At 65.3% G+C, this 57,671-nt stretch carries 45 protein-coding genes and 4 tRNA genes (2 of these 49 running past the window's edge); 26 read left to right on the forward strand and 23 right to left on the reverse strand.

The annotated features are described in order from the left end of the window. The 3 genes in view from C4E04_RS07710 to C4E04_RS07720 are tightly spaced (at most 12 nt apart) and all read left to right on the forward strand, a layout consistent with a single transcriptional unit that may run on beyond the window. Nucleotides 1-224 carry the end of an ABC transporter ATP-binding protein gene (locus C4E04_RS07710; protein WP_109596411.1) on the forward strand. Its footprint begins 574 nt before the window's first position, so 224 of the gene's 798 nt are visible here — the last part of the coding sequence; its start codon lies beyond the left edge, outside the window; it ends in the stop codon at nucleotides 222-224. An 8-nt stretch (nucleotides 225-232) separates the two neighbouring features. Then, nucleotides 233-1,561, forward strand: a complete 1,329-nt coding sequence (locus tag C4E04_RS07715) for an MlaD family protein (protein ID WP_109596413.1) — start codon at nucleotides 233-235, stop codon at nucleotides 1,559-1,561. Nucleotides 1,562-1,573: 12 nt separating this feature from the next. After that, nucleotides 1,574-2,239, forward strand: coding sequence for an ABC-type transport auxiliary lipoprotein family protein (locus C4E04_RS07720; protein WP_109596415.1), 666 nt, complete (start codon nucleotides 1,574-1,576; stop codon nucleotides 2,237-2,239). Nucleotides 2,240-2,275: 36 nt separating this feature from the next. Here C4E04_RS07720 and C4E04_RS07725 read toward each other — a convergent pair whose 3' ends face one another. The 3 genes from C4E04_RS07725 to C4E04_RS07735 form a co-directional block, all read right to left on the reverse strand. Further along, the gene (locus C4E04_RS07725; RefSeq protein WP_109596417.1) at nucleotides 2,276-2,605 is read right to left on the reverse strand and encodes a DUF1330 domain-containing protein; all 330 of its coding nucleotides are present in this window, start codon (nucleotides 2,603-2,605) and stop codon (nucleotides 2,276-2,278) included. A gap of 67 nt (nucleotides 2,606-2,672) precedes the next feature. Next, nucleotides 2,673-3,056, reverse strand: coding sequence for a nuclear transport factor 2 family protein (locus C4E04_RS07730; protein WP_109596419.1), 384 nt, complete (start codon nucleotides 3,054-3,056; stop codon nucleotides 2,673-2,675). 169 nt (nucleotides 3,057-3,225) lie between these two features. Beyond that, nucleotides 3,226-7,977, reverse strand: a complete 4,752-nt coding sequence (locus tag C4E04_RS07735; RefSeq protein WP_109596422.1) for a hypothetical protein — start codon at nucleotides 7,975-7,977, stop codon at nucleotides 3,226-3,228. Nucleotides 7,978-8,293: 316 nt separating this feature from the next. On the opposite strand from C4E04_RS07735, the gene C4E04_RS07740 reads away from it, so the two are divergent. Then, nucleotides 8,294-8,614, forward strand: a complete 321-nt coding sequence (locus C4E04_RS07740) for a 2Fe-2S iron-sulfur cluster-binding protein (RefSeq protein WP_109596424.1) — start codon at nucleotides 8,294-8,296, stop codon at nucleotides 8,612-8,614. 120 nt (nucleotides 8,615-8,734) lie between these two features. Continuing rightward, nucleotides 8,735-9,160 (forward strand): universal stress protein, encoded by a 426-nt coding sequence (locus C4E04_RS07745; RefSeq protein ID WP_109596426.1) that lies wholly within the window; start codon nucleotides 8,735-8,737, stop codon nucleotides 9,158-9,160. A gap of 192 nt (nucleotides 9,161-9,352) precedes the next feature. Here C4E04_RS07745 and C4E04_RS07750 read toward each other — a convergent pair whose 3' ends face one another. The 4 genes from C4E04_RS07750 to C4E04_RS07765 all read right to left on the reverse strand — a co-directional run bounded on the left by C4E04_RS07750 (nucleotide 9,353) and on the right by C4E04_RS07765 (nucleotide 14,695). Next, nucleotides 9,353-9,922 (reverse strand): hypothetical protein, encoded by a 570-nt coding sequence (locus C4E04_RS07750; RefSeq protein WP_109596428.1) that lies wholly within the window; start codon nucleotides 9,920-9,922, stop codon nucleotides 9,353-9,355. A 37-nt stretch (nucleotides 9,923-9,959) separates the two neighbouring features. After that, nucleotides 9,960-11,138, reverse strand: a complete 1,179-nt coding sequence (locus tag C4E04_RS07755; RefSeq protein ID WP_109596430.1) for a VWA domain-containing protein — start codon at nucleotides 11,136-11,138, stop codon at nucleotides 9,960-9,962. 59 nt (nucleotides 11,139-11,197) lie between these two features. Beyond that, a complete protein-coding gene (locus tag C4E04_RS07760; RefSeq protein ID WP_109596432.1) occupies nucleotides 11,198-13,054 on the reverse strand; it encodes a cation:proton antiporter in 1,857 nt (618 codons plus the stop codon). Nucleotides 13,055-13,405: 351 nt separating this feature from the next. Then, the gene (locus C4E04_RS07765) at nucleotides 13,406-14,695 is read right to left on the reverse strand and encodes a cystathionine gamma-synthase family protein (protein WP_109596434.1); all 1,290 of its coding nucleotides are present in this window, start codon (nucleotides 14,693-14,695) and stop codon (nucleotides 13,406-13,408) included. 125 nt (nucleotides 14,696-14,820) lie between these two features. Here C4E04_RS07765 and C4E04_RS07770 point away from each other — a divergent pair, with 125 nt between their 5' ends. From C4E04_RS07770 to C4E04_RS07785, 4 genes are all read left to right on the forward strand, one after another. Then, a complete protein-coding gene (locus C4E04_RS07770; protein WP_109596436.1) occupies nucleotides 14,821-15,669 on the forward strand; it encodes a MoxR family ATPase in 849 nt (282 codons plus the stop codon). 6 nt (nucleotides 15,670-15,675) lie between these two features. Then, nucleotides 15,676-16,200, forward strand: coding sequence for a histidine phosphatase family protein (locus C4E04_RS07775; RefSeq protein WP_109596438.1), 525 nt, complete (start codon nucleotides 15,676-15,678; stop codon nucleotides 16,198-16,200). Between the two features lie 144 nt (nucleotides 16,201-16,344). Then, complete coding sequence (locus tag C4E04_RS07780) at nucleotides 16,345-17,385, forward strand: hypothetical protein (protein WP_109596440.1); 1,041 nt, start codon at nucleotides 16,345-16,347, stop codon at nucleotides 17,383-17,385. Between the two features lie 136 nt (nucleotides 17,386-17,521). After that, nucleotides 17,522-19,960 (forward strand): hypothetical protein, encoded by a 2,439-nt coding sequence (locus C4E04_RS07785; protein WP_162559315.1) that lies wholly within the window; start codon nucleotides 17,522-17,524, stop codon nucleotides 19,958-19,960. Nucleotides 19,961-20,307: 347 nt separating this feature from the next. Here C4E04_RS07785 and C4E04_RS07790 read toward each other — a convergent pair whose 3' ends face one another. The 4 genes from C4E04_RS07790 to C4E04_RS07805 form a co-directional block, all read right to left on the reverse strand. Further along, nucleotides 20,308-21,057: an SDR family oxidoreductase gene (locus tag C4E04_RS07790; RefSeq protein ID WP_109596444.1), complete on the reverse strand. Its 750-nt coding sequence runs from the start codon at nucleotides 21,055-21,057 to the stop codon at nucleotides 20,308-20,310. 89 nt (nucleotides 21,058-21,146) lie between these two features. Beyond that, entirely contained in the window at nucleotides 21,147-22,619 is a 1,473-nt protein-coding gene (locus tag C4E04_RS07795) for an aldehyde dehydrogenase family protein (protein ID WP_371682041.1), read from the reverse strand. A gap of 14 nt (nucleotides 22,620-22,633) precedes the next feature. Continuing rightward, nucleotides 22,634-24,247, reverse strand: a complete 1,614-nt coding sequence (locus tag C4E04_RS07800) for an ABC transporter ATP-binding protein (protein WP_109596446.1) — start codon at nucleotides 24,245-24,247, stop codon at nucleotides 22,634-22,636. 81 nt (nucleotides 24,248-24,328) lie between these two features. Beyond that, complete coding sequence (locus C4E04_RS07805; protein ID WP_162559316.1) at nucleotides 24,329-26,371, reverse strand: sensor histidine kinase; 2,043 nt, start codon at nucleotides 26,369-26,371, stop codon at nucleotides 24,329-24,331. Between the two features lie 116 nt (nucleotides 26,372-26,487). Here C4E04_RS07805 and C4E04_RS07810 point away from each other — a divergent pair, with 116 nt between their 5' ends. Further along, on the forward strand, nucleotides 26,488-28,299 hold the full coding sequence (locus tag C4E04_RS07810) for an ABC-F family ATP-binding cassette domain-containing protein (RefSeq protein ID WP_109596450.1): 1,812 nt from the start codon (nucleotides 26,488-26,490) through the stop codon (nucleotides 28,297-28,299). 67 nt (nucleotides 28,300-28,366) lie between these two features. Here C4E04_RS07810 and C4E04_RS21720 read toward each other — a convergent pair whose 3' ends face one another. The 3 genes from C4E04_RS21720 to C4E04_RS07830 form a co-directional block, all read right to left on the reverse strand. Next, complete coding sequence (locus C4E04_RS21720; RefSeq protein WP_371682042.1) at nucleotides 28,367-29,710, reverse strand: CBS domain-containing protein; 1,344 nt, start codon at nucleotides 29,708-29,710, stop codon at nucleotides 28,367-28,369. Nucleotides 29,711-29,853: 143 nt separating this feature from the next. Then, on the reverse strand, nucleotides 29,854-30,690 hold the full coding sequence (locus C4E04_RS07825) for a hypothetical protein (RefSeq protein ID WP_245416305.1): 837 nt from the start codon (nucleotides 30,688-30,690) through the stop codon (nucleotides 29,854-29,856). 62 nt (nucleotides 30,691-30,752) lie between these two features. Beyond that, entirely contained in the window at nucleotides 30,753-33,206 is a 2,454-nt protein-coding gene (locus tag C4E04_RS07830; protein WP_109600923.1) for a YfhO family protein, read from the reverse strand. 305 nt (nucleotides 33,207-33,511) lie between these two features. Here C4E04_RS07830 and C4E04_RS07835 point away from each other — a divergent pair, with 305 nt between their 5' ends. Then, on the forward strand, nucleotides 33,512-34,075 hold the full coding sequence (locus C4E04_RS07835; RefSeq protein ID WP_109596454.1) for a nitroreductase: 564 nt from the start codon (nucleotides 33,512-33,514) through the stop codon (nucleotides 34,073-34,075). Nucleotides 34,076-34,084: 9 nt separating this feature from the next. Beyond that, a complete protein-coding gene (locus C4E04_RS07840; RefSeq protein ID WP_109596456.1) occupies nucleotides 34,085-34,690 on the forward strand; it encodes a flavin reductase family protein in 606 nt (201 codons plus the stop codon). A gap of 4 nt (nucleotides 34,691-34,694) precedes the next feature. On the opposite strand, the gene C4E04_RS07845 is transcribed toward C4E04_RS07840, so the two are convergent. The 3 genes from C4E04_RS07845 to C4E04_RS07855 are packed head-to-tail and all read right to left on the reverse strand — an operon-like array spanning nucleotide 34,695 to nucleotide 36,888. Next, nucleotides 34,695-35,567, reverse strand: coding sequence for a CoA ester lyase (locus C4E04_RS07845; protein ID WP_109596458.1), 873 nt, complete (start codon nucleotides 35,565-35,567; stop codon nucleotides 34,695-34,697). 5 nt (nucleotides 35,568-35,572) lie between these two features. Further along, a complete protein-coding gene (locus C4E04_RS07850) occupies nucleotides 35,573-36,067 on the reverse strand; it encodes a MaoC family dehydratase (RefSeq protein ID WP_109596460.1) in 495 nt (164 codons plus the stop codon). A gap of 47 nt (nucleotides 36,068-36,114) precedes the next feature. Next, complete coding sequence (locus C4E04_RS07855; protein WP_109600925.1) at nucleotides 36,115-36,888, reverse strand: NAD kinase; 774 nt, start codon at nucleotides 36,886-36,888, stop codon at nucleotides 36,115-36,117. 48 nt (nucleotides 36,889-36,936) lie between these two features. Between C4E04_RS07855 and cutA the strand changes: the two genes are divergently transcribed. Next, complete coding sequence (gene cutA, locus C4E04_RS07860) at nucleotides 36,937-37,266, forward strand: divalent-cation tolerance protein CutA (protein WP_109596462.1); 330 nt, start codon at nucleotides 36,937-36,939, stop codon at nucleotides 37,264-37,266. Between the two features lie 9 nt (nucleotides 37,267-37,275). Here cutA and C4E04_RS07865 read toward each other — a convergent pair whose 3' ends face one another. Both C4E04_RS07865 and C4E04_RS07870 read right to left on the reverse strand, forming a co-directional pair. Next, nucleotides 37,276-38,253, reverse strand: a complete 978-nt coding sequence (locus C4E04_RS07865) for an MBL fold metallo-hydrolase (RefSeq protein ID WP_109596464.1) — start codon at nucleotides 38,251-38,253, stop codon at nucleotides 37,276-37,278. Nucleotides 38,254-38,342: 89 nt separating this feature from the next. Then, nucleotides 38,343-39,161, reverse strand: coding sequence for an RNA methyltransferase (locus tag C4E04_RS07870; RefSeq protein WP_109596467.1), 819 nt, complete (start codon nucleotides 39,159-39,161; stop codon nucleotides 38,343-38,345). A 128-nt stretch (nucleotides 39,162-39,289) separates the two neighbouring features. On the opposite strand from C4E04_RS07870, the gene C4E04_RS20845 reads away from it, so the two are divergent. Further along, nucleotides 39,290-39,451, forward strand: coding sequence for a hypothetical protein (locus tag C4E04_RS20845; RefSeq protein WP_162559317.1), 162 nt, complete (start codon nucleotides 39,290-39,292; stop codon nucleotides 39,449-39,451). A 1,181-nt stretch (nucleotides 39,452-40,632) separates the two neighbouring features. Here C4E04_RS20845 and C4E04_RS07880 read toward each other — a convergent pair. The 3 genes from C4E04_RS07880 to C4E04_RS07895 all read right to left on the reverse strand — a co-directional run bounded on the left by C4E04_RS07880 (nucleotide 40,633) and on the right by C4E04_RS07895 (nucleotide 44,012). Next, a tRNA-Thr gene (locus tag C4E04_RS07880) sits at nucleotides 40,633-40,708 on the reverse strand. A 598-nt stretch (nucleotides 40,709-41,306) separates the two neighbouring features. Further along, nucleotides 41,307-42,986: an MFS transporter gene (locus C4E04_RS07890; RefSeq protein WP_210204609.1), complete on the reverse strand. Its 1,680-nt coding sequence runs from the start codon at nucleotides 42,984-42,986 to the stop codon at nucleotides 41,307-41,309. 201 nt (nucleotides 42,987-43,187) lie between these two features. Then, entirely contained in the window at nucleotides 43,188-44,012 is an 825-nt protein-coding gene (locus C4E04_RS07895; protein ID WP_109596474.1) for an RNA methyltransferase, read from the reverse strand. A gap of 186 nt (nucleotides 44,013-44,198) precedes the next feature. Between C4E04_RS07895 and C4E04_RS07900 the strand changes: the two genes are divergently transcribed. From C4E04_RS07900 to rplA, 8 genes are all read left to right on the forward strand, one after another. Beyond that, nucleotides 44,199-44,283, forward strand: a tRNA-Tyr gene (locus C4E04_RS07900). Nucleotides 44,284-44,301: 18 nt separating this feature from the next. Further along, nucleotides 44,302-44,375: transfer RNA gene (locus C4E04_RS07905), tRNA-Gly, on the forward strand. Nucleotides 44,376-44,789: 414 nt separating this feature from the next. After that, entirely contained in the window at nucleotides 44,790-45,980 is a 1,191-nt protein-coding gene (gene tuf, locus C4E04_RS07910; RefSeq protein WP_109596476.1) for an elongation factor Tu, read from the forward strand. A 45-nt stretch (nucleotides 45,981-46,025) separates the two neighbouring features. Beyond that, nucleotides 46,026-46,102: transfer RNA gene (locus tag C4E04_RS07915), tRNA-Trp, on the forward strand. 162 nt (nucleotides 46,103-46,264) lie between these two features. Beyond that, complete coding sequence (secE, locus tag C4E04_RS07920; RefSeq protein WP_109600928.1) at nucleotides 46,265-46,465, forward strand: preprotein translocase subunit SecE; 201 nt, start codon at nucleotides 46,265-46,267, stop codon at nucleotides 46,463-46,465. A gap of 12 nt (nucleotides 46,466-46,477) precedes the next feature. Continuing rightward, nucleotides 46,478-47,011, forward strand: a complete 534-nt coding sequence (gene nusG, locus C4E04_RS07925) for a transcription termination/antitermination protein NusG (RefSeq protein ID WP_109596479.1) — start codon at nucleotides 46,478-46,480, stop codon at nucleotides 47,009-47,011. 166 nt (nucleotides 47,012-47,177) lie between these two features. Next, a complete protein-coding gene (rplK, locus tag C4E04_RS07930; protein ID WP_109596481.1) occupies nucleotides 47,178-47,606 on the forward strand; it encodes a 50S ribosomal protein L11 in 429 nt (142 codons plus the stop codon). A 10-nt stretch (nucleotides 47,607-47,616) separates the two neighbouring features. After that, the gene (gene rplA, locus C4E04_RS07935) at nucleotides 47,617-48,318 is read left to right on the forward strand and encodes a 50S ribosomal protein L1 (protein WP_109596482.1); all 702 of its coding nucleotides are present in this window, start codon (nucleotides 47,617-47,619) and stop codon (nucleotides 48,316-48,318) included. 62 nt (nucleotides 48,319-48,380) lie between these two features. Here the strand turns inward: rplA and C4E04_RS07940 are convergent, their stop codons facing one another. Next, nucleotides 48,381-48,725, reverse strand: coding sequence for a hypothetical protein (locus C4E04_RS07940; RefSeq protein ID WP_109596484.1), 345 nt, complete (start codon nucleotides 48,723-48,725; stop codon nucleotides 48,381-48,383). A gap of 802 nt (nucleotides 48,726-49,527) precedes the next feature. Between C4E04_RS07940 and rplJ the strand changes: the two genes are divergently transcribed. From rplJ to rpoC, 4 genes are all read left to right on the forward strand, one after another. Next, nucleotides 49,528-50,046: a 50S ribosomal protein L10 gene (rplJ, locus tag C4E04_RS07945; protein WP_109596486.1), complete on the forward strand. Its 519-nt coding sequence runs from the start codon at nucleotides 49,528-49,530 to the stop codon at nucleotides 50,044-50,046. Between the two features lie 53 nt (nucleotides 50,047-50,099). Further along, nucleotides 50,100-50,480 (forward strand): 50S ribosomal protein L7/L12, encoded by a 381-nt coding sequence (rplL, locus tag C4E04_RS07950; protein WP_109596488.1) that lies wholly within the window; start codon nucleotides 50,100-50,102, stop codon nucleotides 50,478-50,480. Between the two features lie 249 nt (nucleotides 50,481-50,729). Further along, nucleotides 50,730-54,860, forward strand: coding sequence for a DNA-directed RNA polymerase subunit beta (gene rpoB, locus C4E04_RS07955; RefSeq protein WP_109596490.1), 4,131 nt, complete (start codon nucleotides 50,730-50,732; stop codon nucleotides 54,858-54,860). 119 nt (nucleotides 54,861-54,979) lie between these two features. Continuing rightward, on the forward strand, nucleotides 54,980-57,671 hold the 5' portion of the coding sequence (gene rpoC / locus C4E04_RS07960) for a DNA-directed RNA polymerase subunit beta' (RefSeq protein WP_109596492.1). 1,484 nt of this gene lie beyond the right edge of the window; the window shows 2,692 of its 4,176 coding nt (coding positions 1-2,692); the start codon lies at nucleotides 54,980-54,982; the stop codon falls past the right edge of the window.

Raw genomic sequence — 57,671 nt, forward strand, 5'->3', positions numbered from 1 at the left:
ACGAGCTAATTGCTACGCTACAACGCACTTTAGGGCTCACGGTATTCATGGTAACCCATGATCTCGACAGCCTTCACACGGTCTGCGACCGAATCGCGGCCCTTGGGGAAGGCAAGATCCTGGCGGAAGGGCCCATCGAGACGATGCTCGCATCGGATCATCCTTGGCTCCGCGCCTATTTTCACGGGAAACGGGCACGCGCCGTCATGGCTGGCGACGCTTAAGGTTTGTAATGGAAACGCGCGCGAATTACGCATTGATCGGGCTGTTCACGCTGGCGGTGATCGCGGCGGGGTTCGGGTTCGTCTACTGGTTTTCCGGCGGCGACCGCGGCCAGACGCGCCAGGCCATCCGCATCGTGTTCTCAGGGTCTGTGTCCGGCCTTTCGAAAGGCTCCACCGTGTCCTTCAACGGCCTGAGGGTCGGCGAGGTGACGGATATCAGCCTCCTGCCCGAGGATCCGCGCCGGGTGGTGGCCATCGTCCAGGTGGACAACAGCACCCCGATCCGCACCGATACCCGGGCCCGCCTGGAATACCAGGGCCTGACCGGGGTCGCGACCATTGCGCTCTCGGGAGGCGAGCCCAATTCGCCCCAGCTTGTCGCCGGCCCTGGCCAGCCCCTGCCGACGATCTTCGCCGACCGTTCCGACTTCCAGGACCTCATCGAGACGGCGCGCAACATCGCCCGGCGTGCCGACGACGTGCTGGAGCGCGTAGGGCGCGTGATTTCCGACAATGAGGGGTCCATCAACCGGACCGTCCAGAACGTGGAGCGGTTCTCCCAAGCCCTCGGCGAGAATGCCGAGGGCATCGACCGCTTCCTGGCCCAGGTCGGGCAGGCGGCCGAGAAGGTCGGGCCGCTCGCCGAGAAGCTCGAGACCCTCGCGACCAACCTCGACGAGGTGGTCAAGGCCGTCGACCGTCAGCGCGTCGCAAAGATCGTCGAGAATGTGGATACCTTCACGCAGGGCCTGGCCGACAGCCGGAAGGACATCAACGACGCCCTGCGCGACGCCGCGAGCCTCGTGGCCCGGCTCAACGACGCTGCGCCCAAGCTCGATACGGCCCTCGACGACATCACCAAGCTGACCAAGGCCGTCGATCCTTCCAAGGTCGGGCGGACGGTGGACAATGTGGACGTGTTCACCCAGATGCTGAGCCGCCGCAGCCCGGACGTGGACAAGGCGATCCAGGAGGCGCGCTCCATCACCGAGAAGCTCAACAAGTCCGCCGATAAGATCGACGCGGTGCTGGCCGGGGCTGAGAAGTTCCTGGGCTCCGCCTCGGGCCAGGAAGGCAAGAGCGCCTTCGAGACCATCAAGGAGGCGGCGAATTCGGTCCGCGAGCTGGCGGATAACCTCAACGAGCGCACCACCGGCGTGCTCACGGGGCTCGGCCGGTTCACGGATTCGGGCCTGCGGGAGTACGAGGCTCTGGCCGTGGAAGGCCGCAAGACCCTCAACGACATCAGCCGGGCCGTGCGCAGCATCGAGCGTAATCCACAGCAGTTTATTTTCGGTGGCCGTCCAAACCTGCCTGAATACAATGGCCGCCGCTAAGCTCTGATCCGCATGTACAGGTCCTCCGTGTTCTCCCCCTCAGCCGACCGGGTTCGGTCTTTCCTGCGCCTCACGCCGGTGGCGGTTCTGGCGATGCTGGCCGGTGCCTGCTCGTCGGGACCGACCCCCACGACCTACGACCTCTCGGCTCCGACCTCCCGGATCCGGGGCGCCGCGGGCGTGCAGGTGCTGGTCAACGAGCCTGCCGCCCTTCAGTCCCTCTCGACCCAGCAGATCATCGTGAAGGATGCCTCGGGGGCGATCACGTTCCTCGGAGGAGGGCAGTGGGCCGACAATCTCCCGCGTCTCATCCAGACGCGGCTGATCAACACCTTCGAGAACGCCTCCCAGCTGCGCGGCGTCTCCCGCCCGAGCAGCGGCGCCGTCGCGGACGTGCAGCTCATCTCCGAGCTGCGGCGCTTCGAGGTCTCGACCCCGGACAACATGGCCGTGGTGGAGATCGCCGTGAAAATCGTGAACGACGCGAACGGTCGGATCGTCAGCGGCCGGATCTTCCGGGGCCAGGTCCCGGTGGCGGCCGTGGATGCCGCCAATGCGGCGCGATCCCTCGACGAGGCCCTGTCCGTCGTAATGCTCGACATCGTCCGCTGGGTCAGCGGCAGCCGGCTCCCCCGGCGCGAGGAACCCGACCAGGCCGGCGGCTCGCCGCCGGCGTAAGGTCTCCGGCGGCGAGCGCCGACCTTTGTCCATGCTTTACCCCTCGTCTTCCAGCACATCCGTCGCTCGGTGGTGTTCGGGCACGCCTTCGCAGAAGAATACGACCGAATCCGAATGGTCCGTCCGCAGGCGCAGGATCGCCTGATACGCCGGGGATGCGTACCAGGCGCGCACTTGCTCCAGATCCGGAAACTGGATGACCACGAGATGTCCTTCCCAGGTTCCTTCGACGGTCTCCGGCAGGCCGCCATGGATGAGGAAGCGGCCGCCGAAGGGCGCCAGGGTCGCGTCGATGCGTTCGAGATACTCCACGATGGCGGGACCCATTGTGACGTTGCGGAGATGACCGACCGCGTAGGCAGACATGGCGAGAATCCTTGTGACATAAGGGGAGAAGGGCCGCCTCACGCGGCGACCCTTGAGCCGGGAGGAACTAGGCGACCGCTTCTGCGGGAGCCTGGGCCGGGACCTGATCGAGGAAGCCCGCCACGGTCTTCAGGCGTCCGCCTTGAAGGGTGGCGAAATCCGTTCCCTTGACGATCCCGTCCGCGCCTTCTGGCCCGAGCTCCCACGAAAAGCGGATGCAGTCGCCATAGCCGTCGGGTGTTCCCGTGAGGGCGAAGCGGAAGGTGGGGAAGCGCTCGTGTACGGCGGCGATCAGCGTGTCGATCTGGTCGAGGCCCTCGCCCTGCATCAAGGGATCCCGATAGGTGCCGTCCTCGGTCCATATCTGCGACAGGAGACGGCGGCGCATGTCCGGGTCGGTCTCGTTCCAGGCGGCGATGTAGCGGTCGGCGATGGCGGTGGCGTCGGTCATGAGAGGTCTCCTGTTTGGGCCCGGCCGATCGGTCGGGGCAGGGGAACCATGCGGGAGTGGGGCCACCGGGTCGATTACGTCACAGGTCATGAAAGCGCGGATGGCCGCTCAAACGAAAAACGCGGCCCTGAGGCCGCGTTTTCCTTGAAGTGCCGTGAGAACCTAAGGCTCAGCCGAACCGGCCGCTGGCATGGGCCAGCATCGTGTAGACCTTGCCGGTCTCCGAGGTCAGGTAGGTCTTGGTCAGCATCGAGTCCCGGTCGTCTCGGGAGACTTCTGCGAGCAGGCGCTCGAACTCTTCCACGTAGCGGTCGACCGTCTGCTTGAATTCCGCGTCTCGCTGGTACTTGCGGCGGATCTCGTCGAAGGTCTGCTGACCCTGGATCGTGTAGAGCCTGCGGGTGAACACGTTGTGCTCGCCGCGCCGGTAGCGGTCCCACAATTCCACGGCCGCCTCGTGATCGATCATCCGGGCGATATCGACCGAGATCGAATCGAGGGATTCGAGGCTGTTCAGCCGCGAGCGGTCGGGGCGGGCGGTGCGGCTCGGCTCCGTCGCCTCGTCCCGCGAGGCGCGGTTGAGGAGATCCGAGAGCCATCCGCCGCGGCCGGCCTCACGGGCCGCCTCTTCGCGCCGGGGCGCTGCAGGCCGCTCGGCGGTCGGCGAAGCCTGCGGGGCCGCCGGAACCTGCGACACGACCGGAGCCGGGCGGACAGGCGCTGACGGGGCAGGAGCGGCCGGCGCCGGAGCCTGCACGGCCTCGGGCTGGCGGGCCACGACGGGCGCCGGAGCCTGGACTGGGGCAGCGGCAGGGACAGGGACAGGGGCAGGGGCAGGACGCTGCTCGACCGCGGCCGCCATGGCGGCGACCGAGGCCTCGTTGACCCGGCGGGCCTGGGCGGCCGGGACCGCGTCGACCACACGGCTCGAACGGGAGACCAGGGCTGAGAGCTCGTTCAGGGCCTTGATCTGGTCGGCCACGACTCGGCGCATATTGGCCGTGGTCTCCTGGGTCTCCTGCGGCAGCTCGACGACGCCGCGGCGCAGTTCTGCCCGGGTGGCTTCGAGTTCGCGCTGGATCTGGGCCGTCATGCCGCGCAATTCGCCCATGGTCTCGCGGAAGCGGGCCGTGGACGTGTTGAGGGCTTCGGCCATCTCGGTGGAGGCCTGCTCGTAGGCGGCCCGGAGAGCGGCGGCCGTGCGCTCGCCTTCCGCGCCCGTGGAGGTGCGGATGCGCTCGAACTGCTCGCCGATGACCTGGGTCGTGCTCTGGGCCGTATCGGCCAGGATCGTGCCGACCTGGCGGGCCTTGGCCTCGGCGTTCTGGAGGGAACCCTCCACCAGGGACGAGAAGGAGCGGGTGACGGACTCAAGCTCTTCCGAGCGGGTGTTGATGCGCGACAGCAGGTCGTTAAGAGCCTCCTCGCGGCCCGCGAGGGCGGAGTTGACCCGCGCTTCCGCCCGCTCGAGCGAAGCGGCCGCCTCGTTGAGGGTCTGGATCTGCTCGCGGACGCCGTCCGTGAGCGCGCGGCCGCGCTGATCGAGCGTTTCGGCTAGGTCAGTCGCCTGCTGGATCGCGCCGGACGAGACGGAGCGCAGGGCTTCCACCTGATCGGCGACCTGGTCGGAGGCGCGACCGGTCTGGGTGGCGATCTCGGACAGGAGGCTTTCGATCTGCTGGACGCGGCCCGCGAGACCGTCCTCGATGGCGCCGAGATTGCCGCTGGCGCTCGCAGCCACCTGCTGGAGCAGGCGGTTGGCGTCGTTCAGGCGGCCGAGGACCTCCGAGAGGTCGCCGCGCAGGCGCTCGTTGGTCTCCACCAGGGTCGCGACGCTGCTCTGCGTGCGTTCGTCGATGGCGGCGCGCAGGGCCTCCGAAGACTGCACGTAGGAGGCGGTCAGCTCCATGGAGCGCTCCTGGAGGGAGGCGAGCATGGCGCTGCTGCGATCCTGCAGGCTGCCGATGACCGTGTTGCTGCGCTCTTCCAGGTCGCGCAGGGCGGTCCGGCTGATGGTCTCGATCTCGCTGCCGATGGCACTGCCGCGCTGGCTCAGGCTCTCCACCAGAGTCGTGCCCTGCTTGTCGAAGATCTCGCGGATCTCGCCGATGCGGTTGCCGAGCGAGCCGAGCACGGCCTCGCCCCGGTTCTCGATCGCTTCCGCGACGCCGGACAGGCGGTTGACGACGCGCTCCTCGAAGGCGGCGACGCGCTGGTCGAGGGTTCCGGCAATCTCCTCGGCGCGGGTGCCGAGGGTCTCGTTGAGCTGCGCCGCATGGGCGCCCAGGGTCTCGCCGATCTGGTCGGCCTTGCTGGAGAGCGTTTCGGCGACGGCGCCGCTGCGGGCGGCAATCGCCTGGCCGATCTCGTCCATGCGGGCCTGGAGGGCGTTCGCCACGTCGCGGCCACCTTCGGCCATGACGCGCGCCATCTCGCCGGTGCGCACCACGAGCGCCTCGTTGAGCGCGGAGGCGCGGGCGCCGAGGGTCTGGTCGACGCGCTCGACGATGGTGTCGAAGCTGGCGGTGATCTCCGACGCGCGGCGGGTGGCGTGCTCTTCGAGAGCCGTGAGCTGGGTCTCGATGCCGCCCGTGGCCTCGCGGGCCCGCTCGGTGAAGGATTCGGCAAGGGCGCGGCCCTGCACGGTGATGAGGCGGTCCATCTCCTCGAAGCGGCCGCTGATCGTCTCCGTCAGGCTGCCCACGTCGCGCGAGATGCGCTCGGCCACGTCGCCGCCGCGGTTCATGACGTCCTCGAAGGCCGTCAGGCGGGAGCCGAGGGTCTCCTCCATCTCGCGGCTGCGGGTTTCGACGGTCTGCGTCAGGCTCTCGGCGGTGCGGTTCAGGGCCTCGTTCACACGGGCGCCCTGGGACGCGATGGCCAGGACGATGTCCTTGCCGGTGCCGGCGAGACGGGTCTGTGCCTCGTCCGCATGGCGGCCGAGCGTCTCGGAGAATTCCTGGCCGCGGGTTTCGAACTCGGTCCGGAACGCGTCCATCCGGGTATCCATGAGAGCGCCGATGCGCTCCCCGGTCGCCGTGAGATTGGCCTCCAGGGTCTCGCCCTGGACCGTGACCGTTTCGCTGACTCGCTGGCTGGCGGTCTCGAGGCGGGACGCCAGGTCCTCGACCCGGGTGCCGATGGCCTCGTCGGCGAGGCGCACGGCGCCTTCAAGCTGCTCGCGGACTTCGGTGCCGCGCAGGGAGATTTCCCGGGTGACGTCGCCCGCCGTCGTGGCCAGGCGCTCGCGGAACTCGTTCCCGCGGACCACGATCTCGTCCACGACCTCGGTGCCCGTGGAGGCGAGCTGCTCGCGCAGGGTGCGGCCCCGGGCGGCCATGTCCTCCAGGAAGGCCGAGGCGGTGCCGGCGAACTCGGTGCGCAGCGTCTCGCCTTTGCCGGTCAGCTCCTCGACGATGGAGGTGCCGGTCTCGGCCAGCTGCTCGCGGACCGTGTTGCCGCGCAGGACGATCTCCTCGCCCACGGACGTGCCGGCGGCGGCGATCTGGTCGCGCATTTCGGCCGTGCGGGCCGTGATGTCGTCGGCGATCACGCCGCCGGTGGCGGCGAGCTTCTCGGTGATCTCGCTGCCGCGCTGGGCGAAACTGTCCTCCAGGGTGCGGGCGGTCTGCTCGAAGGCCTCGCGCACATCGTTGCCCTGCTGGGCAAGGGCCTCGATCACGCCGCGGCCGGTCTCGGCCAGGGTACGCGTGACTTGGCTCGCGCCTTCCTGAAGGTGTCGGGTGAGCACGTCGCCCGTGCGCTCGAACGCGCCCGTGATGTCCTGCGCCTTGCTTTCGAGGGCGCCCGTGATGTGGGCGCCGACCTCGGCGATGCCGGTCTTGATCTCTTCACTCGTGCCGGAGAGGCGCTCCACAAGCTCGACGCCGCGGGTCGCCATTTCGTCGACCACCCGCTCGCCGGCGCGGCCGAGGGCCTGCGTGATCTGCTCGCCGCGCTCCTGAAGCGAGGAGGTGACGCGGTCACCCGCGCCATGAACGGACGAAACGACGCGCTCGGCCGCCGCGTCGAGATCCTGGGTCAGGTTCTGGTGCGAACCCGTGATCGCGCTGCGGACGCGCTCGGCATTCGTGACGATGGCCTCACGCTGCGTCACTAGCTCGTCGATGAGGGAGCGGATGCGGATCTCATTGTCCGAATAGGCGCGCTCCAGGGTGGAGATTTCGCTGCGGACCAGGGTTTCGAGCTCGCCTGCGCGGGCCAGTGCCCGCTCGACGCCGTCGCCCACCGCGGCCACCTCGCGGCGGACCGCCTGGGACACGGACAATACGGCATCCGTCGAGAAGCTCTCGGGCTGCGCCAGCCGCACGGCCACTTCGCCCACGGCGCGGGCGACCTGCTTCATCTCCTGCGAGCGGACGGTCAGCATGGCGGCGATGAAGAAGAGAAGGACCGGGGCGATCAGCACCGCGCCCGCAACGGAGAGCTGCGGCACGCTATAGGCGGCCAACAACTGCTCGGGCGTCGTGATGCCCTGGGAATAGACCAGGAAGGCGGCGCCGCCGAGCCAGAGCAGGGACGCGAGCGTGGCGATTGCGTAAGGGCGTCCGGAGGGGCGAACCTGGAGCGCCTGGAGCATAACGCCGACATTCTGCCGGTCGTCGTTGGCGACGGTGCTGCGATCCGGAGCGACGAAGCCGGAGCGGGGCGCGTCCTCCGGCCTGGTGTCGCGGAAATTCGCGGAATCGTTGGAAATATCGGGATCGAGATCGGCGAAGGGGCCCTTCGTGAAATCGTGATCGTCGATATCCGGCAGGCGCGGCTCTTCCTCGGGCTCGAGGTGTGAGGACCGTTCCGGAGAGGAGGTCGAGGGCAGGGCATCGTCCAGGTTCAAAGCCTGCTCGACGGCGGACAGGGCCGCCTCTGCCGGATCTTTCATCTTCTTCTTTTCGGTCGCCATGATCGCCCTCGTGACGCAACAGATGGGGTTGAAGCCGCCGGACGCGCCGAATGATAACGCACGTGTAGAGACTTCGTCCGAGCCGCAAAACCCTTTTGAGGCTTACGTTCGGTAACCTGCCATTTACCAAGTAAGTCTAGCTGCCGGGCCGAGGGATGGGAACCCGATGTCCCATGCCTCTTGAGAACGTCGTTAACGGCTCAGTAACCAGCAGTGCCGGGCAAAATGCGGCAGGAAAACGGCCGGGAGTGTCCTTCGGTCTCTCGTTTTTCCGTCTCTGCTCACTTAAGTATGCGCCGTCAGTCAGAGGTCTGCAATGGTGAAGATCACGTTCATCGACTGGGAGGGCACGGCCCGCACGGTCGAAGCCGAAGAGGGATCGACGGTGATGGAGACCGCAATCCGCAACGGCGTTCCGGGCATCGAGGCCGAGTGCGGCGGAGCCTGCTCCTGCGCCACCTGCCACGTATACGTGGACGAGGAATGGGAGGAGGCGACGGGCACGCCGCAGCCGATGGAGGAGGACATGCTCGACTTCGCCTACGACGTGCGGCCGAACTCGCGCCTGTCCTGCCAGATCCGCGTCAGGCCCGAGCTCGACGGGCTCGTGGTCCGCACGCCCACGCGCCAGGGCTGACCTGAACCCACCTTTCGGTTGGGCTCAAGGCCAAGCTGCGCTAAACCTCTCCGGTCAGCCGCGCCGTCCGGCCGGGCGTATGGACGCCGGCCGTGTGACGGCGCGCGAGAGGGGACTTTCATGTTCAAGACGATTCTCGTTCCCGTCGACCTCGCCGAGATCGACGCCGCCAAGCCTGCCATCGAACGGGCGCAGGAACTGGCGCTGGCTTCCGAGGGCACCATCCGGCTCATCTATGTGCGCTCCATCGTGCCGGTCACCTACATGGAGTTCGTGCCTCCGTCCTTCGACGAGGAGCAGCAGAGCGATGCGGAGCGCAAGCTCGCGAAGCTCGCTGCGGTCGTGAAGCTGCCGGCGGACCGCGTCTCGGCGGTGGTGCGTCTGGGCTCGACCTATGGCGAGATCCTGAGCGAGGCGGAAAAGACCGGCACCGACCTCGTGGTGGTCGGCTCCCACCGCCCGAGCATGGCCACCTACCTGCTGGGCTCCAACGCCTCCGCCATCGTGCGCCACGCCAAATGCTCGGTGCTGGTGGTGCGCACGTAAGGCAATCAAACCTTCTTCGTCATTCCGGGATGGTCCGGAGGACCAGGCCCGGAACCCATAAACACTGGCGATTCAGAACAAGAAGCTGCGATTGCCGCTCGCTTTATTCTGTGACGATAGTGTTTATGGGTTCCGGGCGCCGCTGCGCGGCCCCGGAATGACGGAGAGTTGTCCCGTAATCTTGGCAGAAGGTTATGCCTCCTGCGGCATAAGCTCCTCCGGCGGAGCCGCGGGGTCGAAGGAGCGGGGGCGGTTGAGGCGCACCAGCGGCTCCAGCTGCCAGATTCCCATCAGGGCGAACAGGCCGCCCAGGAGCGCGATGCCGGTGGCGTTCATTTGAAGGGCGCGCCAGACGAGATAGGCCATTGCCAGGAGTGACGCTCCGGTCAGGACGGCGGTCACGAGCCAGAGCGGGCCGCTTTTGCCTGCCAGGAAGCGAGCCTGCGGGTTGGCGGCCGCGATGGCCGAGAAGAGCGCCCGTGCGAAGGACCGGTATTCCTCCGGCTGGGACTTGGCTTCCACGAGGCTGCGCCAGGTCAGGGACGAGAACGCGAAGGTCTTGCCGTCCGTCATGCGGATCCGGGTGCGGTAGACCTTCTGGCCGAAGCGGCCGGGCTCGTAGGTCATACGCACCGCCTCGACGGCCCCGAGCCGCACTTCCTGGACCTTGCGTCCGGAATCGACCGTCAGCCTGTCGCCCTTGAGCGTGAAGGAGATCGGTCCGCCGACCGGGCGGGGGCTGTGGGTGTAGGTATGGGCCATGGATCCTCGACGGAACGGGGCGGGCGTGCCTGCCGTCCTAGCGCACGAGCTCCCGCATCGCCAGATCGATACCCTCGAGGGTCAGCGGGAACATGCGGTCCGAGAAGATCTGGCGCAGGAGCGTGATCGACTGAGTGTAGCCCCATTGGGACCGCGGCACCGGGTTGAGCCACGCCGCGTGGGGAAAGTGCTGCAGTATCCGCTCCATCCAGGCCTGGCCGGGCTCCTCGTTCCAGTGTTCCACGGAGCCGCCCGCCATCTTGATCTCGTAGGGGCTCATGGAGGCGTCTCCCACGAAGACGACCCGGTAATCGGACGGATAGGTGCGGATCACGTCGAGGGTCGGGATCTTCTCGTCGAAGCGGCGGCGGTTCTCCTTCCAGACATTCTCGTAGACGCAGTTGTGGAAGTAGAAATGCTCGAAATGCTTGAATTCGAGCCGCGCGGCCGAGAACAGCTCCTCGGCGGCCTCGATGTGCCAGTCCATGGAGCCGCCCACATCCAGGAACAGGAGCACCTTCACGGCATTCCGGCGCTCGGGACGTAAGTGGACGTCGAGATAGCCCTTGTGCGCGGTTTCGTGGATCGTCTCGTCGAGATCAAGCTCCTCCGGCGCGCCCGTGCGGGCGAAACGGCGCAGGCGCCGCAGGGCCAGGCGCATGTTGCGGACGCCGAGCTCGACGCTGTCGTCGAAATCCTTGAACTCCCGCCGGTCCCAGACCTTCACGGCCCGAAAGTTCCGGTTCCGGTCCTGGCCGATCCGGATGCCTTCGGGGTTGTACCCATAGGCGCCGTAAGGCGACGTGCCGGCGGTGCCGATCCATTTGTTGCCGCCCTGGTGACGCGCCTGCTGCTCCCGCAGGCGCTTCTGCAGCGTCTCCCAGAGCTTCTCCCAGCCCATGGCCTCGATCTGCCGCTTTTCGTCGTCGGTGAAGTAGCGCTCCGCAAGCTTGCGCAGCCATTCCTCCGGAATCGCCGCCGACTCGTCGGCGCCTTGGCCAATGGTTTCGAGCCCCTTGAAGACCTGGCCGAAGACCTGATCGAAACGGTCGAAGTGACGCTCGTCCTTCACCAGGCAGGCCCGCGACAGATAGTAGAATTCTTCCACCTTCTTGTCGGCGAGGTCTTCATCCAGGGCCTCGAGGAAGGACAGATACTCCCTCAAGGAAACCGGAATCTTGGCGGCGCGCAGCTCTGTGAAGAAGGTCAGGAACATGGCGCTAGTGTCCGGCAACCGCCGCCGAGGTCAAGCGACGATCCTGTCTTCTCCGCAGGTCACGATGCGGTGCGCGACAGGGGCGGTTCGCTCCGGGCGGGCTCCGCGGCCGATGGGGCTCCCTTGCCGACCGTGCGCCGGGCGCGGAACTCGGTCCGGTCGGGGCCGCGCCGGGTGCTGCTTTCCTTGAGGAGGGTGCGGAACTCGTCGCGGCGCTCGTGGATCGACGCGATCACGAGCCCCATGGGAACCCCGATATCGGTCAGAACCGCTTCGCTGAGCTGGAGTGACGCCTCGATGGTTTCCGGCACGGCGTCGTCCACGCCGCGCCTGTAGAGTTCGGCCGCATGCTTCGCGTCCCGGGCGCGGGACACGATGGTGATGTCCGCGCGCTCCTTGCGGGCAGCGCTGACCACGCCCTCGATGGCGCTCGGCGTGTCGAGGGTGATGACGAGGGCGCGGGCCCGCTCGATGCCGCAGGCCTTGAGCAGTTCCGGGTACGACCCGTCCCCGAAATAGACCGGCTTTCCGGCCCGGCGCTCGGCTGCGACGCGGGCGGGATCCATGTCGATGGCCAGATACGGGACCTTGTGTCGTTCCAGCATGTCGCCCACGAGCTGGCCCACGCGCCCGTAGCCGGCGACGATCACCCGGCCGGCCTCGTCGGGCGGCGGCATGACCGCGAGCGTAGGATCGGGCGGGCGGCGGAGTTCGAGTCGGCGGCTGATGCGCCGTCCCAGGCGGGCGAGGAGCGGGATGGCCACCATGGTGAGGGTGGTCACGACCAGGAGATTGCGGCCGATCTCGGCCGGAAGGAGCTGAGCGCCGATCGCGCTGCCGAGGATCACCAGGCCGAATTCGCCGCTCGGGCCGAGAAGAAGCCCGGTCTCGGCCGCATCGGGCGCGCTCAGGCCGAAAGGCCGCCCTAGGAACGCAATGATGAGCCCCTTGATCGCAATCGTCGCCGTCGCGGCCGCCAGGATCAGGAGTGGTGCCTCCAGGAGGCGCAGGGGATCGAGACTCATCCCGACCGAGACGAAGAAGACGCCGAGTAGGAGGCCCTTGAAGGGCTGGATGGTCACGTCGATGGCGCGGCGATATTCGGTTTCCGACAGGAGCACTCCGGCCAGGAAGGCGCCGAGCGCCATGGACAGGCCGCTCGCGGCCGCGACCAGGCTCGTGACCATCACCACGAGCAGGCAGGCGGCCATGAAGAGCTCGGGGCTCTTGGTCGCCGAAACGAGCTGGAAGAAGGGGCGCAGCACCAGGCGCCCCAGGCCCACGATGGCCGCCAGCGCCAGGGCCGTCTGTAGGAGAGCCCAGGCCAGGGAGGCCATCGTGACCTCCGGCTTGCCCGTGTCGAGGACCGCGATGCTGAACAGGATCGGCGCCACCGCGAGATCCTGGAAGAGCAAGGCCGAGAAGCTCGCCCTGCCGACGGAGGTGTTCAGGCGCTTCTGCTCGGCGATGACCGGAATCACGATGGCCGTGGACGACAGCGCAAAGGCGAGCCCGACCAGGGCCGCCCCGGCCACGTTGCCGACGAGGTGATAGGCTAGGGCGCCGAGAGCTACGGCGCAGAGGATCACCTGAAGGGACCCGAAGCCGAAGACGAGCCGCCGCAGGATGCGCAGGCGCTGCCAGGACAGCTCGATGCCGATGGTGAAGAGCAGGAACACCACGCCGAACTCGGCGATGTGTGACGTGCCCTCCGGATTGCTGAAGGTGATCCAGTCGATCCAGGGGTGAGCCGGCATGAACCGTCCCAGCCCGAACGGGCCGAGGAGCATCCCGGCGGCCAGATAGCCGAGAACCGGGCTCATCCTGAGCCGGTGGAAGAGGGGGACGACGATGCCGGCCGTTGCGAGAAAAAGAATAGGTTCCTGGTAGGCGTGAAGGTCGATTGCGACTGCCATAAGCTCCGTCCGATTCTCTTCATCATGACGGGAAGGGGAACGGCAGCGCAAGGAAAAGATGCGCGCGTTTGGAAGCGCTTAGCGCAAAAAATCACTTTGCTGCGGGCAGTTTGGACACGGTGTCGCGGCGGGAGTGAGCCCAGTTATGGCCGCTGAGGGCGAGCGCACAACCGGGACGTAACGCGACGGGATTCCCTCCCCCTTGTGGGGAGGGTTAGGGCGGGGGGTGAGCGCCATGCTGGATTCGGTTCAGCACCAACACCCCCCCACCTCCAACGCCTCCCCACAAGGGGGAGGAGCGTCGGTCGTGCTTCCCACGAACTCCCGGGATCCGCTCGGCGAACCGTCGGCTTAGTCCAGCGTCGCCAGGGCCTGGGCCAGGTCAGCCACCAGGTCGTCCGGATGCTCGATGCCGATGGAGACACGGATCGTGGCGTCGGTGACGCCGAGGCGGTCACGGGTCTCCTTCGGAACGCCCGAATGGGTCGTGGAGGCCGGATGGGAGATGAGGGATTCCGTGCCGCCCAGGCTTACGGCCAGCTTGAACACCTGGAGGGCGTTCAGCACGCGGAAGGCCTCCGGCTCTCCGCCCTTCACGTCGAACGAGAAGGTGGAACCCGGCGCCGTGCATTGAGCGTCATAGACGCGCTTCGCGGCCGATCCTTCAGGAAGGTACGCGAGGTGGTGGACCTTGGCGACCTTCGGATGCTCGCTCAGGAACTTGGCCACGATCTCGCCATTGCGGTTCGCGGCGCTCATGCGCAGGGCGAGGGTCTCGAGGGAGCGGCCGAGCATCCAGCAGGAATGCGGGTCGAGCTGGGTACCGATGGCGGAGCGCAGCAGCCGCACGGGCTTCATCAATTCCTTCGGGCCGAGTGCCGCGCCGGCGATGAGGTCGGAATGGCCGCCCACATACTTCGTCAGGGAATAGAGCGAGATATCGGCGCCGTGCTGGATCGGCTTCTGGTAGAGCGGGCCGAGCAGGGTGTTGTCACACAGGATGACCGGGCGATGGCCTCCCTGGGCGGTCGCGATCTCCTCGGCGACCCGGCGGATCAGCGCGATGTCGACCAGGGTGTTGAGCGGGTTGGAGGGCGTCTCGATGAGGATGACCGATACGCGGCCCTTGGCCTTCGCCGCCTCGGCAGCCGCGCGGACGCTCGCCTCGTCGACGCCGTCCCCGAAGCCGGCAGAGTGGATTCCGAGATTGGCGAGGGTCTTGGCGATGAGGGTCTCGGTGCCGCCATAGAGGGGCTGCGAGTGCAGGATCACGTCGCCGGGCCGCGCGAAGGCGAGAATCGTGGTCGAGATCGCCGACATTCCGGACGAGAAGAGGAGGCCTGCCTCGGTCTCCTCGAAGATGGCGAGACGGTCCTCGACGATCTCCGAATTGGGATGGTTGAAGCGGGAATAGACCAGGCCCGCGGCCTCGCCCTGCGGCGGCTCGCGGCGGCCCGCCACATAATCGAAGAACTCCTTGCCGTGCTCGGCGCTGGTGAACACGAAGGTGGAGGTCAGGAAGACCGGCGGCTTCACGGCGCCTTCCGACAGGGTCGGGTCGTAGCCGTAGCCGAGCATCAGGGTCTCGGGCCTCAGCTTGTGGTTGCCGATGCGGTCCTTGTGGTAGCGGTTATAGGGCATGGTGCGAGTCCTCTCCTTTAGAACCGACTTACCCTATGAGGACAGTTGCCGAAAGGTGACGTCAGGACATAGGGTCATAGCCGCGCCTGCCGCGCGGCCGGGCTGGGGATAAAATGGGAGAGACCATGGCGCGTTTCGAAGGCACCGACACCTATGTAGCCACCGAGGATCTGACGGTCGCGGTCAATGCCGCCATCGTGCTCGAGCGGCCGCTCCTGGTGAAGGGTGAGCCCGGAACGGGCAAGTCGGTCCTGGCCGAGGAGGTCGCCAAGTCCCTCGGGGCGCCGCTGCTGACCTGGCACATCAAATCCACCACGAAGGCCCAGCAGGGGCTTTATGAATACGATGCCGTCTCGCGGCTGCGGGACAGCCAACTTGGCGACCCGCGGGTCTCGGACATCCGCCACTACATCAAACGCGGGAAATTGTGGGAGGCCTTCGCGTCCGAGGAGCGGCCCGTCCTCCTGATCGACGAGATCGACAAGGCCGATATCGAGTTCCCGAACGACCTGCTCCTCGAGCTCGACCGCATGGAGTTCCATGTCTACGAGACCGGCGAGACCGTGCGGGCGAAGCGCCGGCCGGTGGTCATCATCACGTCCAATAACGAGAAGGAGCTGCCCGACGCCTTCCTGCGCCGCTGCTTCTTCCACTACATCCGCTTCCCAGACGAGGAGACCATGGGCCGGATCGTCGAGGTCCATTACCCGGGGCTCAAGCGCCGCCTCATCGAGGAGGCCCTACGCATCTTCTTCATGGTCCGGGAGGTGCCGGGCCTGCGCAAGAAGCCCTCGACCTCCGAGCTCCTCGACTGGCTCAAGCTTCTCGTGTCGGAGGATATCGGCCCGGAGCAGCTGCGCGAGCGCGACACCCGCAAGCTCATCCCACCGCTGCACGGCGCGCTCCTGAAGAACGAGCAGGATGTAAGCCTGTTCGAGAAGCTCGCCTTCCTGGCCCGGCGGGAGGGGCGTTGAACCGTCATGGTGCGCCTCCTGCTCCTCCGCCATGCGAAATCCTCCTGGCCGGCCGGTATCCTCGATGTGGAGCGGCCCCTGTCGCGGCGCGGGCGCAAGGCTGCTGTGCTGATGGGGGACTATCTCAAGGAGGAGGGGCTCCTCCCCGACCTCGCGCTGGTCTCACCGGCCCGTCGGACGGAGGAAACCTGGGATCTCGTCCAGCCGGCCCTCGGGGATGTGGAGGCCCGCCATGAGCCGCGGCTCTACGAGGCGACGGCCGGGGGTTTGCTCACGCTCGTCCAGGAGGTGAACCCGGCGAAGCGCCGGCTCCTGATGATCGGCCACAATCCCGGCTTCGAGGATCTGGCCAAGATGCTGATCGGCGACGGCACCCCCGAGGATTGCAGCCGCCTCGCAGGGAAACTCCCCACGGCCGGGCTCGTGGTGATCGATTTCGCCGTGTCGGGCTGGGAAGAGGTGAAGAAGCGGGGCGGACGGCTCGAGCGCTTCGTCACTCCCAAATCTCTCGGGGCGGGGGAGGACGACTAAGACCAGAACGGACGCGAGGCGCCTGTCTGCCTTGGAACGGCCATTCTCGAACGTGAACCTTCCGGCGCGCCCGCGGTTGTGCACTGAGTATTTCCACGGCGAATTCGACGTCCACATCGACGTTCTCAAGGGCCCGTCCGGACCATGTTGCCTCAGACTCTCGTCGCATTGTTCCTCGCCGGCAGCGCTCTCACGTCCGAGAAGGTCGAGATCGGTCGCGAGCTGATGATCGGCGCTGTCGGCAGCTCCCGGGAGACGGCGGCGCAATACCTCTCAGAGGCCCGGGAGGTCACGAACTGGCGCACCGAGACGGTGGACGCCCTGGAGCCGAAGCCGGTGGCGCTCCTGGCGGCCCTGTTTCGGGCTGACCGCCCCCTTGTGACCCGTTGCGTGAAACTCAACAATTACTGGTGCATCAAGAGCGCCCGCTGGGACGGCGAGATCGGCAAGGACACGGAAGGGCATGTGGGCTTCGCGTCCGCCGAGCGGGGCGCCGACGCAGCCGCCCAGTTGCTCCGGCGCTATTATCTGGACTTCAACCGGAAATCCGCCCTCGACATCGTCCGGCGCTGGGCGCCGGCGGAATGCAACGTGGCGACTGGGATCGGCGACCTTGCGGCCCTGGCCGTGAAGGGGATCGGCGGCACGGTGCGCGCCCGCTGGCTTGCATCGCACCGGGGCGTGAAGCTCACGGCGGTGGGCAAGGGTGGCAAGCCGGGCCGGGTCTCTGTCGTCATTCCGCTCAAGAAGGCGCCCTCACGGGTCCCGGAATACCGGGTGCCGGACATTGCGGCCGGCATGGGCGAGAAGGCGAGGCCGGCCCCGAAGCCCGCGCCCCTCGTCAGGACTGCCCGGCAGAAGGCTCCGCCGCAGAAGACGGCTGCCGCTCCCGCCCAGAAGGCCGCACCCGTGAGGCCGGTCGCGACGGCCTGTGCGCCGGACGAGCAGCGCCTGCGCAACTACGCGGCCCGTATGGTGGCGGAATTGGAGCTTGGGCCGACGGACGACCTCAAGCTTTTCGGGGCCGATGGAACTCCGACTGCCAACCTTGCGCCTGTGATGCGCGCCATGTCGGCCGTGGAGCTCGGCATGCTCCGGGCAAGCCCCGATCTCGTGGAAGAGGCGATCCGCCGTCTCGGCGAGCGGGTGGCCGCAAAGAGGGCCGCGGCGGACGAGAATCCATAAGAATATTGGCGAAGGCCCGTCCAGGCGGGAACCCGCCCGCTTGACATAACGGCATTCTCGGTCCACATCGCTACGAAATAGTTACGATATATCTTTGTATGACCGTTGTTTCCGAACTTCCAGGGAGTGTTCTTCCGTGGCTTTGACTCTCGATCTTAAATCCGTCCGGTTTCCGACCGAGGCCGACATCACGACCAGAGTTTCCACCGGAACCGGTGGGACGGAGGCCAATGGGACCTCTTATGCGGGCCAAGTCAGCGCTGACGGGCGCTATGTCGTGTTTGAGAGCGATGCTTCCAATCTCGTTGGCGGCGACACCAATGATCGATCCGACATTTTCCGGAAGGATCTCACGACCGGCGAGATCGTCCGGGTTTCGGCTGCAGCCGATGGGCACCAGGCCGATAAGGGAAGTTTCAACGCTTCGGTCAGTGCCGACGGGCGCTACGTCATGTTTGAGACCGATGCCACTAACCTCGTCGCAGGCGACACGAATGGGCTCTTTGACGTTTTCCGAAAAGACCTCGTGACAGGCGAAATCACCATCGTCTCGACAGATTCCGCCGCCGCTCAGGCGAATGGCGCCAGTGCCGGTGGTCGGATCAGCATCGACGGGCGTCACGCTGTATTTGAGAGTTATGCAAAGAACCTCGTGACCGGAGACACGAACGACTCCTCGGATGTTTTCTACAAGGATCTTGTGACGGGGGTGGTCACGCTTGTCTCCCAGACCGCTGATGGAAACCAGGGCGACAAAGGCAGCTATAGCTCTCAAACCAGCGCTGATGGGCGTTACATCGTGTTCGAAAGTGACGCTACCAATCTCGTTGCGGGTGACACGAACCTCGATACGGACATCTTCCGGAAAGATCTTGTGACGGGAGAAATCGTCAGGGTTTCGCTCGGTGCAAATGGTGAGGGGGGCAATGTCGGGAGCTACCATGCGCAGTTGAGTGCCGACGGGCGCTATGTGGTCTTCGACAGCCTTGCGGACAATCTGGTTGCGGGCGATACGAATCTCCAGACGGACATCTTCCGCAAGGACCTCCTCACCGGAGAAGTCGTACGTGTCTCTGTGACGGCTGATGGCACTCAAGTGGGCAATAGCTCCTATAACGCGCAGATAAGCCCCGATGGACGCTTCGTCCTGTTCGAGAGTGACTCCTCCGATCTGGTTCCAGACGACCCGAACATCATGCCGGGCGTCTTCCGGAAGGATCTCGTTACCGGTGAAGTGGTCCGCGTCTCGTCGACGCTGGACGGCACGCCTGTGGACAACAGCAGCTTTAGCGGCCGCTTCAGTGCGGACGGTCGTTTCGTGATGTTCGAGAGCAGCGCCACCAACCTGGTCGCAGGTGACACGAACGATGCAAAAGATATCTTTCTCTTCGACCAGCAACTGTTCGCGAACCGGGCCGCTGTGGCCCAACATCGTTACGTGGAGGCAACGTTCGACGTGGGTGCGGCCTCCAGCGTGAGGATCGCCTGGGGCGACGGCACGACCGATGCCGTGGCGCCTTCGAATGGCACCGCCTCCTTCCACCATGCCTATGCGGAAACCGGGGTGATGACCGCTCTTGTGACCGTGAGCGAGGCAGGCGAGCGGCACATCATGCCGTTCCGGCTGGATTTCGGGGCCGGCACGCTGGCCCGCGACACGACCCTGGCCGACACGGTGGAGGGCGGATCGGGGGTCGATACGCTGACCGGCGACCAATACGCCAACGTTCTTATCGGTCACGAGGGCAACGACCGCCTTGACGGTGGGGTTGGCACTGACACGGCCGTGTTCGCCGGCGCGAAATCCGCCTATGCGCTGGTGAAGAACAGCGATGGCAGCATTACGGTGACGGGCCCCGACGGCACCGACACCCTGCAGAACGTCGAGATCGCCAAGTTTGACGACACGACCCTCGACCTGTCCACCGTAACCCCACCGCCTCCGCCTCCGTCCGACGGCGGCTCGTCTGGCGGTGGTGGAGGGGGCGGCTCTTCGGGCGGTAGCGGAGGAGGCGGCTCGTCCGGAGGCGGAGGGGGCGACAGCACGCCTACCGGCCCGGTGTCGCTAAGCTTACGGGGCACTTCACGGGTTGACCGGCTCACCGGCGCGGACGGAAACGATGTGATCAAGGGCCTCGCCGGCAACGATGTGCTCAAGGGTCTGTCCGGCCATGACAGGCTCTACGGCGGGGCGGGCAAGGACGTGCTGTATGGTGGCGCCGGCCAGGACATCTTTGTGTTCGATGCCAAGTTCAACAAGAAGACCAACCTCGACAAGATCGCCGACTTCAATGTGAAGGACGACACGCTCTGGCTGGAGAACAGCCTGTTCAAGGCCAACAAGAGCCTCTATGCGGCGATCAAGAAGGGCAGCGAGGCCAAGCCGGCGAAGATGGCGAGCAAGTTCTTCACGGTGGGCGACAAGGCCAAGGATGCCAACGACTTCTTCATCTACGACAAGAAGACGGGTGTGCTGTCCTATGATGCGGATGGGTCCGGGTCGAAGGCTGCGGTCGAGATCGCGACCCTCAAGAAGGGCCTCAAGATGACCTCTCACGATTTCTTCTTCGTCTGACGACGACGGTTGCACACCCGTCATTCCGGATTGCCGTCAGGCGAGTCCGACCCGAAGGGCCACGCGAAGCGGGGAAACCCATGAACCCTAGCGTCTCAGAGTACGGAGCAAAGGCAAAAGCTGCGCTCTCTCCTACACCCTAAGGGGCTGTGGGTTGCGGGCCCAGCGGCCCACGCTGTCCTGGAATGACGGTGAGCACCGATCTGCTCTCTTCTCTCATGGATCTCGGGTGTTCGCTGGAGGCCCTTTCCTGACCCTCCCCGCAAGGGGGAGGGAAAACTGTCGCGCCTCGGAATAGAGGAGATGGCATCGGTCCCATTCCCTCAGAGAGACGTGATGGGACGGCCTCAGATGCAGCGGCCGCCGTCGACTTCGAGCACGACGCCGGTGATCATGCTGGCCTCGTCGGACGCGAGATAGAGGGCCGCATTGGCGATGTCCTCGGGCTTGGAGAGGCGTCCGAGCGGGATGGAATTGACGAATTGCTCGCGCTTCTGGGGCGTGTCCTCGCCCATGAAGGTCGCAAGCAGAGGGGTTTCGCCCGCGACCGGAGCCAGGGCGCAGACGCGGATCTGGTTGGGTGCGAGTTCGACCGCCATGGACTTGGTGATGGTGTGCACGGCGCCCTTGGTGCCGTTGTACCAGGTCAGGCCGGGGCGCGGCCTCAGGCCCGCCGTCGAGCCCACATTGATGAACACGCCGCCGCCCTGGTCGCGCATGGCCGGAACGGCCGCATGGGCGAAGAGATAGACCGACTTCACGTTCACGGCGAAGATCCGGTCGAACTCCGCCTCGTCCACCTCCAGCATCGGCCGGTTGCGGTGGCTGATGCCCGCATTGTTCACCACGATGTCGAGCCTGCCGAAGGTATCGATGGTTTTCTTCACGGCGGCGTTCACGTCCGCGGCCTTCGACACGTCGGCCGCAAGCCCGATGGCGGAGGAGCCGATCCGCTCGGCCGCGGCCTTGGCGGCCTCCTCCTTGATGTCCACGATGGCGACCTTCGCGCCCTCCGCGGCGAATTTCTCCGCAATGCCCAGGCCGAAGCCGGAGCCGGCGCCTGTGACGAGCGCCACCTTGCCTTCAAGGCGTTTCATGTTTTTCCCCTTGTGCCGATGCGGGTCCGGGAGCGGACGGCGCCCGACGAGGGGCACAATCCGCTCCCGATCCCTTTCCGTGAAAATCGTTATCCGTGCGCGATGACGAGCGTCCGGGTGGTGGTGAATTCGACAAGGCCCTCGAAGCCCTTCTCGCGGCCATGGCCGGAGCGCCCGAACCCGCCGAACGGCAGCTCGATGCCGCCGCCCGCGCCGTAGCAGTTCACGAAGACCTGACCGGCCCGCATGGCGCGGCCGACCCGGGTGGCGCGCATGGCATCGCGGGTCCAGACGCCGGCCACGAGCCCGTAGGCCGTGCCGTTGGCGAGTCGGACCGCATCCGCTTCGTCCTCGAAGGGAGTCGCCACCAGGACGGGGCCAAACACCTCCTCCTGGGACAGGATGCTTTCGTGCGGCACCGGCGCGAAGAAGGTGGGCGCCACGTAGAAGCCGCCCGCCGGCACGTCGGCCGCGATGCCGCCCGAGGCCGCGATGCCGAGGCCCTCGCCCTTGCCGCGTTCCAGATAGGCCTGGACCCGGCGTTGCTGCGCCTGGTTGATCATCGGCCCGAGATCGGGATCTGCCTCCGGCCGGCCCGCCTTGAGGGATGCGAAACGCTCCGATACCGAGGCCACGACCTTGTCGAAAATGCCGCGCTGGATCAGCAGGCGGCTGCCGGCCGAGCAGGTCTGGCCGCCGTTCTGGATGATGGCGTTCACGAGAACCGGCAGAGCGCGCTCCAGGTCCGCGTCGTCGAAGACGACCTGGGCGGACTTGCCGCCGAGCTCCAGGGTCACGCCAACATGGTTCTGCGCGGCGGCGGTCTGGACGGCCGTGCCGGTCTCGGGGCTGCCCGTGAAGGACAGGAAGTCGATGCCCGGATGCGCCGCGAGCGCCGCGCCCGCCACGCGCCCGAGGCCTGTGACCACGTTGAGCGCCCCATCCGGGAAACCGACCTTGCGGGCGAGCGCCGCTACGCGGAGGATCGTCAGGGAGGCGTCCTCGGCGGGCTTCACGACGGTGGCGTTGCCGGCCGCGAGCGCCGCGCCGACGGAGCGGCCGAAGATCTGCATCGGGTAGTTCCAGGGCACGATATGCCCCGTCACCCCGTGCGGAACGCGCTCGACGCCGATGAAATGGGTCGTGAGATAGGGGATCACGTCCCCGTGCAGCTTGTCGGCGGCGGAGCCATAGAATTCGAGATAGCGGGCGAGCGCGATCGCATCCGCCCGCGCCTGGCGCAGGGGCTTGCCGTTGTCGCGGCTCTCCAGGGCCGCGAGCGCGTCCGCATCGGCCTCCACGGCCTGGGCGAGCCGGATGAGCAGGCGGCCGCGCTCGGTCGCGGTCAGCCGGGACCAGGCGCCTTCGAAAGCTTCGCGGGCCGCCTTCACGGCCGCATCGATATCCTCAGCGGTGCCGGCGGCGATGCGGGCGAATACCTTGCCGTCCACGGGGGACAGCACGTCCAGCGTCTCTCCGCCCGAGGCCGGTACCTGGCGGCCGCCGATGAGGTTCTGGTGCACCATGTCGGGTGCGACGCTCGCTTGGACCTGATCGTTCACGTCGGCTTTCCTCCTCACGTCATTCGGTGCGTGCCCGGCACGGCGGCCAGGAGCTGGCGGGTATAGGGGTCTTTGGGTGTGGCGAAGAGTTGCGCGGTTTCGGCCATTTCCACAATCCGGCCTTTTTGCATGACTGCCACGCGATCGCAGATCTGCGCCGCGACCCTCAGATCGTGGGTGATGAACAGGATGGCAAGCCCGAGCTCCTCCTGCAGGCCCCGGATGAGCTTGAGGATCTCGGCCTGGACCGACACGTCGAGGGCCGAGACGGCCTCGTCTGCCACCAGCACGTCCGGCCGCATGGCGAGCGCCCGGGCGATGCCGATGCGCTGGCGCTGGCCGCCCGAGAATTCGTGCGGATAGCGGTCCATGGCCTGGGGCGGAAGCCCCACCGTCGCCAGGAGATCCCGGGCACGGGCCAAGGCCTCCTCTGGCTTCTCGCCCTGCATGATCGGCCCCTCGGAGACGATGTGGCCCACCGTCCGGCGCGGATTGAGGGACGCGAAGGGGTCCTGGAAGACGATCTGGATCCGGCGGCGATGGGGTCGCAGATCCCGCTGGGACAGGCGGCCGAAGGGTAGGTCGCCGATGGCGATGCTGCCCCCGTCCGGCTCGATGAGGCGCAGCACGCAGCGCCCCACGGTAGACTTTCCGGAGCCGGACTCGCCCACGAGCCCCAAGGTCTCGCCACGGCGGATCTCAAAGCTCACCGCGTCGGCCGCGCGGACCTCCCGGCTCTTCCGGAGAAGACCGCGGCCACCATAGGTCTTGGTCAGGGCATCGACCTTGAGGAGGATCGGCTCACCCCCCAGCGGCTTGGGCGGAGGCGGCACCAGGGATGGCACCGCCGCCAGCAGGCGCTGGGTATAGGGGTGCTGCGGGCGTGTCAGCACCTCGTCGGCTGTGCCTTCCTCCACCAGGCGGCCCTGCTGGAGCACGGCGACCCGGTCGGCGATCTCGGCCACCACGCCGAAATCGTGGGTGATGAAGAGCACAGCGGTGCCCTTCCGGCGCCGCAGGTCGTCGATGAGCCTGAGGACCTGCGCCTGGGTCGTGACGTCGAGGGCGGTGGTCGGCTCGTCGGCGATCAGCAGCTTCGGCTCCAGGGCCAGCGCCATGGCGATCATCACGCGCTGCCTCTGGCCGCCTGAGAGCTCGTGGGGATAGGCGCGGGCGATCAGTTCCGGGTGGGGCAGGTTGACCTCCGTGAGGAGGTCCAGGGTCCGCCGCTCCCGCTCGGCCTGGGTCAGGACCCCATGGGCCCGAAAAGTCTCGGCGATCTGGTCGGCGATCCGCATGACCGGGTTGAGGGAGGTCATCGGCTCCTGGAAAACCGTGCCGACCTCCCGGCCCCGCACGTCGCACCAGCCGGCCTCCGACAGGGACAGGAGCTCGGTCCCGGCGAGGCGGATGGAGCCGGACAGCACCTCGACGCCGTTCGGCAGGAGGCCGATGGTCGCCATGGCGGTCATCGATTTGCCCGAGCCGGATTCTCCGACGACGCAGAGGGTCTCGCCCGGCGCGATGGTCAGGGACAGGTCCTGGATGGCGTATTGCCGGTCCGCGAGTCGCGGCAGCCCGATGGAGAGCTTCTCGATCGCCAGAACCGGAGAACCGCTCGCCGTCATGTCCCATCGTCTCCCTGGTCCGCCCGCCCTGGCGGGGCGCTTATCCTCCCGATATGCGCCGCAACGTCAATCCGCGCCCGGTCACGCAAGAGGAATTACGAAGTCGTAGACGATCCCGGATTCCGGATAGGCGAGGGACATGGTCCCGGCCATTTCTCCCTCGATACTGCGGCGGATGAGGCGTGAGCCGAAACCGTGTCGCTTCGGCGACCCGACAGGAGGGCCGTCGCGCTCCTGCCAGTGCAGGCGCAGGAGGCGTTGGCCCGGCGTCTCTTCGGAGACTGTCCATCGGACCTCGAGAAGACCGGACGGCGAGGAGAGCGCGCCGTATTTCACCGCGTTGGTGACGAGTTCGTGCAGCACGAGGCCGAAATTGATGGCGTAGCGCGGAGAGAGCGTAACCGGCGGACCGTCGACGACGACCCGCTCGTCGCTGGTTTTGCGGAAGGGGGCGAGTTCCTGTTCGACGATGTCCCGAAGGCCGGCCTCGCGCCAGGAGCTGCGCGTGAGGAGATCGTGGGTCTTGGACAGAGCCATCAGCCGCCCTTCGAAGGCATCCTTGAAGTTGGACAGGTCAGGAGAGGAACGCAGTGTCTGGCTGGCGATGGACTGGACGGTCGCCAGGGTATTCTTCACCCGGTGGTTCAGCTCCCCGAGCAGGAGCTTCTGCTGGCTTTCCGCCCGCTTGCGATCCGTCACCTCGTAGAAGACACCGACGAAGGTGATGGGCCTGCTCTGCTGATCGAAGAACACACGCCCCTTCGCGTTGAGCCAGCGCGTTTCGCCGGCCGGCGTGCGGATCCGATATTCGTCCTCGTAGCTTCCGTCGGTCGTGACGGCGGTCCGCATCCGCTCGAGAACCCGCTCGCTGTCATCGGGATGCACGATGCCACGGAATTCCGGAATCGTGATGGAGATCTTCTCGGCCGGCAGGCCGAGCAGGGTCGCGGCCTGGGCGGAGAGGCCACCCTGACCGGTCGTATGATCGTACCACCACGTTCCCATGCGCCCGGCCTCCAGGGCGAGGCGAGCCTGCTCCTCGCTCGCCTGGAGAGCTTTCTGGCGCGCGGCCACGTCGTCCATGAGGTCGTTGAACCCCTCCGCCAGGATACGCAGCTCGGCGGGTGAGCCGCGGGGATTGATGCGCGCCTGATAATTGCCTCGCCGCCAAGCGTGCACGGCATCGGTGATCGTCTCGAACGGTTTGGTGATGAAGGCGTGGCTCGTCAGCGCCGAAAGAGACAGGGCCAGGACGAGGGCAGCACCGATGAGCAGGAATCCGCGCCTCGCCGCCTGGTTGATGCTCTCGAAGGCATCCTTCCACGGGAGTCCGACCGCGATGTAGAGGGCCTGCGGCGTCCCTTCCACCCTCGCATAGCCGACGATGCGCTTGATGCCGTCCTGCGTCGTCGTCTCGATGGTCCCGGTGCCGTCATTTCGTTCGACATGGACGAAGAATCCCGAGGAAATCGGCTTTCCCACGTAGGCGTCATGCATGGGCTCCCGGGCGATGATCGTTCCGCCGGAATCGGCGATGGCCATGGAACCGCCAGGGGGCAGGGCGCGCTCCTTCAGGTTCTGGTCGAGCCAGTTCAGGTCTAGGGCGGTTGCCAGTACTCCGACGACCTGTCCGTCCTCGCTCACGATGGGAAGTGCGAACGGCAGGACCGGGTGGGAAACCACTCCTCCCTCAGGGAAATCGGGCATGAACTGGCCGATCACGAATTGCTTTGTGGCGATCGCGTCGTGAAAGTAATGGCGGTTGAGAAAGGTGCCGGTCGCTGAAGCAACGTCGCTGTTACAGAGCAGGTCGCCCTTGAGGTCGAGCGTCACGAAGGCCAGGAGGTGGGGCACCTTCTGCTGCAAGGCCCTCAGATAGGGGCTGCACGCTTCTGGCTCGAGCTGACGCACGATTGGCGCTTCGTCGACAGCGATCAGGAGGCTGTGGATGCCGTCGAACACACGCTCCACTTCGGAGCCTGCCAGCCGGGCCTGGCGAAGAACCAGATCGCTGATCTCGGCTTCCCGAGCGCGGCGGAGGGATACCTCCGTATAGGTCCAGATCACGATCGCTGGCAGGACAGAGATCAAAGCCAGAAGGATCAGGCGCCTCGTCAGTGTCATGCAAAGATCCAGCCCATCGATCCCAGGGACCAAGAGCTCCCCGTGTCCGCCTTTCGCCCGCCTGCCCGCGCCCCTGCGATCTTGCATCTCAAGGCCGGAGGTGTCACGGAGCGTAAATGGCTCCTCCCCTTCTTACCCTTCAGGATATCGCCCTGACCTTTGGCGGCACGCCTCTGATCGAGCGTGCCGATCTGACCGTTGCGCCGGGCGAGCGCACCTGCCTCGTCGGCCGGAACGGTTCCGGCAAGTCGACTCTCCTCAAGATCGCCGCCGGGTTCATGGAGCCCGACAAAGGCGCACGCTTCGTGCAGCCGGGGGCAACGATTCGCTACCTCGCTCAAGAGCCGGACCTGACCGCATATCCGACGACGCTCGCCTATGTGGAGGCAGGGCTGGGGCCGGGCGACGATCCTTATCGGGCACGCTATCTGCTTGAGCAGCTGGGGCTTTCCGGTGAAGAGCGGACGACCGACCTGTCCGGCGGCGAAGCGCGCCGGGCGGCTCTCGCGCAGGTGCTTGCCCCGTCTCCGGACATCCTGCTGCTCGACGAGCCGACGAACCATCTGGATCTGCCGGCGATCGAATGGCTCGAAAGCGAACTCAGGGGCTTGCGGTCCGCGCTTGTCCTGATCAGCCACGACCGCCGGTTTCTCGAAAATCTCTCTCAGGCGACGATCTGGCTCGACCGGGGTATCACCCGCCGCATGGACCGGGGCTTTGCGTCTTTCGAAGAGTGGCGGGACGCGGTGCTGGAGCAGGAGGAGCAGGAGCGCCACAAGCTCGACCGGAAGCTCGCCGCGGAGGCCGACTGGCTGCGCTATGGCGTCACGGCACGGCGCAAGCGCAATGTCCGCCGGCTGGGCAACCTCCACGCCCTGCGCCAGCAGCGCAAGGATCAGAAGCGGGCCGTCGGCACCGTCTCGATGACCCTTGCGGAGGCGGAACAGTCCGGGACTCTGGTGGTCGAAGCCGAGAAGGTTTCCAAGTCCTACGGGGACCGGCCCATCGTGGCCGATCTGTCGCTGCGGATCCTGCGCGGCGACCGCCTTGGCATCGTCGGCCCGAACGGAGCCGGCAAGACGACGCTGATCAACCTGCTCACCGGTATCCTGCCGCCCGACGAGGGCCGGGTCCGCCTCGGCGCGAATTTGCAGATGGTGACCCTCGACCAGCGCCGGGCGAGCCTCGATCCGTCCTCGACGGTAGCCGAGACCCTCACGGGCGGGCGGGGCGATACGGTGACGATCGGCGGCCAGACCAAGCACGTGATCGGCTATATGAAGGACTTCCTGTTCTCGCCCGAGCAGGCGCGCACGCCCGTGGGCGTACTTTCCGGCGGCGAGCGCAACCGGCTGATGCTGGCTCGCGCCCTGGCGCAGCCGTCGAACCTGCTCGTTCTCGACGAGCCCACCAACGACCTCGATCTCGAAACCCTCGATCTTCTCCAGGAGATGATCACGGATTACTCGGGCACCGTCATCCTGGTGAGCCATGACCGCGACTTTCTTGATCGGACAGTGAGTTCCGTCCTCGTCTCCGAGGGGGATGGCCGCTGGATCGAGTATGCGGGCGGCTATTCGGACATGGTGGCCCAGAGGGGCGAAGGCGTGCAGGCCCGGACGGTCGAGAAGGACGCAAAGCCGAGGGCCGAGAAGCCCGCGCCGACGGCCCAAGCGGCATCCGCCCCCAAGCGTAAGCTCAGCTTCAACGAGCAGCACGACCTCAAGACCTTGCCGAAGCGCATGGAAGAGATGGAGGCGAAGATCGCCAAGGTGCAGGAGATCCTGGCTGACCCGGATCTCTATTCCCGCGATCCTACCCGGTTCCAGAAGGCCATGGATACTCTGACGGCCCTCCAGTCCGAGCTTGGTGCTGCTGAGGAGCGCTGGCTGGAGCTGGAGATGCTGCGCGAGGAACTGGAAGGGTAGGGGCATTCTACGACCCCTGGAAGACCGGGGCTGCTCGGTCAGATCAGCCCCGGTGAATTCATGTGCGTCAGCTCGTCTGCCGCTGCCGTCCGGCTGTGCGGCCGGCCGACGGGGAGCCGGCCGCGACCCCGGCCGTGCCGCTGCCGGGATTGCCGGTCGCAAGCCCGGAATCGCCAACCTCCGAGCCGGAAGGGTGGCCCGGCTGATGCTGGCCGACCCGCAGGTTGTTCTGCACATGGGCGACGCCCGAGACGGATTCGGCGAGATCCTCTGCCCGCCGCTTCTCGTTCCGGTTGCGGACCGTGCCGTTCAGGGTCACCTCCTGACCCTTCACGACCACGTCGATCTCCGAAGCGTCGAGAAGGGCATCGTCCGTCAGGCGCTCATTGATGTCTTCGCGGATCCGGTCCTCTGAGCGCTGATAGCCGCGCGGACCCTTGCCGCGATGCTCGCCCCGGCGCACCTCACCCCGGCTTCCCGTCGCGTCGTTCTCGAAGCGGGTGTTACCCGGACCGGCGCCGTAATTGCTGTGGTCGCGCCGTTCGGTCACGAGGCTCCAGGCGCGCTCCCGATCCTGGGCGAAGCGATCCTCCCGGGAGCTGTCATCCCCGGGGCGCTCCCACCGGCCGGTCGTCGTCGCGGTGCCGAACCGGCGGGGACGATAGCCGCCTCCGCCGAGCCCGGTATCCAGAGCGCCGTAATCCTCGCCGTAATTCCCATAGCCCTCGCCGCCGAACCCGCCGCGCATGCGTGGGTTGCGGTCTCGCTCGCCCGGGCCGACAGGACCGCCCGCAGATCCGAAGGCCGCCCGCTCGTCGTCTTCCCGGCGGAACCGGAAGGCGCCGGGATTCACGTCTCGACGGCTCATGGGATGGTATCGCCGGACGGGGCCCTCGTTCCGGTCATCGCGCTCGCGCCGGTCAAGAGCCCGCCGCTCGTCTGCCGTGAGCGGATCCCGCCCAGGGCGCTCCTGCCCGCCCGCGATGGAGCGGTCGGGTTCCGACGGGGTGGAGATCCTGTGCAGGGCCCGCGATGCGCTGTCCTCTGCATCGGTCGCCAGGTCGCCGAGGGCCACGATGCCGACCAGATGCTTGTCATGGTCGACGACGGGCAGGCGCCTGATCTGGTGGTCGCTCATGAGTTCGACGATGTGATCCACGTCGTCGTCGTCGAAGCACCACCAGATGTTGTCGGACATTACGTCCTGAACGCGCGTATCGTCCGGCACCAGGCCGGCGGCGGTCGCCCGGATGGTGATGTCCCGGTCCGTGATGATGCCCTTCAGGCGCCGTCCGTCGCAGACCGGCAGCGAGCCCACATTCATCTCGTCCATCAGGCGCGCCGCATCACGGATCGAGCGGTCAGGCGCGATCACGCGCACGTGGCGGGTCATGACATCGGCTATCTTCATGAGCTTGCTCCCGGTTGGGGCCGCCCATGGAACGCATCGTTGCGACGTGCGGATATGCGGTCCCGGCGGCCGTGCATTGCCGATCGGTCAATGCAGGCGGGGCCGGAAAGGTTCAGGAGAAGGATGCGGGCCTTCAGGCGCGCTCAGGGCTTGGCGACAATCTCGACGTCCCGGTCGAGGCCGCTCTCCACTTTGAAGTCCCGGGTCTGGACCTTGCCGTCATGTCGGGCGATGAGGACATAATCGCCCTCCGCCAGGGTCACGGACGGGAAGGCGCCGATAGCCTCGCGGATCACGTCGCCGCCGGGTGTCAGCACGCTGAAGGCCGTGCCGGCGAAGGCCTCGCCGCCCTCGTTCGCCACGAGCTTGAGGGTCACGGTGGCGGCCCGGTGGTTGAGGGTCGCTTCCGTCACCTTGCCGGTTTCCACCTTCAGGTCGGCGCGCATGATCGCGTTGGCGTCGCCGTAGGTGGAGACCACGTGGTAGGTCCCTTCGGGGAGGCGGATCACGTCGTCGGCCCGGGCATTGGCGATGACGAGGCGACCTTCCGAGTTTGACCCGATAGGCACGTAGACCGAGAAGGACAGCTTGCTCGCCGGGATCGCCGAATCTCCGACGGCGCCCTTGAGCTTCAATGCTCCGGCGCTGATGACGAGGCGCTCGGACAGGCCGCCGGACTGGATCGTAAGGCGCTTCGAGGCGCCGGCGAATCCATAGGCCACATGCACGATGTAGTTGCCGGGCGTCAGGGTGAAGCTCGGTGTCGGGCTGCTGGAGCGCGCGATGATCGTCGGCTGCGTCGTATCGCCTTTGTCCTCGTAGACACGCCAGACGAGCCCGGACCGGATCGGCTGATTATCGGGAAAGACAGCGCTCGTCGTGAGCGTCACCTGGCCGAGGGTGACCGGAGGCGGCTTCTGCGTGAGCGAGGGCACCGCCGGAAGCGTCTGCTGAGCCTGGGCGGCACCCGAAAGGAGCATCGCGGCCAGAACGGGCAGAAAGAGGCGGATTCTCACGGGGCAATTCATCCTTGAAAGCAACATTACCGGACCCGGGGGACTTCGGCGGTCCGGATCGGCTCTTCCTTCCGGCTCTTGAGGAGGTCGGAGGCCGCCGTCACCAGGTTCTCGTAGGACATCGGGCGGAAATTGAACTCGACCCGGTGGCGTCCTGCGGGGATCTCGACCCCGCGGAAGAGCAGGTTCGCCCGGAGCATGGGACGGCGCTCCCCGTCCACGGTGACTTCCCAGCCGGGATAATACACGTCGTGGAGGACGAGAACGCCCGCCGCCTCGCTCTCCACCTCGACGGTCACGGAATTGCGCTGGTAGCTGACGATCCGAGCCCGATCCTCGAGGTCCTTCGGGCTCGCACCCTCGGCCGAGGAGGCATAGCGCTCCTTGAGGAGAGGCATGCTCGCATCGTCGATCAGGGCCTCGCTCCGGCGGTTGAATTCGGGAAGCTCTTCCTGGTCGAGGGCGGCCTCGGAATCCACTGCGCTGACCTCATGCGCCACATAGGCCCGAGGGCTCGCGCCGTCGAGGCGGTAGATCCACATGCGGCCGGTGCCATAGACGATCTCGGCGCCCGTGAGGCGTGGGAAATGGCGCGGCATCCGTTCGATCGGCCGGTCGAGAACGAGATATTCGAGGCCGAGCAGGCCGGCGAGGCGGCACTTGTAGCCGCGGAAGGTCGCCGGGAAAGTGCGCAGGTTCGGGTCCTCGGCGTTCTCGCCGGGGCCGACGGCGCGCTCGTAATCGGCAAGCCGCAGGGGGTTGTAGCCGATGATATCCTCGAGCTGGAGGACCATGGAGGCGTTCTGCCAGGGCCCGCGCTGACCCAGGATCTCGACCCGTGGATATTCCCCATGGGCATGGCGGTCGGCCAGCTCGCGCTTCAGGATCTGGAGGCCCTGGAGTTGCTCGGGCGGAAGCTGGCGGAACACCGCGTAGCGCTCGGCGGGCTCCGCATTCAGGGGCGAGGCCGCGTGGCGCAGAACCAGTTCTCCGCCCGTGAACGCAATGATGAGGATGGCCGCCACCTCGCGCCAGCGGGACGTGGGGCTGATCCGCGTCAGGAGCGCGATGACGAGGGCAGCGGCGACGAGACCGAGGCCGATCTCGCGCATCGCCGGCGCGCCCTGTCCGGCCCGCAACGCGAACGCCATGGCGCTCGCGATGGCCGCGACCGCAAGGGCCAGCGCCAGCATCGGCAGGAAGAGGTGCAGCTTGCCGAGGGCGGCAGTGGTCCATTTCGGAAGACCGTCCGCGATGTAACGGTGGACGAGATAGCCCGCCGCGAAGGCCAGCATCACGTTGATGAGGAACGTAGCGTCCGCCGGGCGGCGGTAGAGATCGACGCCCGGCATATGGTCGAAGATCATCTCGAAGCCGGGCGTATAGCGGCCCAGGGCATAAAGCAGGGCGAGCAGGCCGGTCACCAGGAAGAAGCGAAACTCCCGCGCCAGCAGTCGGCCGCCCGCGACTCCGTGCCAGAGCAGGAAGAGGGCCGGGACGGTGCCGACGAAAAGGTAGTTCGTGGCGCGGTCGGTCCAGGTGCCTTCGGACAGGCTGTGCCAGTCCGGCCCCCAGTAATCGTAGGTCCAGCGAAGGGACCCGAAGACGTTGCCGAACAGGATAGTCGCCAGGCTCTCGGGCGGCAGCGAGCCCATGGCCGCGACCCCGAAGCCGAAGGAGGGGCGGGTCGAGGTCGCCAGGAACTGCATGGTGAGGACCACCGGCACCGCCAGGAGCGCGCCGCCAATGCCCGCCATGGCGAGAAGGACGCCGATGCGCGACTTCAGATAGGCGAGGGGCTGCGGCGCCGTGACGATCCGGGCGGCGGCGGCTGCGATGAGCGTGATGTCGCACAGGAAGGCGACCTGGTCCCGCCCGATGGTCATCAGGACGGCGACGACCGCGAACAGGGCGCCGAAACGATAGGAACGGCGGTCCAGGGCCTCCTCCAGAAGGAGGAGCGCAAGGGGAAACCAGCCGTAGCTGAGGATGATGCCCGTGTGCTGCAGCCGGGCGCTCGCCGAGCCGCCCAGGATGAACACGATGGCCGCCACGACGGCGCCGGCAGGGTGCCAGCCGCGCCGACGGAACAGGGGCACGAAGGCCAGGGCGCCGGGCAGGAAATGAGCGAAGATGACGATGTCGAAGAGCTGCATGGACGGCTCGGGCACGAGCCATCCGAACAGCAGCATGGTCGGGGTGAACAGGAGCGACTGCGGATCGGCCGCCGAAGGGTGGCCCCCGAAGTGATAGGGGTTCCAGAACGGCATCTCGCCATGGGCCAGGGCCGCGCCGAGATACCGCAGGGTGGGATAGAACTGGTTCTTGGAATCCCAGGGGACGACCGTCCCGGTGAGGGGCCAGACGAGAGCCGCGAGGGCCCAGATCCCGAGGATGAGCGCAAGGGCCAGAAGGGTCGGACGCGCCGTCCAGATCCCGGAACCGGTGGTCCCGCCCGCTACGGATGGTGATGTGTTCATCTGCTCTTGATGCGGCGTTCCGCCCATGGTCTCCGCGACCGTCCTCGACGATAGAGCCCGGAAGCGACGGGGCTGGCGTTGCCGCCGCGGCCCGCTCATCGCCATGCCCGGGAAACCAGCTTGGCGTACCGACGCACTCCCCCTATACATCCGTCGCGGTTTCTTTTCTGCAACGGCCCCGAATGCCCGCGCTCCCTCAAGCGCAACAAGAGGGCGAGACCAAGGCAGGCCCGCTCTGCCGGTATCCGCTTTCCTGAGGCATCCAGGGGTACTGTCTCATATATTCCGCTCCGGATGAAGGTCCTATGAACGAAAGCCTTGCCCGCCTTCAACATCGCCGTTCCGTTCCCGCCCGCTGGCTCGCGGAGCCGGGGCCGAGCCGCGACGAGATCGATACCCTGCTGACGATCGCGGCACGCGTCCCGGACCACGGCAAGCTGGCGCCCTGGCGCTTCGTCGTCATCGAAGGGGAGGGGCGTCACCGCCTCGGAGAGGTGCTGGCCCAGGCCTTCCTGGCCGACCAGCCGGAGGCCGATGCCGAGAAGGTCGCTCTCGAGCGGGGGCGGTTCGCCCAGGCCCCCCTGGTGGTGGCCGTTGTGTCCCGGGTGGTGCCGCACGTGAAGATCCCGGACTGGGAGCAGGTCCTCTCGGCTGGGGCGGTGTGCATGAACCTCCTCCACGCGGCGACGGCCCTCGGCTATGGCGCCGTCTGGCTGACCGGTTGGGCGGCCTATGACCGGCGCATTCTCGATGCCCTCGGCCTCGCGCCCGGGGAGCGCATTGCCGGCTTCATCCATATCGGCACCGCCACGGAGGCTCCGGCCGACCGGGCGCGACCCGACCTTGCCGATATCGTCACCCGTTTCTGAGCGAAGGCCATGTTCTACCAGACCGCCAACCATCACGGCCTGCCGCACGATCCGTTCAAGGCCCTCGTGACGCCGCGCCCCATCGGCTGGATCACGACGATGAGCGCCAAGGGCGAGGTGAACCTGTCGCCCTATTCGTTCTTCAACGCGATTTCGGAAAAGCCCGCCATGGTGGCTTTCTCGTCGAGCGGGCGGAAGGATGCGGTGACGTTCGTCGAGGAAACGAAGGAGTTCGTCTGCAACCTCGCAACCTACGACCTGCGGGAGGAGATGAACGCCACTTCGGCACCCCTGCCGCGCGGCGTGAACGAGATGGAGCATGCGGGCCTTGCGGCCGCCCCCTCCCGGCTCGTCAAGCCGCCCCGGGTCGCGGCCGCGCCAGCGGCGCTCGAATGCCGCTGGGTCCAGACCGTGCCGCTCGTGCCCCTGGAGGGCGGCGAGCCCTCCTACTACCTTGTCATCGGACAGGTCGTCGGCATCCATATCGACGACCGCTTCATCGTGAACGGCATCGTGGACACGGCCGCCATGCGCCCCATCGCCCGTTCGGGCTACCGCGACTATTTCGTCGCGACGCCCGAAACCAAGTTCACCATGACGCGGCCCGGAGGCTGACGGATCAGCCTCGCCCCGCCCGCGCCAGGAGCCGTTCGGCCCGGACGAGGTGAGGGCGATCGAGCATCTCGCCGCCGATACCGACGACACCTGCGCCGGGATTCTCCCTGAAGGCCGCAACGACGGCCTTGGCCTTCGCGACAGCCTCCTCGGAAGGCGTGAAGGCTTCGTTGATGACCGGGACCTGAGCCGGATGGATCGCCATCTTGGCGACGAACCCGTCCCGGCGGGCCTCCCGGCACTCGGTTGCCAGACCCTCCATGTCGCGGAAATTCGTATAGACGGCGTCGATGGCGTCGACTGCCGCAGCGGCAGCGCCGAGGAGCGTCAAGGAGCGGGCGAGCCGGTAGGGCTCCGTATAGAGCCCGTTCTCGCCCCGGTTCGCTTCTGCGCCGAGATCCGCCGACAGGTCCTCGCCGCCCCAGGCGAGCCCCATGAGGCGGTGGCTCGCACCCGCGAAGGTGCCGAGCGCGAAGACCCCGAGGGCATTCTCCGTCGCGATGGCCAGGATGCGTGTGGCGCCGTCCTCGAGGCCGAACTCAGCCTCCCGGACCGCGAGCTTCGCGCCGAGATGGGCCACATCGGCCCCGCCGACGGCCTTGGGCAGCACGATGCCGTCGGGACCGGCTCCCATCATGCCGTCGAGATCCATATCGGTCAGCCCGGTCGTGAGGCCGTTGACGCGCACATAGAGCCGGGGCCTCTCGGCCAGCCCCTTCGCCTCATCGAGGAAACCGGCCGTGACCGACCGCGCCTCGGCCTTGGCGTCGAGGGCGACCGAATCCTCAAGGTCGATCAGGAGGGCGTCGGCTCCCGAGCCGAGAGCCTTGTCGAGTTTCCTGCGGCTGTCGCCGGGGACGAACAGGAGGGAGCGCATGGACCTCACACCTCGATCGTCGTGGAGCGCTTGCGCATGAAAGCCTGACGGCGGCACTCGGCCACCAGGGTGCCGTCCTGCTTGTAGGCCCTGTGGATGAATTCGACGATGCCCGCTTCGGGCCGGGTGCGGGATTCGCGCTTGGCCGCAACCTCGGTGGTGACGTTCACCGTGTCGCCCTCGAAGAGAGGGGCCGGAAACGTCACGTCCGTCATGCCGAGATTGGCGATGGTGGTGCCCACCGTGGTGTCGTTGACCGAAATGCCGATCATGAGGCCGAGGGTGAAGAGCGAGTTCATGAGCGGCTGACCCCACTCGGTCTCGGTGGCGCAGAAATGCGCATCGATGTGGAGCGGCTGCGGGTTCAGCGTCATGTTCGAGAAGAGCATGTTGTCCATCTGGGTCACCGTTCGGGTGAGACGGTGACGGATGACGGCGCCGATGGCGAAATCCTCGAAGAAGAGCCCGCCGCGCGGATGTCTTGTGCTGTCGTCTGTCATGCAACGATCCTCATTCTGATCCGTCCATGGGGCGAGGGCGCCGGCCGTCAATAACCGAACTGCTCCCGCAGGATGCGCTCGTCCAGGCTGTGGCCGGGGTCGTGGAGCATCACCAGGTCGATGCTGCGGTCCATGGAGGTATGGACCCTCGACACGTCCCGGAATTCCGTGTGGTCCGCGACGGCGCTGACCGGTCTTTCCTCGGGCTCCAGGACCTCGATCTGGATCTTCGCGTAATCGGGCAGGAGCGCCCCACGCCAGTGCCGGGGCCGGAAGGCCGAGATGGGAGTAAGCGCCAGGAGAGGCGCATTGAGCGGCAGAATCGGCCCGTTCACGGAGAGATTGTAGGCCGTCGAGCCGGCCGGCGTCGCGACCAGGATTCCGTCGGCCGCGAGTTCCGCAAGGCGGACCTGGTTGTCGATGCTCACACGCAGCTTTGCGGCCTGGTAGGTCTGGCGCAGCATGGAGACCTCGTTGATCGCCCGCGCCGTGTGAGCCTCGCCCCTGACGTCCCAGGCGACCATGAGCAGCGGATGCGTAACGCTGCGCTCGGAAGCCTCCAGGCGCTCGAAGAGCTCGTCCTCACGAAACTCGTTCATGAGGAAGCCGACCGTGCCCTTGTTCATGCCGTAGATCGGCTTGGACGTGCCCATGAACCGGTGGAGCGTGCGCAGCATGAGCCCGTCGCCGCCGAGCGCCACGATCACGTCGGCATCCTCCGGCTCGACGCCGGCGTAGCGCGCCTTCAAAAGCGCGAGGGCGGCCTGTGCCTCCGGCGTGGGGCTTGCGACGAATGCGACATGGTTGAAACGGCGAGCCATGCCCGGATACCCTCCTCGCGCCGGAACGATGCGGAAGAAAGGCATAGCATGGAGAACCCACTTCTCGTCTATACGACCTTTCCGGATGTGGACACCGCCCTGGGGATCGGCGAGGCCCTCGTGCGCGAAAAGCTCATCGCCTGCATCAACGTGCTGCCGGGAATGCAATCGGTCTATGCCTGGAAGGGAACCGTGGAGCGTGGGCAGGAGGCCGTGGGTATCCTCAAGACGCGCAAAGGCCTGCAGGAGGAGGTCCTGCAGGCCCTGAAAAAACGCCACCCTTACGAGACGCCCGTGATCCTGTTCATCGAACCCGGCGCCGATGCGGCCACCTTGGCTTGGATCATCGGCGAGACTGCAGGCGCCGGAGTTGCCTGAGCGTTCCGCTTAAAGGATAGCGGAGCTCCACTGCACGGGCACGAAGCGGTAGCCGCTGCCTTCCTTCGCGATATGGCCGGTGGCCGGGAAGGGAGCATGGTAGAAGGCCACCTGCGCGCGCTCGGCCGCCGCCATGTCGAGCATCCGGTGACGCGTCTGGCGGGCCTGGTCGGCATCCATGTCGAAGACGGCGGCCCAATCCGGGTTGCGGACGAAGAGCGCCGGATGATTGGTCACGTCCGACATGATCATCAGCTTCCCGGCGCCCGAACTCAGCATGTAGGAGGTATGGCCGGGCGTGTGCCCCGGGGCTGCGATGCTGGTGAGGCCGGGCACGATTTCCTTGTCGGCCTCGTAGCGCTTCACGTCCTTGGCGACCGGATCGAAAACCCGGTGCACGTTCTGGAAGGCGCCCTTCATGCCCTCCGGCGCCTGGTTCATGCGCGTCTCGTCCATCCAGAAGTCCCATTCGTTCGCCGGGACCATGATTTCGGCCTTCGGGAAGACGGCCGTGCCGTCCTTCAGGCGCAGGCCGTTGATGTGATCGCCGTGGAAATGGCTGATGACCACGGTGTTGACCTGCGCGGGGTCGAAGCCGGCGGCGCGGAAATTTGCCATCCAGGTGCCCGAGGTCGGCGCGCCCAGGTCGCCGTTGCCCGTGTCGATCAGCGTCACGCGGCCGTTCTGGCGCAGGACGAGGGTCGTGAAGGTGATCGGCAGCCGGTCCTTCGGCAGGAAAGCCTCCTCCATGGCCTTCTGTACGGCGGGCAGTTCGGCATTGCGGATAAACCCTTCGAGCGGACGGGTCGCGAAGCCGTCATTGACGGCCGTCACCTCGATGTCGCCGACCTTGTAGCGATAGAAGCCGGGGGCTTGCGCAGAGGCGGAGGGTTGAGGCGTCGGCATGGAGTTGTTCGTCTGGGCGAGGGCAGGGGCTGCGACGGGAATAACGCTACTGGCGAGAAGGGTACGGCGTGTCAGGGTCATGGGACGTCTCCGGGGCTCGTTTCGCAAGGCTAGAATGGCCCCTGTCGCGCGCAAGAGCTTGGCCTTTCACGAATCGGAGAGCGTGGCCTTTAGGGCGTGGTTTCCGGCTCCCGCCGGGTGAGTTCGTAGAGGGCGATGCCGCTCGTCGTCGCCACGTTGAGCGAATCGAAGCCGCCGCTCATGGGGATCGTTACCGTGCGGGTCTCGGCCAAGAGCTCGGGCGGCAGTCCCGGTCCCTCAGCGCCAAGGAGCACGGCGGTCCGGCCCCGGCGGCGGATCCGGCCGAGGGGCTCCCGTCCGGAGGGCGAAAGGGACAGTATTTCGAAGCCGGCCTCCCGCAGGCTCCCGATCAGGGCGGGCGCCGGGCCGGCGCGGGTGAAGGGCACGACGAGCGCGCCGCCCACCGAGACCCGGATGGCCTTGCGATAGAGGGGATCGCAGCTCGTTTCGTCGAGGAGGATCGCGTCCGCCCCGAAGGCGGCGGCGTTACGGAAGATCCCGCCCACATTGTCGTGGTTGGCGAGGCCCACAAGCCCGAGGACCAGCGCATCCTCCGGCAGCGCGGCCAGGAATGGGCCGGGTGAGGGCAGCGGCGCCCGGCGGGCGATGGCCAGAATCCCGCGATGGATCGGGAAGCCCACGATGGCATCCATCACGGCGCGCCCGGCCGCATAGACCGGAACGCCTGCCGGCAGGGCCGCGAGGCAATCCGTCAGGCTCTCGATTCGGCCCTCGGCCAGAAGAAGCGATTCGATCGCGAATCTGTCCTGCCGCAGAAGCACCCGCAGGACCACCTCGCCCTCCGCCACGAATCGGTTCTCACGGCCGACGAGGTCGCGCTCGCGCACGGCCCGATAGGGCTCGATGCGCGGATCTTCGGGATCGGTGATGGCAATTGGCTGGACCATGGCCTCACGGGTGTTCTGGGTTTCCGGTCCCTGCCTATGCCCGAGAGCCGTGCGGGAACAACGACTTTCTGTACCTGTTAGACCCAAAATGAACCTATGGACCGCCCTGGGCGGGAAGGAGTGACGTTATGGTAGGTGGATGGCTCTGGGCGATCGTCATCATCGGCGGCCCGATTCTTCTGGGCATGGCGATTTTCACGGTCGCCCGCCGCCGGAGGCTGACCCAGCAGGAGTTTCAGCTTGCCGAACGAAGCGCACGGGAAAACTGGGGCAAGGAACGCATTCGTTGATAGCCAAGGGTGAGCAACCGCATGGTTCCCCTCAATGGCCGCTCCAGTCTGCGCTGTCCCCTGTCAGTCAGTCAGTCGCAGAGGTTGCACCTTGAGCAGGCGACTGTATCTGACTTCTAAAGGCCCATTTCCAGAGCCTCTGGCCGCGCGAAGCTGATCTGTAGCGCCGGGGCCGTACCGGCCGCGCTGGACGCCGAGACCAAGACTTCCGTCGAGCAGGTATATCGCACCTATATCTGCGTCCGCATTACGGGCGCCGATGTGTTTCAGAAGGCGCAGTAGGGAAGTCTCCCGCGGTTTGACACCATTGCTGTCATCCATAAGCGCAGAGAATGCGGAAGCAAGGCGGTTGCCGCTTGCCTCGCCCTTCAGCTGATGCCGTAATTGATCGCCCAGATGCATAACCCGCCGCCTACGACCACGGCGAGCCAGTTCAGGGCCCAATTCAATAGGATCTTTCTGGCGGCTACTGCGGTCGGCGGTCGCTGTTTGTGATCAGGTAGTTCTGTCGGCATGGCGGGTCTCCAAAGCCGAAAAGCTCAGAGACGCGGATGCGCCTGCAAGTTCAGCGGTTGGCTCAGGAACCGCCGATCTTCCAACTTAGTATCGTAACGAGGCTTTTCTGAGGGCGTTCAGACAGGGGCAGTTTGGCCGAGCGGTGATATGTCTGCCTCAACATCGTGGTTCGAAAACGCACTCTGTTGAATCGTTTGTCCGTCGAACCAGCGGCAGACAACCCAATCGATATGTAAGTCGACCACAAGCATTCGCTGATCTGGGTCTTGCTTGAGATGGACGATTTCGCCGAGTTTGAACGGCATCGCTTAGACCCTCCAAGGATCAGCCTCGCCGTAATGGAACAAAATTCCATGTCCTTTCGAAGGCGCTCATGCGGCTATCCGAACACAATGGCACTTGTATGCCCAAGCTCCTAAGTGGACAGGCTAAAGGAGCGGCCGTTGTTGCTCCATCCAAGAATTTCGGCCGTGATTTCCGTCTCCAAGCGAGAACCGGAATGGTGAAGGGCAGACCGATTATCACTGAGGACTTTTGAGGGACCTCTGCATCGCCCCTTGCGCTTCCCTGGAATTATGTCCCGCTTGATTCTTCGGGCGCTAGCCTGGGGAAGGCCGCTCGAAAGGCATATGCCATACATAATAAGGAGTTATAGGTTGGGGGAGTGGTGCCGGTTGCGGGACTCGAACTCGCGACCTACCGCTTACAAGGCGGTTGCTCTACCAGCTGAGCTAAACCGGCATGCTGGATATGGCCGATGAGTTAGCAGCGCGGACATACAGGCGCAAGTTCCCTCGGTCGTGAAAAATAATGTGCTCCGCAGCACCGCAACCATCTTTCCGGTCTGGAATTATTCCCCTCAGACATCGCCTGAGGAGTTGAATCCCATGCTCGGTTCGAGCCTTTCTACGGTACTGAAAGCCTTTTCCTCTACGGCTCGGGGAGGCTTCGTGACGGGGTGTGCGGGTGGCGTTCTCGCTATCGCTTTTCTGATGACCCCGGCCCAGGCGGCGCATATCGGGTCCCATTCCCCGGCCCAGAGTGTATCGCAGCCAGACAAGATATCCGCCCGCAAGGGCAGCACGACAGTCGCCGCGAAGGATGTGGAGACGGTGGGGTCCATTCAGTCCTCTGAAGGTGCGCCCAACTGTAACCGCTCCCGCAAGAAGCTCTGGGTTGAGGACCAAGGCTGGATCGTTCGTCAGGTTACGACCTGTTATTGACGAGGGGCCGGAACGCCAATCCGACTTTGCGCTTTCGGTTCGCCAATCTTCTGCCCCTGACGTGAAAAGCCCCGCCGGAAGCGGGGCTTTCCTTTTTCGGGCTCTTGTAGAGCGAATTACTTGTTCTCGTAGGTGAAGATATCCCGGTTCTTCGTCTCGGGGACGAAGAGGAGGCCGATCACGAAGGTCATGAGGGCCACGATGACCGGATACCAGAGACCCGCGAAGATGTTGCCCGAGGCAGCCACGATCGCGAAGGCGGTCGGAGGCAGGAAGCCGCCGAACCAGCCGTTGCCGATATGGTAGGGCAGCGACATGCCGGTATAGCGGATCCGGGTCGGGAAGAGCTCCACAAGCATGGCGGCGATCGGGCCGTAGACCATGGTCACGAAGATGACCAGGACGAACAGGATGCCGATGGCCGCGAGAGCCCGCCCGTCAGTCAGCACGCCGCCGACGGACGGGGTCTTCAGGATCGACGGGTCGCCGGGCTTGGGATAGCCCGCAGCCTGGGCGGCCGCCACCAGGGAGGCGCCCGTGTTGTCGGTCACCGCGACATCCGTGCCATTGATCTTGGCGGTCAGCGGGGCGCCCGCCGGAGCCTTGATCAGATCATAGTGGATCGAGCTGTTGGCGAGGGTCCGGCGGATCACGTCGCAGGGCTCGGTGAAGGTGCGCACGCCGACGGGGTCGAACAGGAAGCCGCACTTCGCCGGATCGGCCATGATTTCCAGCTTCACCTGGTCGGTCGCCTCGATCAGCTTCGGATTGACCGTCTTGGCCAGCGAGGAGAAGAGCGGGAAGTAGGTGATCGCCGCGATCAGGCAGCCGACGAGCAGGATCGGCTTACGGCCGATCTTGTCCGACAGCCAGCCGAAGAAGATGAAGAACGGCGTGCCGAGGAGGAGCGCGAAAGCGATCATCAGGTTGGCAGTAGTGCCGTCGATCTTCAGGGTCTGGGTCAGGAAGAACAGCGCGTAGAACTGGCCCGTATACCAGACCACCGCCTGGCCGGCGGTGCCGCCCATAAGGGCGATCAGCGCAACCTTGGCATTCTCCCAACGGCCGAAGGCTTCCGTGAGCGGGGCCTTGGAGTGGGTGCCTTCCTCCTTCATCTTCTTGAAGGCGGGCGATTCGTTGAGCTGCAGGCGGATCCAGACCGAGAAGGCGAGCAGGATGATCGACAGCAGGAACGGAATGCGCCAACCGTAGGAAGCGAAGGCCTCCGGCGACATGCTCAGGCGCAGGGTGAGAATCACGATCAGCGAAAGGAACAGGCCGACCGTTGCGGTGGTCTGGATCCAGGACGTGTAGAAGCCCCGTCGTCCGTGAGGCGCGTGTTCCGCAACGTAAGTCGCGGCGCCGCCATACTCGCCGCCGAGGGCCAGGCCCTGCAGGAGGCGGCAGATGATGAAGGCCGCAGGCGCGATATAGCCGATGGACGCATAGCCGGGCAGAAGGCCGACGATGAAGGTCGAGAGACCCATGATCGTCATGGTGACCAGGAAGGTATATTTACGGCCGATCATGTCGCCCAGGCGGCCGAACACGAGGGCGCCGAAGGGGCGCACCGCGAAGCCCGCCGCGAAGCCGAACAGGACGAAGATGAACTTGGCCGTGTCGTTGGTTCCGGGCACGAAGTTCTGGCTGATGTTCGCCGCAAGGGAACCGGCCAGATAGAAGTCGTACCATTCGAAGACTGTGCCGGCAGAGGAGGCGACGATGACCTTCCTCTCCTCTTTGGTCATAGGTCGGACGTCTGATTCCGACCTCGGCGTCATTGCTGCTGTTGCCATAGCGTTTCCTTCCATCAAGACATGATGCCCGGTGAGCCGGGTCTTGCGCTTCCGGGTTCAGGGCCCCGGAATCATGCAGGCTGGAAGGCTAGCTGCGGCCTTGGGCTCTACAATTCACAATTGGTAGTTTCGACTTCCGTCTAAGATCAGAGGGGAAATCTGAAATGTTCCAATGATATGAATTGTTTAGCTGGCTCGCCGCTAGGGTCGGGTCGGGCCCGAAACCGCCTTGGTCACAGCAAAAAGCGAGATCGCAGCGGCGTTGGAGACGTTCAGGCTCTTGATGGCTCCCGGCATGTCGAGCCTGCCGATGACGTCGCAGCATTCGCGGGTGCGCTGGCGCAGGCCTTTGCCCTCGGATCCGAGCACCAGGACCACCGGCTCCTTGAGGGGAACTTCGTCGAGGCGATTCTCTCCCGACGAATCGAGGCCGACCCGCTGAAATCCCCGCTCGCCGAGGGCGATGAGGGTGTCGGACAGGTTCCTCACCACCATGAACGGCACGTGCTCCAGCCCGCCGGAGGCCGACTTCGCAAGGACCCCAGTGGCAGCCGGGCTATGCCGGGCCGTGGTGATGATGGCCTCGACCCCGAAAGCCGCGGCCGTCCGGACGATGGCCCCGACATTGTGGGGATCGGTGATCTGGTCGAGGGCCAGGACGACGCCCTTGCCGCTCAGGGTTTCGACGCTGGGAGAGGGGAGGGGAGACGCCTCCAGATAAAGCCCCTGGTGAACCGCATCCGCCTCCACGAGCCGGTTGATCTCGTCCGGGCGAACGATCTCCGGCTCGGCCGGCAGATGCTCGCCCAGTTCTTCGTGCAGGCGGCGGGCCGAGTTCTCGGTTGCGAGGAGGCGGCGAATCGCCCGCTTGCCGTTGCGCAGGGCCTCGACGACCGGGTGCCAGCCATAAAGGACCACGGTTTCTGGATCGCCGAAGGTGCGGCGCGGGCCGAAATCGCGGCGGGCGGGCTTTCCGGAATGGCGCTGGAAGCGGGGCTTGCGGGGCGGGGAAGGGCGGTCGCTCATGATGCTCGATCTGTTCGGTGATGTCCGGCACATAACACATGATGTCCGAAGTCCCGAAGGCTGCATATCGGATGCGCTTTGCTGTTGACACCGGCCGCTCGGGTCACCATAAGAGCGCCCACGGACGCCCTCCGGGGCGCTTCTGTTGTACGGCCTAAAACGCGTTGCGTTCTGGTTGGGCAGAATGGGGGAATGTCCCGAGCGGCAAAGGGGGCGGACTGTAAATCCGCTGGCTATGCCTTCGTAGGTTCGAGTCCTACTTCCCCCACCACCCAAACCTTCCCCGGTCGCGGGTGTAGCTCAATGGTAGAGCAGCAGCCTTCCAAGCTGAATACGGGGGTTCGATTCCCCTCACCCGCTCCAGGCCTTCACTTTCCTCTCCTTACTACGGCGCCTCCATAAGATTGTGGTCCCATTGTCTCGCGTGAACCGGGCGGTGTCGTGTTTCCGGGGCGAGTGGCTCATAGGGACAGCTCCCGCCAGGCTTGAAATCGACAGACACGATTTCGACATAGCATTCGCGGTGCCGCCGATCCTGATCCGGGTATCGCTCCCTGATGGCGGAGCCGGTCTGGCTTTCTCAAGCTGAACCCTATGGCCCGGGCCGGGTAGGGAGCCGGCGGTTCCTCCTCGACAACGCCTTTTCGGACGGCCGATCGACCGCGTCGTCCAAAACTATGCGACCCAATATCGAAATTGGCTCTTGCACAAAGAGCGCAACCGCAATATCGGGACGCCCTGAGATCTTTGTTCCTGGCCTCTGCAAGGTAGACATCAATGGCGAAGGAAAAGTTTGAGCGGACGAAGCCGCACTGCAACATTGGGACGATTGGGCACGTTGACCACGGCAAGACGTCTCTGACGGCGGCGATCACGAAGGTTCTTGCCGAGGCTGGCGGGGCGACGTTTACGGCCTACGACCAGATCGACAAGGCTCCGGAAGAGAAGGCGCGCGGGATCACGATCTCGACGTCTCACGTGGAATACGAGACGGCCAACCGTCACTATGCGCACGTGGACTGCCCCGGCCACGCCGACTACGTGAAGAACATGATCACGGGTGCGGCGCAGATGGACGGCGCGATTCTGGTGGTGTCGTCGGCCGACGGCCCGATGCCGCAGACCCGCGAGCACATCCTGCTCGCCCGCCAGGTCGGCGTTCCGGCGCTGGTGGTGTTCATGAACAAGGTCGACATGGTCGACGATCCGGAGCTTCTCGAGCTGGTCGAGCTTGAGGTGCGCGAGCTTCTGTCGAAGTACGACTTCCCGGGCGACGACATTCCGATCGTCAAGGGTTCGGCTTTGTGCGCGCTGGAAGACCGTTCGCCTGAGATCGGCCGCGATGCGGTTCTCAAGCTGATGGCCGAGGTTGACCGCTACATTCCGCAGCCGGAGCGTCCGATTGACCAGCCGTTCCTGATGCCGATCGAAGACGTGTTCTCGATCTCGGGTCGCGGCACGGTGGTGACGGGCCGCGTTGAGCGCGGGATCGTCAAGGTCGGCGAGGAAGTCGAGATCGTTGGCCTGAAGGCGACGGTGAAGACGACCGTGACGGGCGTTGAGATGTTCCGCAAGCTGCTCGACCAGGGTCAGGCGGGCGACAACGTGGGCGTTCTTCTGCGCGGCACGAAGCGCGAGGACGTGGAGCGCGGCCAGGTGCTGTGCAAGCCCGGCTCGATCAAGCCGCACACGAAGTTCAAGGCCGAGGCCTACATCCTGACGAAGGAAGAGGGTGGCCGTCATACGCCGTTCTTCACGAACTACCGTCCGCAGTTCTACTTCCGGACGACGGACGTGACGGGCGTGGTGAAGCTGCCTGAGGGCACCGAGATGGTGATGCCGGGCGACAACATCGCCATGGAGGTCGAGCTGATTGCGCCGATCGCCATGGAGGAGAAGCTGCGCTTTGCGATCCGTGAAGGCGGCCGCACCGTCGGTGCCGGCGTCGTCGCTCAGGTCATGGATTAATTTAGAGTTCCGGGTGGCGGATTGCCGCCACCCGTGATCCGCCGGAGGAGTGTAGCTCAATCGGCTAGAGCACCGGTCTCCAAAACCGGGGGTTGGGGGTTCGAGTCCCTCCACTCCTGCCAGCGGATCGACAAAGCGGGCGTTTTGCGCTACAGAGCGCCCCGGTAATGGTTTCGAGGGTGGCGCGAGGCTTAAGAAAACGGCTTCGCGCCCCTTCACTTTGGGCCGATCGCGCCCATGAGAGGACGTCCGCAGGTGCTTCCAGGCCCGTGGACGCAGGCAAAATGGCAAAGACGAACCCGTTCGATTTCTTACAGCAGGTGCGCTCGGAAGCCGCAAAGGTGACCTGGCCGACCCGCAAGGAGACCATGATCACGACCGCCATGGTCTTCGTGATGGTGCTGCTTGCCTGTCTGTTCTTCTTCGTGGCGGATCAGGCAATGGGATGGTTGGTTCGGACTGTCCTCCTGGGATTCGGCGGTTAAGAGGTGGCTGCGATGACGAAGCGTTGGTACATCGTCCACGCTTATTCGAATTTCGAGAACAAGGTCGCCCAGTCGATCAAGGACCAGGCCGCTCAGCGCGGGCTTGAGGACAAGTTCGAAGAGGTGATGGTGCCGACCGAGAAGGTCGTCGAGGTGCGCCGCGGCCGTAAGGTCGACACGGAGCGCAAGTTCTTCCCGGGCTATGTCCTGGTGAAGTGCGACCTGACGGATGAGGTCTATCACCTGATCAAGAATACCCCGAAGGTCACGGGCTTCCTGGGGGCCGACAAGTCCAAGCCGGTTCCGATTCCGGACCGGGAGGCCGAGCGGATCAAGGGCCAGGTGGCCGAGGGCGTGGATCATCCCAAGCCGTCCGTCAGCTTCGAGGTGGGCGAGCAGGTCCGCGTCTCGGACGGCCCCTTCGCGTCCTTCAACGGCGTGGTCGAGGAAGTCGACGACGCCCGGGCCCGCCTTAAGGTGGCGGTGTCCATTTTCGGCCGCGCCACGCCGGTCGAGCTCGAATACGGTCAGGTCGAGAAGGTCTGACCTGTATGGCGGCGCCGCGAGAGCGCCGCCTTTCTAGCCCTTTACGGGCTTTCGTCCGCGGGAGGTCCGCCCGGTTGCCAGCTGGGACCATCGGCCCGAACCGCGATCTGCAACCACCATTCCGTCCGGTCGGCTCCGGGCGGTTGGTCCATTGGAGAGCAGTCCTATGGCAAAGAAAATTGCGGGCTACGTTAAGCTTCAGGTACCCGCCGGCGCGGCCAACCCGTCGCCGCCCATCGGTCCGGCGCTGGGTCAGCGCGGCCTCAACATCATGGAATTCTGCAAGGCCTTCAACGCGAAGACCTCGCAGATGGAGAAGGGCATGCCGATCCCGGTGATCATCACCGCGTATCAGGATCGCTCCTTCACGTTCGAGATGAAGCAGCCGCCGGTCTCCTACTTCCTCAAGAAGGCGGCCAAGGTCGACAAGGGTTCGCAGACCCCGGGCAAGGGCGGCAAGGCCGGCTCGGTCACCCGCGACCAGATCCGTGAGATCGCCGAGAAGAAGATGGTCGATCTCAACTGCGACACCGTTGATTCCGCCATGGCTATGATCGAGGGCTCCGCGCGCTCGATGGGCCTGGAAGTGGCGTAAGGAGGGCACGATGGCTGTGAAAGAGGGTAAGCGCATCCGCAACGCCCGCGAGGGCATCGATGCCGCCAAGCTCTACGGCATCCAGGATGCCGTGAAGCTCGTCAAGGAACGCGCCAAGGCGAAGTTCGACGAGACCATCGAAGTGTCGATGAATCTCGGCGTCGATCCGCGCCATGCGGACCAGATGGTCCGTGGCGTCTGCAACCTGCCGAACGGCTCCGGCCGGACGGTGCGCGTTGCGGTCTTCGCCCGCGGCGCCAAGGCCGACGAGGCCAAGGCCGCCGGTGCCGACATCGTCGGCGCCGAGGAGCTCTTCGAGACCGTCAACGGCGGCACGATCGAGTTCGACCGCTGCATCGCCACCCCGGACATGATGCCGCTCGTCGGCCGTCTCGGTAAGGTGCTCGGCCCGCGCGGCCTGATGCCGAACCCGAAGGTCGGCACCGTCACCATGGACGTGAAGGGCGCCGTCGAGGCCGCCAAGGGCGGTGCGGTGGAGTTCCGCGTCGAGAAGGCCGGTATCGTCCATGCGGGCATCGGCAAGGCTTCTTTCGATGAGACCAAGCTCATCGAGAACATCAAGGCCTTCGCGGACGCCGTCGCCAAGGCGAAGCCGACCGGCGCCAAGGGCACCTACATTCAGCGCGTGGCCATCTCGTCGACGATGGGCCCCGGCGTGAAGGTCGACCCGGCTTCGGTCATCAACGGCTAAGTGAATACCTTAAAGCTAGAGAAAAGCCCCGGTGCACAACTGGGGCTTTTTTTTGTAGATTCCTACCGAGGAAATCGGCACCCACTTTCCTTCCTGATATTTGGAGCCGATCGGTTGGCCGTGCTGATCACCTGCTTGGCCAGTTCAGGCTGGAACGCCATGCAGGCTTTTCCCATTTTCTTCATGGTATCGAAGTGAACGAGCGCCTTCCTAAGATAGGCGCAGCGATGGGCTTCCGTCTTGTCCTGCTGGTAAATCGCATGCTGACCTCGAGCCTCCTGCTCGGCAGATTTCGTGGCTTCGATCAGGGAGAGACAGCGCGTTTCCTCGGGAGTCGCGGCCAGCAGGGTTGGTGACCAGAACACGAGGGCCACTGCGGCAACCAGGACGTGCGGTTTGGCAGGCATATAAAACTTCCTTTATTGGTCCGCAGACCATAGCAGGCCCCGGCAAAAATGAAATAATGTTATGAAAGATTTCCTTCGGGCCATCTAATAGCAAGGGCCGCATCGTAGACTTAGCCTGCACAACCGATAAGGTTCTGCTCTAAAGCGGGCATTCATTTCCGCGGCGTAAAAGTCGCTAAGCCTCATCTTCGCCGGGCGCTTGAGGATTCGCGGCTTGCGGGACGGGCACTGGGGATGAGCGGGTTCGAACCATGTGGGACGGGGAGGGGAATTCTCAGGGCGAGGTTCTTTTCCCAAAGGGAAGGCGTCCCTTGAAATCCCGGCCAGCAAGGCATAAATCGGCCTTTGCTTCCTTATCGGCGCGAAAATGACACGTAAATGCCTCTTGGCATTTGCAGCCGAAGGGCTTATGACATCGCGTTGAGATTCCAACAACTGCCAGGGCTTGTCTTTTACAGAGAGCCCGGCTGCGAAATCCGCTCCGTAAGGAGCGGTGACAGGCCGGCGGGCCAAAGGTTCCCCCTTTGGCGCGATCCGGCTATGTCCTGTCCGAGACTGCAGGTGCCGGCCAGCCCGGCTTAATTCGTAAGGACCTGCATAGACGGGGAAACCGAGTTCCGGCGCGCTCACGCGGGCCGTATCGTTCGGTTCGAACCATCTCGCCTAGGGCGCTCTTTCCGGAGCGTAATCTGGGGGACAGGGCTTGCGAGAGCGTCGTTCGAAGGCGCCTGCGGCCCCAAGCCGAGGCGCTGACGAGCGACAGGTGCAACCGGCGGTATATCCGCCAACCGGAGAGAGCCCAGTGGAAAGAGCAGCAAAACGCGAGCTCGTCTCGACGCTCAACGACGTGTTTTCCAGCACGAGCGTGGTCGTCGTTGCCCACTATGCTGGTCTTACGGTCGCCGACATGCAGAAGCTGCGCGCGCAGATGAAGCAGGTTGGCGCCACCGTGAAGGTCGCAAAAAACAGCCTCGCCAAAATCGCTCTCGAAGGCACGGACGTCGCGTCCATCTCGGACCTCATGAAAGGTCCGACCCTGATCGCTTATTCGAGCGATCCGGTCGCGGCGCCCAAGGTCGCTGTCGATTTCGCCAAGGCTAACGACAAGCTCGTGATCCTTGGCGGCGCAATGGGCGCGACTGCCCTGAACGTGGACGGAGTGAAGGCGCTTGCCACCCTTCCGTCCCTTGATGAACTGCGCGCGAAGCTGGTCGGCCTCATCCAGGCTCCGGCTACGAAGATCGCACAGCTCAGCACTGCGCCGGCGGCGAAGCTCGCCCGCGTGTTCGGGGCCTATGCCAAGACAGGCGAAGCGGCGTGAGGCCGTAACCTCAACCATCAAACCGTTCGAATCGAACTTAAGGACTGAAATCAATGGCTGATCTTGCCAAGCTTGTTGACGATCTGTCGTCTCTGACCGTTCTCGAAGCCGCTGAGCTCGCGAAGATGCTCGAAGAGAAGTGGGGCGTTTCCGCTGCTGCGGCTGTGGCCGTTGCGGCCGCTCCGGGCGCTGGTGGCGGCGCTGCCGCTGCGGCCGAAGAGCAGACCGAGTTCACGGTCGTTCTCGCCTCTGCCGGCGACAAGAAGATCGAAGTGATCAAGGAAGTCCGCGGCATCACCGGCCTCGGCCTGAAGGAAGCCAAGGACCTCGTCGAAGGCGCTCCGAAGCCCGTCAAGGAAGGCGTTGCCAAGGACGAAGCCGAGAAGATCAAGGCGACCCTCGAGAAGGTCGGCGCCAAGGTCGAGCTTAAGTAATCTTGCGACCTTCGGGTCGCGAGGTTCCCCGGCCTTCGGGCCGGGGTTCAACAAACAAGCGGTCCCAGGCAAATTTGCTTGGGGCCGTTGTGTCGTCCTAGAGATCCGGGGCCCCAGAGGCCAGATTCTCGGGGATGTATCCGGGGCACTGAGCTCCGGTTCTGTGGTCATCCCGCCGGTCGCGGGGCGGCTGATCCAGCACCCGGATCGCGGATGCTGGATCAGCTGTAGATGAGGAACGAGGTCCAGATGGCCAACACACTGATCGGCCGGAAGCGCATTCGCAAGTTCTTCGGAAAAATCAGAGAAGTGGCGGAGATGCCGAACCTGATCGAGGTTCAGAAGGCATCTTACGACCAGTTCCTGATGGTCGAGGAACCAAAGGGTGGCCGGCCGGAAGAAGGACTGCAATCCGTCTTCAAGTCGGTTTTCCCGATCTCGGACTTCTCGAACACGGCCCTGCTCGAGTTCGTCAAGTACACCTTTGAACCCCCGAAATACGACGTGGACGAGTGCCGCCAGCGCGGCATGACCTTTGCGGCGCCCCTCAAGGTGACGCTGCGCCTCATCGTGTTCGATGTGGACCCGGATACGGCCGCCCGCTCCGTGAAGGACATCAAGGAGCAGGACGTCTACATGGGCGACATGCCCCTGATGACGGATAACGGCACCTTCATCGTCAACGGTACCGAGCGCGTCATCGTCTCCCAGATGCACCGCTCCCCGGGCGTGTTCTTCGACCACGACAAGGGCAAGACCCATTCGTCGGGCAAGCTGCTCTTTGCCGCCCGCATTATCCCGTATCGCGGTTCCTGGCTCGACATCGAGTTCGACGCCAAGGACATCGTCTATGCCCGTATCGACCGTAAGCGTAAGCTTCCGGTCACGTCGCTGCTCTATTCCCTGGGCCTGGACAGCGAAGAAATCCTCAACACCTTCTACAACCGCCTGATCTACAAGCGCGCCAAGGAAGGCTGGACCGTTCCGTTCGACGCGGAGCGCATGAAGGGCTTCAAGGCGAGCGTGGACCTCATCGACGCCAAGACCGGTGAGGTCGTGCTCGAGGCCGGCAAGAAGCTGACGGCCCGTGCCGCCCGCCAGCTCGCCGAGAAGGGCCTCGAGGCCCTGCGTGCGACGGACGAGGACCTTTACGGGCAGTACATTGCCGAGGATCTGGTCAACCCGAGCACGGGCGAGATCTATGCCGAGGCCGGCGAGGAAATCACCGAGAAGCTTCTGAAGGGCCTGGACGAGGCCGGCTTCAACGAGATCCCGGTCCTCGACATCGACCATGTGACGGTCGGTCCCTACATCCGCAACACGCTGGCGGTCGACAAGAACTCCTCCCGCGAGGACGCCCTGTTCGACATCTACCGGGTCATGCGTCCGGGTGAGCCTCCGATCCTCGAGACCGCCGAGGCGATGTTCAACTCGCTCTTCTTCGATCCCGAGCGCTACGACCTCTCGGCCGTGGGCCGCGTGAAGATGAACATGCGCCTGGACCTCGACGCCGAGGACACGGTGCGGACGCTGCGCCGCGAGGATATCCTGGCCGTGACCAAGGCCCTCGTGGACCTGCGCGACGGCAAGGGCGAGATCGACGACATCGATCACCTCGGCAACCGCCGCGTGCGCTCGGTCGGCGAGCTCATGGAGAACCAGTACCGCCTCGGCCTGCTCCGCATGGAGCGCGCAATCAAGGAGCGCATGTCGTCGGTTGATATCGACACCGTCATGCCGCAGGACCTGATCAACGCGAAGCCTGCGGCCGCCGCCGTGCGCGAGTTCTTCGGTTCCTCGCAGCTCTCGCAGTTCATGGACCAGACGAACCCGCTTTCGGAAGTCACCCACAAGCGCCGTCTTTCGGCGCTTGGCCCGGGCGGCCTCACCCGCGAGCGCGCGGGCTTCGAGGTCCGCGACGTGCATCCGACGCATTACGGCCGCATCTGCCCCATCGAGACGCCGGAAGGCCCGAATATCGGCCTCATCAACTCGCTCGCCACCTTCGCGCGGGTGAACAAGTACGGCTTCATCGAGACCCCCTTCCGCCGCGTCCGCGACGGCACGGTGACCGACGAGGTCATCTACCTCTCGGCCATGGAAGAGGCGAAGTACAACGTCGCCCAGGCGAACTCCCTGATCGACGACGCGAACCGTCTGACCGAGGAGCTGGTGATCTGCCGTCGGGCCGGTGACAACATCGTGGTTGCGCCTGACCGTGTCGACCTCATGGAAGTGTCGCCGAAGCAGCTCGTGTCCGTGGCCGCAGCGCTGATCCCGTTCCTTGAGAACGACGACGCGAACCGCGCGCTCATGGGCTCGAACATGCAGCGCCAGGCCGTGCCGCTCGTGCAGGCCGATGCTCCCTTCGTGGGCACCGGCATGGAAGCGGTCGTCGCGCGGGATTCGGGCGCTGCCATCGCGGCTCGCCGCGCCGGCGTCGTCGACCAGGTGGACGCGACCCGTATCGTTATCCGCGCTACCGAGGAGACCGATCCGACCCGTCCTGGCGTCGACATCTATCGCCTGCAGAAGTTCCAGCGATCCAACCAGTCCACCTGCATCACGCAGAAGCCTCTGGTTCGGGCCGGCGACCTCGTCCGCAAGGGTGACATCATCGCCGACGGTCCGTCGACGGAGCTGGGCGAGCTGGCGCTGGGCCGCAACGTCCTCGTCGCCTTCATGCCCTGGAACGGCTACAACTTCGAGGATTCCATTCTGCTCTCCGAGCGGATCGTGAAGGACGACGTCTTCACCTCGATCCACATCGAAGAGTTCGAGGTGATGGCCCGCGATACGAAGCTGGGTCCTGAGGAAATCACGCGCGACATTCCGAACGTGTCGGAAGAGGCGCTGAAGAACCTCGACGAAGCCGGCATCGTGTATATCGGCGCCGAGGTCCATGCGGGCGACATTCTCGTCGGCAAGATCACGCCGAAGGGCGAGAGCCCGATGACGCCGGAAGAGAAGCTTCTGCGCGCCATCTTCGGCGAAAAGGCCTCCGACGTTCGCGACACCTCGCTTCGCGTTCCTCCGGGCGTGACCGGCACGATCGTGGAAGTCCGCGTGTTCAACCGCCACGGCGTCGACAAGGACGAGCGCGCCCAGGCGATCGAGCGCGAGGAGATCGAGCGTCTCGCCAAGGACCGTGACGACGAGCAGGCGATCCTTGACCGCAACACCTATGCGCGTCTGGCCGAGATTCTGATCGGGCAGGGCGGCGTTGCGGGGCCGAAGGGCTACAAGAAGGACACCAAGATCACCCGCGAGATCCTCAACGAGTATCCGCGGTCGCAATGGTGGCAGTTCGCCGTCGACAACGACGCCCGCATGACCGAAATCGAGGCCATGCAGAAGCAGTATGACGAGTCGAAGAAGCGTCTCGAGCAGCGCTTCCTGGACAAGGTCGAGAAGCTGCAGCGGGGCGATGAGCTCCCGCCCGGCGTCATGAAGATGGTCAAGGTCTTCGTGGCCGTGAAGCGCAAGATCCAGCCCGGCGACAAGATGGCCGGCCGTCACGGCAACAAGGGTGTCGTGTCGCGCATCGTCCCGATCGAGGACATGCCGTTCCTTGAGGACGGCACGCATGCGGACATCGTGCTCAACCCGCTCGGCGTGCCGAGCCGCATGAACGTCGGCCAGATCCTCGAGACCCATCTCGGGTGGGCGGCTGCCGGCCTCGGCAAGCAGGTCGCCCAGGCGGTCGACGCCTATATGAAGTCGGGTGAGGCCAAGTCTCTGCGGGAGCAGCTCGTTTCGATCTACGGCAACATGCCCGAGATCGATAACGCCTCCGACGAGGAGCTGGCCGAGCTCGGCCGGAACCTGCGCCGCGGCGTTCCCTTCGCGACCCCGGTCTTCGACGGCGCGAAGGAGGCGGACATCGAGGCGATGCTCGAGAAGGCCGGCCTGAATCCGTCTGGGCAGGTGACGCTCTACGACGGCAAGACCGGCGAGCCGTTCGACCGCAGGGTGACGGTGGGCTACATCTACATGCTGAAGCTTCACCACCTCGTGGACGACAAGATCCACGCCCGCTCCATCGGCCCCTACAGCCTCGTTACCCAGCAGCCGCTGGGCGGCAAGGCCCAGTTCGGCGGTCAGCGCTTCGGCGAAATGGAGGTGTGGGCGCTCGAGGCTTACGGCGCGGCCTACACCCTTCAGGAAATGCTCACGGTCAAGTCGGACGACGTGGCCGGCCGCACCAAGGTCTATGAGGCCATCGTGCGTGGCGACGACACCTTCGAGTCGGGCATTCCGGAGAGCTTTAACGTTCTCGTGAAGGAAATGCGGTCGCTCGGTCTGAACGTGGAGCTCACGAACTCCAAGAAGGCCGCCAACGAGCCGGAGCAACTGCCTCCGTCTGAAGCGGCTGAGTAATTTTTACGTCGTCATCCCCGGGCCTCGCCAGGGGATCTCGATCCGAAAGGGTGAGCCCTTTCAGACCAAGATGACCGGCCGAGCCGGTCATGACGCCTTCGAGGTTTTAGGAGACGGCGATGAATCAAGAGGTCATGAATCTTTTCAACCAAACGGCGCAGCCGCAGAGCTTCGATCAGATCAAGATCTCGATCGCGAGCCCTGAGAAGATTCTGTCCTGGTCATACGGCGAGATCAAGAAGCCGGAGACCATCAACTACCGCACGTTCAAGCCGGAGCGCGACGGCTTGTTCTGCGCGCGCATCTTCGGCCCGATCAAGGACTACGAGTGCTTGTGCGGCAAGTACAAGCGCATGAAGTACAAGGGCGTGATCTGCGAGAAGTGCGGCGTCGAGGTGACTCTCGCCCGCGTTCGGCGCGACCGCATGGGTCACATCGAGCTCGCCGCTCCCGTGGCGCATATCTGGTTCCTCAAGTCCCTGCCGAGCCGCATCGGTCTGCTGCTCGACATGACCCTGAAGGATCTGGAGCGGATTCTCTATTTCGAATCCTACATCGTCGTCGATGCCGGCCTGACCCCCCTGAAGGACCGCCAGCTTCTGACCGAGGAGGAGTACCTCCGCGCTCAGGACGAGTATGGCGAGGATTCCTTCACGGCCATGATCGGCGCGGAAGCCATCCGCCGCATCCTCCAGGAACTCGACCTGGAGAAGATCGCGATCGACATCCGCGAGGAGATTGCGGTCACCACGTCGGAGCTGAAGCCGAAGAAGCTGATGAAGCGCCTCAAGATCATCGAGGCGTTCCTCCAGTCCGGCAATAAGCCCGAATGGATGATCCTGACGGTTGTTCCGGTGATCCCGCCGGATCTGCGTCCGCTCGTTCCGCTCGATGGCGGCCGCTTCGCGACGTCGGACCTGAACGATCTCTATCGCCGCGTCATCAACCGTAACAACCGCCTGAAGCGCCTCATGGAGCTGCGTGCGCCGGACATCATCGTCCGCAACGAGAAGCGCATGCTCCAGGAGGCCGTCGACGCCCTGTTCGACAACGGCCGTCGTGGCCGCGTCATCACGGGTGCCAACAAGCGTCCGCTCAAGTCCCTCGCCGACATGCTCAAGGGCAAGCAGGGCCGGTTCCGCCAGAACCTGCTCGGCAAGCGCGTGGACTATTCGGGCCGCTCGGTCATCGTGGTCGGTCCGGAGCTGAAGCTCCATCAGTGCGGCCTGCCCAAGAAGATGGCGCTCGAGCTCTTCAAGCCGTTCATCTACGCCAAGCTCGACGCTCGCGGCCTCTCGGCCACCGTCAAACAGGCGAAGAAGCTTGTCGAGAAGGAAAAGCCCGAGGTCTGGGACATCCTGGACGAGGTCATCCGCGAGCACCCGGTTCTCCTGAACCGCGCTCCGACCCTGCACCGTCTCGGCATCCAGGCCTTCGAACCCACCCTGATCGAGGGCAAGGCGATCCAGCTGCACCCGCTCGTCTGCGCCGCGTTCAACGCGGACTTCGACGGCGACCAGATGGCTGTCCACGTGCCGCTCTCGCTCGAGGCGCAGCTCGAAGCCCGCGTGCTGATGATGTCCACGAACAACATCCTGCACCCGGCCAACGGCCAGCCGATCATCGTGCCGTCGCAGGACATCGTTCTGGGCCTGTACTACCTCTCGATCGTCTCCGACGGCGAGCCCGGCCAGGGCAAGGCCTTTGCGGATATGGGCGAGATCGAGCACGCCCTGCACGAGAAGGTCATCACGCTCCACTCGAAGATCCGCTACCGCTGGGAGGGGATTGGCGAGAATGGCGAGCCGGTCAGCAAGATCTATGAAACGACCGCCGGTCGCGTCATGCTCTCGCGCGTTCTGCCGAAGCATCCCAACCTGCCCTTCGACGTCGTGAACAAGCTCATGACGAAGAAGGAAATCTCCAACATGATCGATGCCGTGTACCGGCACTGCGGTCAGAAGGAGTCGGTGATCTTCTGCGATCGCATCATGGCCCTCGGGTTCTACAACGCGTTCAAGGCCGGCATTTCGTTCGGCAAGGACGACATGGTGATCCCGGAGAACAAGTGGCAGATCGTCGAGGAGACCCGTGCCCTCGCAAAGGACTACGAGCAGCAGTACCAGGACGGCCTCATCACCCAGGGTGAGAAGTACAACAAGGTCGTCGATGCCTGGGCGAAATGCTCGGATCGCCTTGCTGGCGAGATGATGGCGCGTATCTCGGCCGTGCAGAAGGACGACAACGGCCGCGATAAGCCGGTGAACTCCATCTACATGATGTCGCATTCCGGTGCCCGTGGTTCGCCGGCCCAGATGAAGCAGCTCGCGGCTATGCGCGGCCTCATGGCCAAGCCGTCGGGCGAGATCATCGAGACGCCGATTATCTCGAACTTCAAGGAAGGCCTGGACGTGCTCGAGTACTTCAACTCGACCCACGGTGCCCGTAAGGGCCTGGCCGACACTGCGCTCAAGACTGCGAACTCGGGTTACCTGACCCGCCGTCTCGTGGATGTGGCGCAGGACGCGGTCATCCGCGAGACCGATTGCGGCACCGAGCGCGGCATCCGCATGCGGGCCATCATCGATGCCGGCCAGGTGGTCGCATCGCTGGCCTCCCGCATCCTGGGCCGCTCGACGGCCGAGGATCTGGTGGCTGCCGACGGCTCCATCATCGTTCCGAAGGGGACGATGATCGAGGAGGCGCATCTGGAGGCCATCGGCGCTGCCGGCATCCAGGAGGTAAAGATCCGTTCCGTGCTCGTCTGCGAGTCGAAGAACGGCGTCTGCGCCACCTGCTACGGTCGCGACC

It is taken from the genome of Microvirga sp. 17 mud 1-3, from assembly GCF_003151255.1.
Lineage (GTDB): Bacteria > Pseudomonadota > Alphaproteobacteria > Rhizobiales > Beijerinckiaceae > Microvirga.

Bases quoted from the DNA above. Each gene is read 5' to 3' on its own strand.
- C4E04_RS07715 (WP_109596413.1), top strand. From the start codon at position 233: ATGGAAACGCGCGCGAATTACGCATTGATCGGGCTGTTCACGCTGGCG.
- C4E04_RS07720 (WP_109596415.1), top strand. From the start codon at position 1,574: ATGTACAGGTCCTCCGTGTTCTCCCCCTCAGCCGACCGGGTTCGGTCT.
- C4E04_RS07725 (WP_109596417.1), bottom strand. From the start codon at position 2,605: ATGTCTGCCTACGCGGTCGGTCATCTCCGCAACGTCACAATGGGTCCC.
- C4E04_RS07730 (WP_109596419.1), bottom strand. From the start codon at position 3,056: ATGACCGACGCCACCGCCATCGCCGACCGCTACATCGCCGCCTGGAAC.
- C4E04_RS07735 (WP_109596422.1), bottom strand. From the start codon at position 7,977: ATGGCGACCGAAAAGAAGAAGATGAAAGATCCGGCAGAGGCGGCCCTG.
- C4E04_RS07740 (WP_109596424.1), top strand. From the start codon at position 8,294: ATGGTGAAGATCACGTTCATCGACTGGGAGGGCACGGCCCGCACGGTC.
- C4E04_RS07745 (WP_109596426.1), top strand. From the start codon at position 8,735: ATGTTCAAGACGATTCTCGTTCCCGTCGACCTCGCCGAGATCGACGCC.
- C4E04_RS07750 (WP_109596428.1), bottom strand. From the start codon at position 9,922: ATGGCCCATACCTACACCCACAGCCCCCGCCCGGTCGGCGGACCGATC.
- C4E04_RS07755 (WP_109596430.1), bottom strand. From the start codon at position 11,138: ATGTTCCTGACCTTCTTCACAGAGCTGCGCGCCGCCAAGATTCCGGTT.
- C4E04_RS07760 (WP_109596432.1), bottom strand. From the start codon at position 13,054: ATGGCAGTCGCAATCGACCTTCACGCCTACCAGGAACCTATTCTTTTT.
- C4E04_RS07765 (WP_109596434.1), bottom strand. From the start codon at position 14,695: ATGCCCTATAACCGCTACCACAAGGACCGCATCGGCAACCACAAGCTG.
- C4E04_RS07770 (WP_109596436.1), top strand. From the start codon at position 14,821: ATGGCGCGTTTCGAAGGCACCGACACCTATGTAGCCACCGAGGATCTG.
- C4E04_RS07775 (WP_109596438.1), top strand. From the start codon at position 15,676: ATGGTGCGCCTCCTGCTCCTCCGCCATGCGAAATCCTCCTGGCCGGCC.
- C4E04_RS07780 (WP_109596440.1), top strand. From the start codon at position 16,345: ATGTTGCCTCAGACTCTCGTCGCATTGTTCCTCGCCGGCAGCGCTCTC.
- C4E04_RS07790 (WP_109596444.1), bottom strand. From the start codon at position 21,057: ATGAAACGCCTTGAAGGCAAGGTGGCGCTCGTCACAGGCGCCGGCTCC.
- C4E04_RS07800 (WP_109596446.1), bottom strand. From the start codon at position 24,247: ATGACGGCGAGCGGTTCTCCGGTTCTGGCGATCGAGAAGCTCTCCATC.
- C4E04_RS07805 (WP_162559316.1), bottom strand. From the start codon at position 26,371: ATGACACTGACGAGGCGCCTGATCCTTCTGGCTTTGATCTCTGTCCTG.
- C4E04_RS07810 (WP_109596450.1), top strand. From the start codon at position 26,488: ATGGCTCCTCCCCTTCTTACCCTTCAGGATATCGCCCTGACCTTTGGC.
- C4E04_RS21720 (WP_371682042.1), bottom strand. From the start codon at position 29,710: ATGAAGATAGCCGATGTCATGACCCGCCACGTGCGCGTGATCGCGCCT.
- C4E04_RS07825 (WP_245416305.1), bottom strand. From the start codon at position 30,690: ATGCTCCTTTCGGGTGCCGCCCAGGCTCAGCAGACGCTTCCGGCGGTG.
- C4E04_RS07830 (WP_109600923.1), bottom strand. From the start codon at position 33,206: ATGAACACATCACCATCCGTAGCGGGCGGGACCACCGGTTCCGGGATC.
- C4E04_RS07835 (WP_109596454.1), top strand. From the start codon at position 33,512: ATGAACGAAAGCCTTGCCCGCCTTCAACATCGCCGTTCCGTTCCCGCC.
- C4E04_RS07840 (WP_109596456.1), top strand. From the start codon at position 34,085: ATGTTCTACCAGACCGCCAACCATCACGGCCTGCCGCACGATCCGTTC.
- C4E04_RS07845 (WP_109596458.1), bottom strand. From the start codon at position 35,567: ATGCGCTCCCTCCTGTTCGTCCCCGGCGACAGCCGCAGGAAACTCGAC.
- C4E04_RS07850 (WP_109596460.1), bottom strand. From the start codon at position 36,067: ATGACAGACGACAGCACAAGACATCCGCGCGGCGGGCTCTTCTTCGAG.
- C4E04_RS07855 (WP_109600925.1), bottom strand. From the start codon at position 36,888: ATGGCTCGCCGTTTCAACCATGTCGCATTCGTCGCAAGCCCCACGCCG.
- cutA (WP_109596462.1), top strand. From the start codon at position 36,937: ATGGAGAACCCACTTCTCGTCTATACGACCTTTCCGGATGTGGACACC.
- C4E04_RS07865 (WP_109596464.1), bottom strand. From the start codon at position 38,253: ATGACCCTGACACGCCGTACCCTTCTCGCCAGTAGCGTTATTCCCGTC.
- C4E04_RS07870 (WP_109596467.1), bottom strand. From the start codon at position 39,161: ATGGTCCAGCCAATTGCCATCACCGATCCCGAAGATCCGCGCATCGAG.
- C4E04_RS20845 (WP_162559317.1), top strand. From the start codon at position 39,290: ATGGTAGGTGGATGGCTCTGGGCGATCGTCATCATCGGCGGCCCGATT.
- C4E04_RS07890 (WP_210204609.1), bottom strand. From the start codon at position 42,986: ATGGCAACAGCAGCAATGACGCCGAGGTCGGAATCAGACGTCCGACCT.
- C4E04_RS07895 (WP_109596474.1), bottom strand. From the start codon at position 44,012: ATGAGCGACCGCCCTTCCCCGCCCCGCAAGCCCCGCTTCCAGCGCCAT.
- tuf (WP_109596476.1), top strand. From the start codon at position 44,790: ATGGCGAAGGAAAAGTTTGAGCGGACGAAGCCGCACTGCAACATTGGG.
- secE (WP_109600928.1), top strand. From the start codon at position 46,265: ATGGCAAAGACGAACCCGTTCGATTTCTTACAGCAGGTGCGCTCGGAA.
- nusG (WP_109596479.1), top strand. From the start codon at position 46,478: ATGACGAAGCGTTGGTACATCGTCCACGCTTATTCGAATTTCGAGAAC.
- rplK (WP_109596481.1), top strand. From the start codon at position 47,178: ATGGCAAAGAAAATTGCGGGCTACGTTAAGCTTCAGGTACCCGCCGGC.
- rplA (WP_109596482.1), top strand. From the start codon at position 47,617: ATGGCTGTGAAAGAGGGTAAGCGCATCCGCAACGCCCGCGAGGGCATC.
- C4E04_RS07940 (WP_109596484.1), bottom strand. From the start codon at position 48,725: ATGCCTGCCAAACCGCACGTCCTGGTTGCCGCAGTGGCCCTCGTGTTC.
- rplL (WP_109596488.1), top strand. From the start codon at position 50,100: ATGGCTGATCTTGCCAAGCTTGTTGACGATCTGTCGTCTCTGACCGTT.
- rpoB (WP_109596490.1), top strand. From the start codon at position 50,730: ATGGCCAACACACTGATCGGCCGGAAGCGCATTCGCAAGTTCTTCGGA.